The 57,671-nt window shown below is 71.5% G+C and carries 40 protein-coding genes and 1 pseudogene (1 of these 41 running past the window's edge); 17 read left to right on the forward strand and 24 right to left on the reverse strand.

Going from position 1 to position 57,671, the window contains the following annotated elements; genetic code table 11:
- On the reverse strand, positions 1 to 4,235 hold a 4,235-nt coding region (locus tag ACFV9T_RS03250), incomplete at its 3' end, for a beta-ketoacyl synthase N-terminal-like domain-containing protein (protein WP_385436371.1).
- A gap of 237 nt (positions 4,236 to 4,472) precedes the next feature.
- Here ACFV9T_RS03250 and ACFV9T_RS03255 point away from each other — a divergent pair.
- Complete coding sequence (locus ACFV9T_RS03255; protein ID WP_385436372.1) at positions 4,473 to 5,525, forward strand: 3-dehydroquinate synthase family protein; 1,053 nt, start codon at positions 4,473 to 4,475, stop codon at positions 5,523 to 5,525.
- Between the two features lie 79 nt (positions 5,526 to 5,604).
- Here ACFV9T_RS03255 and ACFV9T_RS03260 read toward each other — a convergent pair whose 3' ends face one another.
- The 3 genes from ACFV9T_RS03260 to ACFV9T_RS03270 are packed head-to-tail and all read right to left on the reverse strand — an operon-like array spanning position 5,605 to position 9,542.
- Positions 5,605 to 6,519 (reverse strand): ROK family protein, encoded by a 915-nt coding sequence (locus ACFV9T_RS03260; RefSeq protein ID WP_385436547.1) that lies wholly within the window; start codon positions 6,517 to 6,519, stop codon positions 5,605 to 5,607.
- Positions 6,516 to 9,050, reverse strand: coding sequence for an amino acid adenylation domain-containing protein (locus ACFV9T_RS03265; protein ID WP_385436373.1), 2,535 nt, complete (start codon positions 9,048 to 9,050; stop codon positions 6,516 to 6,518). Before ACFV9T_RS03265 ends, ACFV9T_RS03260 begins: the two co-directional genes overlap by 4 nt.
- A 42-nt stretch (positions 9,051 to 9,092) precedes the next feature.
- Complete coding sequence (locus tag ACFV9T_RS03270) at positions 9,093 to 9,542, reverse strand: type II 3-dehydroquinate dehydratase (RefSeq protein ID WP_385436374.1); 450 nt, start codon at positions 9,540 to 9,542, stop codon at positions 9,093 to 9,095.
- 212 nt (positions 9,543 to 9,754) lie between these two features.
- Here ACFV9T_RS03270 and ACFV9T_RS03275 point away from each other — a divergent pair, with 212 nt between their 5' ends.
- The 3 genes from ACFV9T_RS03275 to ACFV9T_RS03285 are packed head-to-tail and all read left to right on the forward strand — an operon-like array spanning position 9,755 to position 12,725.
- Entirely contained in the window at positions 9,755 to 10,921 is a 1,167-nt protein-coding gene (locus ACFV9T_RS03275) for a DegT/DnrJ/EryC1/StrS family aminotransferase (RefSeq protein ID WP_385436375.1), read from the forward strand.
- Positions 10,918 to 12,054, forward strand: a complete 1,137-nt coding sequence (locus ACFV9T_RS03280) for a Gfo/Idh/MocA family protein (RefSeq protein ID WP_385436376.1) — start codon at positions 10,918 to 10,920, stop codon at positions 12,052 to 12,054. The genes ACFV9T_RS03275 and ACFV9T_RS03280 overlap by 4 nt, the downstream gene beginning before the upstream one ends.
- Positions 12,051 to 12,725, forward strand: a complete 675-nt coding sequence (locus ACFV9T_RS03285) for an HAD-IA family hydrolase (RefSeq protein WP_385436377.1) — start codon at positions 12,051 to 12,053, stop codon at positions 12,723 to 12,725. Before ACFV9T_RS03280 ends, ACFV9T_RS03285 begins: the two co-directional genes overlap by 4 nt.
- A gap of 76 nt (positions 12,726 to 12,801) precedes the next feature.
- Here the strand turns inward: ACFV9T_RS03285 and ACFV9T_RS03290 are convergent, their stop codons facing one another.
- Complete coding sequence (locus ACFV9T_RS03290; protein WP_385436378.1) at positions 12,802 to 15,576, reverse strand: LuxR C-terminal-related transcriptional regulator; 2,775 nt, start codon at positions 15,574 to 15,576, stop codon at positions 12,802 to 12,804.
- Between the two features lie 301 nt (positions 15,577 to 15,877).
- Between ACFV9T_RS03290 and ACFV9T_RS03295 the strand changes: the two genes are divergently transcribed.
- From ACFV9T_RS03295 to ACFV9T_RS03330, 8 genes are all read left to right on the forward strand, one after another.
- Entirely contained in the window at positions 15,878 to 16,651 is a 774-nt protein-coding gene (locus ACFV9T_RS03295) for a DUF6182 family protein (RefSeq protein WP_385436379.1), read from the forward strand.
- Positions 16,648 to 17,601 carry an alpha/beta hydrolase gene (locus ACFV9T_RS03300; protein WP_385436380.1) on the forward strand — a complete coding sequence of 318 codons (954 nt, stop codon included), beginning with the start codon at positions 16,648 to 16,650 and terminating at the stop codon, positions 17,599 to 17,601. The genes ACFV9T_RS03295 and ACFV9T_RS03300 overlap by 4 nt, the downstream gene beginning before the upstream one ends.
- Before the next feature lie 85 nt (positions 17,602 to 17,686).
- Entirely contained in the window at positions 17,687 to 18,325 is a 639-nt protein-coding gene (locus ACFV9T_RS03305; RefSeq protein WP_385436381.1) for a hypothetical protein, read from the forward strand.
- Positions 18,318 to 20,009, forward strand: coding sequence for a GH3 auxin-responsive promoter family protein (locus ACFV9T_RS03310; protein WP_385436382.1), 1,692 nt, complete (start codon positions 18,318 to 18,320; stop codon positions 20,007 to 20,009). The genes ACFV9T_RS03305 and ACFV9T_RS03310 overlap by 8 nt, the downstream gene beginning before the upstream one ends.
- A 59-nt stretch (positions 20,010 to 20,068) precedes the next feature.
- Positions 20,069 to 20,935 (forward strand): class I SAM-dependent methyltransferase, encoded by an 867-nt coding sequence (locus ACFV9T_RS03315; RefSeq protein ID WP_385436383.1) that lies wholly within the window; start codon positions 20,069 to 20,071, stop codon positions 20,933 to 20,935.
- 2 nt (positions 20,936 to 20,937) lie between these two features.
- Complete coding sequence (locus ACFV9T_RS03320) at positions 20,938 to 23,064, forward strand: LysR substrate-binding domain-containing protein (RefSeq protein ID WP_385436384.1); 2,127 nt, start codon at positions 20,938 to 20,940, stop codon at positions 23,062 to 23,064.
- Positions 23,061 to 24,188, forward strand: a complete 1,128-nt coding sequence (locus tag ACFV9T_RS03325) for a hypothetical protein (RefSeq protein WP_385436385.1) — start codon at positions 23,061 to 23,063, stop codon at positions 24,186 to 24,188. Before ACFV9T_RS03320 ends, ACFV9T_RS03325 begins: the two co-directional genes overlap by 4 nt.
- Positions 24,189 to 24,357: 169 nt before the next feature.
- On the forward strand, positions 24,358 to 26,592 hold the full coding sequence (locus ACFV9T_RS03330; RefSeq protein ID WP_385436386.1) for a BTAD domain-containing putative transcriptional regulator: 2,235 nt from the start codon (positions 24,358 to 24,360) through the stop codon (positions 26,590 to 26,592).
- Positions 26,593 to 26,616: 24 nt separating this feature from the next.
- Here the strand turns inward: ACFV9T_RS03330 and ACFV9T_RS03335 are convergent, their stop codons facing one another.
- Complete coding sequence (locus tag ACFV9T_RS03335) at positions 26,617 to 27,627, reverse strand: NADP-dependent oxidoreductase (RefSeq protein WP_385436387.1); 1,011 nt, start codon at positions 27,625 to 27,627, stop codon at positions 26,617 to 26,619.
- 112 nt (positions 27,628 to 27,739) lie between these two features.
- Here ACFV9T_RS03335 and ACFV9T_RS03340 point away from each other — a divergent pair, with 112 nt between their 5' ends.
- Positions 27,740 to 28,303, forward strand: coding sequence for a TetR/AcrR family transcriptional regulator (locus ACFV9T_RS03340; protein WP_385436388.1), 564 nt, complete (start codon positions 27,740 to 27,742; stop codon positions 28,301 to 28,303).
- Between the two features lie 59 nt (positions 28,304 to 28,362).
- On the opposite strand, the gene ACFV9T_RS03345 is transcribed toward ACFV9T_RS03340, so the two are convergent.
- From ACFV9T_RS03345 to ACFV9T_RS03365, 5 genes are all read right to left on the reverse strand, one after another.
- Positions 28,363 to 28,752: a hypothetical protein gene (locus ACFV9T_RS03345; RefSeq protein ID WP_385436389.1), complete on the reverse strand. Its 390-nt coding sequence runs from the start codon at positions 28,750 to 28,752 to the stop codon at positions 28,363 to 28,365.
- 28 nt (positions 28,753 to 28,780) lie between these two features.
- On the reverse strand, positions 28,781 to 29,623 hold the full coding sequence (locus ACFV9T_RS03350; protein ID WP_385436390.1) for a carbohydrate ABC transporter permease: 843 nt from the start codon (positions 29,621 to 29,623) through the stop codon (positions 28,781 to 28,783).
- 6 nt (positions 29,624 to 29,629) lie between these two features.
- Positions 29,630 to 30,562, reverse strand: coding sequence for a carbohydrate ABC transporter permease (locus tag ACFV9T_RS03355; protein WP_385436391.1), 933 nt, complete (start codon positions 30,560 to 30,562; stop codon positions 29,630 to 29,632).
- A gap of 168 nt (positions 30,563 to 30,730) precedes the next feature.
- On the reverse strand, positions 30,731 to 32,074 hold the full coding sequence (locus ACFV9T_RS03360; protein WP_385436392.1) for an ABC transporter substrate-binding protein: 1,344 nt from the start codon (positions 32,072 to 32,074) through the stop codon (positions 30,731 to 30,733).
- Positions 32,075 to 32,168: 94 nt separating this feature from the next.
- Complete coding sequence (locus ACFV9T_RS03365) at positions 32,169 to 33,188, reverse strand: LacI family DNA-binding transcriptional regulator (RefSeq protein WP_385436393.1); 1,020 nt, start codon at positions 33,186 to 33,188, stop codon at positions 32,169 to 32,171.
- Between the two features lie 180 nt (positions 33,189 to 33,368).
- Between ACFV9T_RS03365 and ACFV9T_RS03370 the strand changes: the two genes are divergently transcribed.
- Complete coding sequence (locus ACFV9T_RS03370; RefSeq protein WP_385436394.1) at positions 33,369 to 34,715, forward strand: mucin-1; 1,347 nt, start codon at positions 33,369 to 33,371, stop codon at positions 34,713 to 34,715.
- Positions 34,716 to 34,771: 56 nt separating this feature from the next.
- Here the strand turns inward: ACFV9T_RS03370 and ACFV9T_RS03375 are convergent, their stop codons facing one another.
- Genes ACFV9T_RS03375 through ACFV9T_RS03385 form a run of 3 tightly spaced genes read right to left on the reverse strand, consistent with a single transcriptional unit; the run spans position 34,772 to position 41,378 of the window.
- On the reverse strand, positions 34,772 to 36,553 hold the full coding sequence (locus ACFV9T_RS03375; RefSeq protein ID WP_385436395.1) for a PP2C family protein-serine/threonine phosphatase: 1,782 nt from the start codon (positions 36,551 to 36,553) through the stop codon (positions 34,772 to 34,774).
- Positions 36,550 to 37,098 carry an ANTAR domain-containing protein gene (locus tag ACFV9T_RS03380; protein ID WP_385436396.1) on the reverse strand — a complete coding sequence of 183 codons (549 nt, stop codon included), beginning with the start codon at positions 37,096 to 37,098 and terminating at the stop codon, positions 36,550 to 36,552. The genes ACFV9T_RS03375 and ACFV9T_RS03380 overlap by 4 nt, the downstream gene beginning before the upstream one ends.
- Positions 37,095 to 41,378, reverse strand: a complete 4,284-nt coding sequence (locus ACFV9T_RS03385; protein ID WP_385436397.1) for a HAMP domain-containing protein — start codon at positions 41,376 to 41,378, stop codon at positions 37,095 to 37,097. The genes ACFV9T_RS03380 and ACFV9T_RS03385 overlap by 4 nt, the downstream gene beginning before the upstream one ends.
- A 334-nt stretch (positions 41,379 to 41,712) precedes the next feature.
- Between ACFV9T_RS03385 and ACFV9T_RS03390 the strand changes: the two genes are divergently transcribed.
- Entirely contained in the window at positions 41,713 to 42,642 is a 930-nt protein-coding gene (locus ACFV9T_RS03390; protein ID WP_385436398.1) for an anti-sigma factor RsbA family regulatory protein, read from the forward strand.
- A 15-nt stretch (positions 42,643 to 42,657) separates the two neighbouring features.
- Here ACFV9T_RS03390 and ACFV9T_RS03395 read toward each other — a convergent pair whose 3' ends face one another.
- The 10 genes from ACFV9T_RS03395 to ACFV9T_RS03440 all read right to left on the reverse strand — a co-directional run bounded on the left by ACFV9T_RS03395 (position 42,658) and on the right by ACFV9T_RS03440 (position 56,600).
- On the reverse strand, positions 42,658 to 43,818 hold the full coding sequence (locus tag ACFV9T_RS03395) for an oxygenase MpaB family protein (RefSeq protein ID WP_385436399.1): 1,161 nt from the start codon (positions 43,816 to 43,818) through the stop codon (positions 42,658 to 42,660).
- 58 nt (positions 43,819 to 43,876) lie between these two features.
- Positions 43,877 to 44,941, reverse strand: coding sequence for a polyprenyl synthetase family protein (locus ACFV9T_RS03400; protein ID WP_385436400.1), 1,065 nt, complete (start codon positions 44,939 to 44,941; stop codon positions 43,877 to 43,879).
- Positions 44,931 to 45,209: a polyprenyl synthetase gene (locus tag ACFV9T_RS03405; RefSeq protein WP_385436401.1), complete on the reverse strand. Its 279-nt coding sequence runs from the start codon at positions 45,207 to 45,209 to the stop codon at positions 44,931 to 44,933. The genes ACFV9T_RS03400 and ACFV9T_RS03405 overlap by 11 nt, the downstream gene beginning before the upstream one ends.
- A 149-nt stretch (positions 45,210 to 45,358) precedes the next feature.
- Positions 45,359 to 48,376 (reverse strand): family 16 glycoside hydrolase, encoded by a 3,018-nt coding sequence (locus ACFV9T_RS03410; RefSeq protein WP_385436402.1) that lies wholly within the window; start codon positions 48,374 to 48,376, stop codon positions 45,359 to 45,361.
- A gap of 239 nt (positions 48,377 to 48,615) precedes the next feature.
- Positions 48,616 to 49,617 (reverse strand): hypothetical protein, encoded by a 1,002-nt coding sequence (locus ACFV9T_RS03415; protein ID WP_385436403.1) that lies wholly within the window; start codon positions 49,615 to 49,617, stop codon positions 48,616 to 48,618.
- A 50-nt stretch (positions 49,618 to 49,667) separates the two neighbouring features.
- Positions 49,668 to 50,984 carry a transporter gene (locus ACFV9T_RS03420; protein ID WP_385436404.1) on the reverse strand — a complete coding sequence of 439 codons (1,317 nt, stop codon included), beginning with the start codon at positions 50,982 to 50,984 and terminating at the stop codon, positions 49,668 to 49,670.
- Positions 50,966 to 51,607, reverse strand: coding sequence for a hypothetical protein (locus ACFV9T_RS03425; protein WP_385436405.1), 642 nt, complete (start codon positions 51,605 to 51,607; stop codon positions 50,966 to 50,968). The genes ACFV9T_RS03420 and ACFV9T_RS03425 overlap by 19 nt, the downstream gene beginning before the upstream one ends.
- Complete coding sequence (locus ACFV9T_RS03430) at positions 51,604 to 53,751, reverse strand: hydantoinase/oxoprolinase family protein (protein ID WP_385436406.1); 2,148 nt, start codon at positions 53,749 to 53,751, stop codon at positions 51,604 to 51,606. The genes ACFV9T_RS03425 and ACFV9T_RS03430 overlap by 4 nt, the downstream gene beginning before the upstream one ends.
- 77 nt (positions 53,752 to 53,828) lie before the next feature.
- Positions 53,829 to 55,439, reverse strand: coding sequence for an FAD-dependent oxidoreductase (locus tag ACFV9T_RS03435; protein ID WP_385436407.1), 1,611 nt, complete (start codon positions 55,437 to 55,439; stop codon positions 53,829 to 53,831).
- A 60-nt stretch (positions 55,440 to 55,499) separates the two neighbouring features.
- Complete coding sequence (locus ACFV9T_RS03440; protein ID WP_385436408.1) at positions 55,500 to 56,600, reverse strand: LacI family DNA-binding transcriptional regulator; 1,101 nt, start codon at positions 56,598 to 56,600, stop codon at positions 55,500 to 55,502.
- Between the two features lie 207 nt (positions 56,601 to 56,807).
- Here ACFV9T_RS03440 and ACFV9T_RS03445 point away from each other — a divergent pair.
- Positions 56,808 to 57,113, forward strand: a pseudogene (locus ACFV9T_RS03445) (GntR family transcriptional regulator); the annotation flags it as partial.
- Positions 57,110 to 57,671: the 5' portion of an ATP-binding cassette domain-containing protein gene (locus ACFV9T_RS03450; RefSeq protein ID WP_385436409.1), read on the forward strand. Its footprint extends 110 nt past the window's final position; 562 of the gene's 672 nt are visible here — the first part of the coding sequence; the start codon lies at positions 57,110 to 57,112; its stop codon lies beyond the right edge, outside the window. The pseudogene ACFV9T_RS03445 and the gene ACFV9T_RS03450, both read left to right, overlap by 4 nt.

A 57,671-nucleotide genomic window follows, 5' to 3' on the forward strand; every position in this document is an offset into this window, starting at 1 on the left:
AGCGGACGGTCCTCCGCACGCTCCTGCCCGTACGTCGCCAACAGCGCCTGCGCCTCGATCGGATCGCCCAGCGACGTACCCGTCCCATGCGCCTCGACGGCGTCGACGTCGGCGGCCGACACGCCCGCGTTCGCCAGGGCCTGGCGGATCACCCGCTGCTGCGAGGGGCCGTTCGGAGCGGTGAGTCCGTTGGACGCGCCGTCCTGGTTGAGCGCGGATCCCCGTACGACGGCCAGCACCTCGTGGCCGTGGCGCCGGGCGTCCGACAGCCGCTCCAGCAGCAGCAGTCCGACACCCTCGGACCAGCCCGTGCCATCGGCGGCCTCCGCGAACGCCTTGCACCGGCCGTCCACCGCCAGGCCCCGCTGCCGCGAGAACTCGATGAAGCTCCCCGGCGTCGACATCACGGCCACGCCGCCCGCCAGCGCCATTCCGCACTCGCCCGAACGCAGCGCCTGCGCCGCCAGATGAATCGCCACCAGCGACGACGAACACGCGGTGTCCACCGTCACCGCAGGACCCTCGAAACCGAAGGTGTACGATACCCGGCCGGACACCACACTGCCCGCACCGCCGACACCGAGGTAGCCCTCGATCTCCTTGGACGGCCGCCGCACACCGGAGGTGTAGTCGTGGTACATCACCCCGGCGAACACGCCGGTACGGCTGCCGCGCAGCGTCGCGGGGTCGATTCCGGCGCGTTCGAAGACCTCCCACGAGGTCTCCAGCAGCAGCCGCTGCTGCGGATCCATCGCCAGCGCCTCACGCGGGCTGATCCCGAAGAAGTCCGCGTCGAACCCGGCGACATCGGCCAGGAAGCCACCGTCCCGTACGTACGAGGTGCCCGGCGCGTCCGGGTCCGGGTCGTACAGCCCCGCCAGGTCCCAGCCACGGTCCGCCGGGAACCCCGAGATGCCGTCCACGCCCTCGGACACCAGCCGCCACAGCTCCTCCGGCGAGCCGACCCCGCCCGGCAGACGGCAGCCCATCCCCACGATGGCGATGGGTTCGTCCGACGGATACATGGCGGGCAGAGCGGCGGCCGGTGTCACGGTGTGTTCGCCGAGCAGTTCCGCGCGCAGCCATCGCGCGAGGGCGAGGGGGGTGGGGTGGTCGAAGGCGAGGGTGGCGGGCAGGCCGAGCCCGGTGGCCGTCTTCAGCCGGTCGCGCAGCCCGACCGCCGTGGCCGAGGTGAAGCCCAGGTCGCTGAAGGCCCGTTCGGCGTCGATCCGGTCCGTCGCCGGGAGACCGAGCACCTCGGCGGCTTCCGCGCACACGGTCGCGAGCAGCGCGGTGGTCCGTTCGGCCTCGGGGAGGGCGGCGATCCGCGCACGCAACAGGGACGCGGCGGGGTCGCCGGGCGTGCCGGGCCGGGCGGTGGCGTCGATCAGGCCGCGCAGTACGGCGGGGACCGGGCCGTCACGCAGCGCGGCATGGTCGAGCTTCAGCGCGACGAACGCCGCCTCGTCACGTGCGCAGGCGGCGTCGAACGCCACCAGCGCCTGCTGCTCCGGAAGCGCTCCCGCTCCGGCCGGTGCGGCAGCGCCCGGGACCTCGCCCTGCCACGGTCCCCAGCACAGGGACAGGGCGGGCAGGCCGTGTGCGCGGCGGTGGTGGGCCAGCGCGTCGAGCGTGGCGCTCGTGGCGGCGTCCTGGTGGATTCCGGTGGCGCCGAGGGTGCCGGTGGCGGAGGAGAGCGTCACGAACAGGGACAGTTCGCGGTCGCGGGTGAGGTCGTGCAGGGCGAGGGCACCGTCCGCGGTGGCCCCGGTGCCTGTCGTGTGCACCACGGCGGAGAGGGGTGGTTGCGCGGCGTCCAGGATGGCGCGCAGCGCGGTGCGGTTCGCCGGGTCGCAGATGGCGACGGCCACCTCGGCGCCGTCGCCGGTCAGCTCGGTCCGCAGCTGGTCGGCCGCCTCCTCCCCGCGTCCGAGTGCGGTGACGAGAAGCAGGTGGCGCACTCCGTGCGCGGCCACCAGGTGGCGGGCGACGGCGGCGCCGGGTGCGGTGTCCGGTCCGCTGATCACCACGGTGCTCTCGGGATCGAGGGGCGGGGCGGACACATCGTCGGGGTCCAGGGACACCCGGGCGAGCCGGGGCAGCAGGGTGACCCCGGTGCGCACCGCGAGCTGCGGTTCGCCGCAGGACACGGCGGCGGTCAGCGATGCGGCAGACGTCGGGCCGCCCGTGTCGGTGTCAGTGCCCGTGTCGATGTCAGTGTCGATCAGGGCGATGCGGTCGGGGTGCTGGGTCTGCAGCGACCGGACCAGGCCCCACAGCGGTGCGGAGGCGATGTCGGTGACGTCCTCGTGGCCGCCGGTGGCCACCGCGCGGCGGGTGACGACGACCAGCCGCCCGGAGCCGAGGCGGTCGTCGGCGAGCCAGGACTCCAGACCGGCGGCCACGTCACCGGCCCCCTGCGGACCCGGGCCGCAGGTCAGGTCCAGCAGCAGCACATCGGGCACCGTGCCGTCCGCTGCCGCCGCCACCGCGGTGCGCGCGGCCGCGAGGTCGGGGTGGACGTCGTACGGCGCGCCCTCGGCATCCAGCTGCGCGGACAGGCCGAGCGGGTCCGGTCCCCCCACCAGGGCCCAGCGGCGCGGCGGTTCCGCAGTGGGCGCCAGGGGTGTGCGCGGGATCCAGTCGACGCGGAACAGGTTGTCGTGGTGGCCGCTGCTGGACGCGCGCAGCCGGGCGCGGACCTCCAGCAGCTTGTGGCGGGTGATCTTGCCCGAGGCGGTGCGCGGGATCGCGTCGATCTCGTACAGCTCTTCGGGCACCTTGAAGTACGACAGCCGGTCGCGCCACGCGGTGAACAGCCGCTGGGTGTCGATGCCCTCAGGCCCGGGCACGACGAACGCCACCGGGACCTCGCCGAGCAGGTCGTGCGGCTTCCCGACCACCGCGACGTCGGCCACGCCCGGGATCGCCCGCACCACCTCTTCCACCTCACCGGGGTGGATGTTCTCCCCGGCTCGGATGATGAGTTCCTTGATGCGGCCGGTGATGGTGAAGTATCCGGCCTCGTCGCGGCGGGCCAGGTCGCCGGTGTGGTACCAGCCGTCCTTGAGGGCGGCGGCGGTGGCCTCGGGCTGGTTGTGGTACCCGGCCATGACGCTCGGGCCGCGCACCCACACCTCGCCCTCCTCCCCGTCGGCGACGTCCTCGCCGCGCTCGGGGTCGACGAGCCGTACGCCGAGTCCGGGCACCGGAAGCCCGCACGAGCCCTCCACCCGGGCGCCGACGGGCCAGTTGACGGTGATGGAGCCGCAGGTCTCGGTGGATCCGTAGGCGTCGATCAGCGGGACACCGAAGACCTCCTCGAACGAGCGGCGGAGCGCGGCGGTGGTCACCGCGCCACCGACCAGCGCCACCCGCAGGTCGGGCGCGGTGAAGCCGTGGTCGCGCGCGGCGTCGAGGAGATAGTGCAGCAGAGTGGGGACCCCGGCGAGGAGGGTGGCCCGCTCCTCGTTCAGGGCGCTCAGGACGTCCTCGGCGGAGAGCCCGTCAACGATGCGGGCGGTGGCGCCGACGGAGGCCACCGAGAGCACACACGCGATGTGGGACAGGCTGTGGAACAGGGGCAGCGGCCACACCACGCGGTCCTCGGGGCCGAGCCCCGGCACGGGCACGTAACAGGCGGCCACCGACCACAGGCAGTTGCGCTGGCTGGACAGCACGCCCTTGGGCTTTCCGGTGGTCCCGGAGGTGTACAGCATCCACGCGAGGTCGTCCAGGCCCAGGTCGTCCCTGGCGGGCGTGGCGGGGTCGGTGGACACCAGGGTGCCGTAGGGCAGGAAGCCGGAGGGCAGGCCGGGGGTGGGCTCGTCGTGGACCATCACCACCGTCAGATGCGGACGTCCTGGCAGCAGTCGGCCGAGCTGCGCGGCGTGGGCGTGATCGGTGATGATCACCCGGGCGCCGCTGTCGTCGAGGAGGTGCGCCAGCTCGGCGTCGGTGCTGCGGGGGTTGATCGGTACGCCGACCGCGCTCGCCCTGGCGATGGCGTAGTAGCACTCCACCGTCTCGACGCGGTTGCCGAGGCAGATCGCGGCCCGGTCGCCGGGCTGGAGACGCAGTTCGGCGAGGTGTCCGGCCAGCCTGCGGGTACGCAGCTCCAGTTCGGCGTAGCTCACGCTGCGGCGGCCATCGCGGTAGGCGGGTTTGTCGCCGAACCGCCGGGCCTGCGTAACGAGCAGCTCGTGCAGCGGGCGGATCAGCTCCGTGCGCAACATGTCGTTATCCCTCCGGACGGACAAGAGACGGGCATGCCGCGGTGGCAGAAGGTCGCCTCAACCCGTCCCAGTCTCGTCATGGAGAGCCCGGAATTACCCCCTGATCACCCCCCTATGTCATCCCTAACTTGCTGGGTGAGGCAGTTAATGCCGCGCTCAATGGATGGGGACGGGGCATCGGCACTACATTCGACGCGGGGAATTCCCGGTCACCGCTCATGGAGGGACTGACAGCGCATGACGACGTCCGCTGGTCCGCATACCCGCGTCATGGTGGAACTCGGTGACCGTTCCTATCCCGTCGATATCGGGTCCGGGGTCCGGAATTCGCTGAACGAGGTGATCGCGGGGCTCGGTGCGCAGCGCGTGGCGATGGTCTCCGCGCGGCCGGATGACTGGCTGCCCGACCCCGGGGTTCCCTCGGTGGTTCTGCGGGCCCGCGACGGCGAGACGGACAAGACGCTGTCGACGGTGGAAGAACTGTGCCGCGAGTTCGTCCGTTTCGGCCTGACCCGGTCGGACGCGGTCGTATCCTGCGGTGGCGGCACCACGACCGATGTCGTGGGGCTGGCCGCGTCCCTGTATCACCGGGGCGTCCCGGTGGTGCATCTGCCGACCTCGCTGCTGGCCCAGGTGGACGCCAGCGTCGGCGGGAAGACGGCGGTGAACCTCCCCGAGGGCAAGAATCTGGTGGGCGCCTACTGGCAGCCCGCCGCCGTGCTGTGCGACACGGACTATCTGACGACGCTACCGGCTCGGGAAATGCTCAATGGTTACGGAGAGATCGCCCGCTGTCACTTCATCGGCGCCGGTGACCTGAGCGGGCTCACGCTGTCGGAACAAATAGCGGCGAGCGTCGCGCTGAAGGCGTCGGTGGTTTCCGCGGACGAGCGGGACTCCGGGCTGCGTCATGTGCTGAATTACGGCCACACCCTGGGCCACGCGCTGGAAATCGCCACGCAATTCGCGCTGCGGCACGGTGAGGGGGTGGCAATCGGGACGGTTTTCGCCGGGCGTCTCGCCCTGGCCCTGGGCCGGATCGACGAGGCGCGGGCGGCGGAGCACCTGGAGGTCGTACGGAGCTACGGACTGCCGTACGCGCTGCCCGCCGACGTCGATCCGCAGCGGCTGATCGACGTGATGCGGCTGGACAAGAAGGCGACGGACGGGCTCACCTTCGTCCTGGACGGGCCCGGCGGCCCGGAGCTGGTGTCCGGGCTCGCCGAGGAGACGGTCGCGGCGGCGCTCGCCACCATGGACCGGGAGGACCGGGACACCGCGAAGGACTAGGTCACCGCATGAGACCGGCGGTCGCCACGTAACACCGCCGGTCGCCACATCAGCTTCGTAAGACCGCCGCGCCCCCGGATCAGCCGGGTAGTCCCCTGGCCAGCAGGACGGCGCCGTGCAGCGAGGACAGCCCGCCGAGCGCCGCCGCGCGGACCGGTGGCAGCGGATGCCCCGGGCGTTCGAGCGCCGCCGTCCGCTCGGCCACCACCGTCACCAGCTCCGGCATGGCCGCCGCGAAACCCCCGCCGATCAACACCAGCGAGGGGCTGAGCAGTTCGGATACGCCGGTCACGGCCGCGGCCAGGGCCGCGCCGCTCTCCCGTAGCACGGTCACGGCCCACGGATCCCCGCGCCGCACGGCATCGCGCAGCCCGTCGAACGTCACCTCCCCGCCCCGGCGGCGGGCCGCCCGGCGCAGGGTGGCCGGGCCGGAGGCCGCCGCCTGGACGCAGCCCGCCCGACCGCAGTCGCACGGCGGCCCGTCCCGGTCCACGACCATATGGCCGATCTCGCAGGAGCCGCGGCCCATGCCGGGGAGCGGGGCGCCGTTCAGCACGATGCCACCGCCGACCCCCGTGCCGACGCCGAGGTAGAGCAGGTCCGGGCAGCCCGCTTCGTGTGCTTCGGCGAGCGCGGCCAGATCGCCGTCGTCGGCGCAGCCCACCTCGGTGTCGTCGCCGAACAGCGCGGACAGCGCGCCCCGCAGGTCCAGTCCGGCCCATGCGGGGCGTCCGGGCCAGGCGGTGACCGTGCCGGTGGCGTCGAGGGTGGCGGGCATGGCCACCCCGACGCCGGTCAGCCGCTCGGGGTGGCCCGCCGCCAGCTCCGTGACGTGGTGTGCCAGCAGCTCCAGGTCATGGCGCGCCTCCCCGGTGGCTGGCCAGCGGAAGGCGGACTCGGCGATGCTCGCGTCGTGGTGTTCGAGGCGCAGCGCCACCTTGGTGCCGCCGACGTCGATTCCCAGGTAACTGATGGCTGTCTCCCGGCTCGTCAGGCGGTGAGGTGTGCGGTGACGATCGAGGCCACGTCCTTCAGCACCCGGGGGTTGCTGAGCATCTCCTCATGGCCGCAGTGGAGTTCATGGCGGACGATGTCGCCGGTCACGTACGGCGTCCAGGCCTCGCTGGAGGCGGCTTCGGCCACCGGGCTGGGGTCGGCCGCGAACAGGTGGAGCGTGCCACGGAAGGTGTCGGGCGTGTGGTTCTTCCAGGCGCGCAGGTCGGTGAGCATGGTGCCGACGAAGGTCTCGGCGGCGCTCCGCTCGCCGCGCCAGGCGTAGTTGGTCGCCATGTCGGCGAACTCCGCGATGTCCTCGTACGTCAGCGGGCTGCCGTACGTGGCGGGATCCTTGCCGTTGATCATGAGGATGAGCGCGATGAGCCCCTGCTCGTCGCGGTCTTCCAGCTCGGTGATGTGCGGGTTGGTGTTGACCACCCCGAGGTACTCGATCTCCTCGCCCTGCCGCTGGAGTTCGGCCGCGACCGCCTGGGCGAGTAGGCCGCCGAAGGACCAGCCGAGGACCCGGTACGGGCCGTGCGGCTGGACGCCGCGGATGCGGTCCGCGTAGTCGGCGGCCATCGCGGCGATGCTGGTGGGCGCGTCGGTGTGTTCCTGGAACGTATGCGACTGGAGGCCGTAGATCGGGTACTCCGGTCCGAAGTGCTGGGCGAGTACGCCGTAACACCACGCGGTGCCGCCGAGGTGGCGCATGCAGAACAGGGGCCGTTCGCTGCCCCGGACGATGAGCGGCAGCAGCACGTCGAAGGAGTCCTGCGGCTCCTCGCCGGTCAGGCGACGGGAGAGTCCGGCGGCGGTGGGCGACTCGACGAGCATCCGGATCGACAGGTCCCGGCCCAGGTCGGACTTGACGCGGCTGATCAGCCGGGCGGCCAGCACCGAGCTGCCGCCGAGGTCGAAGAAGCTGTCGTGGGGGCCGACCTGGTCGACCCCGAGCACCTGGCCGAACAGATAGCTCAGCATCAGCTCGGATTCGGTGAGGTGGGTCTCCACCATGTGGGTCTGCTCGACCACCGGGGCGGGCAGCGCCTTGCGGTCGAGCTTGCCGTTGGGGGTGAGCGGGAATTCGTCCAGCACCACCACGGCGGACGGCAGCATGTACAGCGGCAGCCGGTCCGCCACGAAGAGGCGCAGTTCCCTGGGGGACGGTTCGCGTCCCGGCTCGGCCGTCACATAGGCCACCAGGCGCCGGTCCCCCGGCCGGTCCTCGCGTACGGTCGCGGCGGCCTGGGCCACGTCCTCGGACAGCTCGATCGCGGCCTCCACCTCGCCCAGCTCGACCCGGAAGCCGTGCAGTTTGACCTGGTGGTCGGAGCGGCCGACGTACTCCAGCGTCTCGTCGGGGCGGCGGCGTACGACATCGCCGGTCCGGTACATGCGGGAGCCCTCGGGGCCGAAGAGGTTCGCCACGTACCGCTCGGCGGTGAGCGCGGAGCGGTTCAGATAGCCCCGGGTCACCCCGTCCCCCGCGATGTACAGCTCGCCTTCCGCGCCGGGCGGTACCGGCGCGAGGTCGTCGCCGAGCACATGCAGACCGGTGTTGCGCAGCGCGGTGCCGACCACGGCGGCGTCGTCGGGGCCGGTCACCGGGTGCACGGTCGACCAGACGGTGGTCTCGGTGGGGCCGTACCACTGGATCACATCGGCGCCGAGTTCGAGGAGGGTGGCGGTCAGCTTCTCCGACAGCGCCTCACCGCCGATGAGGATGCGCAGCCCGTGCAGCACGTCCGGGGTGACGGTGGCCAGCATGTGCCAGTGGGTGGGGGTGGCCTGGGCGAGGGACACGCCACGGCTCCGGATCAGCTCGCCCAGCTCCTGCGGGTCCTGTCCGGTGGCCTTGGGCGCGACGACGGCGCAGGCGCCGGTGTAGAACGGCAGGAACAGCTCGGGCAGCGACATGTCGAAGGTGGGCGTGGTGACCGACAGCATGCGGTCCCCCGGGCCCAGCGCCAGCCGCCCGGCCATGGCTTCGAGGAGGTTGTGCAGGGCGCGCCTCGGCACCTGGACGCCCTTGGGCTTTCCGGTGGATCCGGAGGTGTAGATGATGTACGCCAGGTTCTCGGGCCGTACCGTGCCGAGGCGTTCGTCGTCCCGCAGGTGTCCGGCCGGGTGGCGCTCCAGCGCCGTGGCCGTCCCGGGGTCGTCCAGGACGATCCGCGGGATGTCCAGGCCGTCGGCACCCGCGGCGCTCTCCCGGGAGGTCACCAGCACGACGGGACGGGCCTCCGCCAGCATGAACGCGGTGCGCTCCAGCGGGTGTTCGGGGTCGAGGGGGAGGTACGCCCCGCCCGCCTTCAGCACCGCCAGCAGTGTCACCCGCAGATCCGCCGAGCGCGGCAGCATGACCGCGACGACCCGGTCGGGGCCGACGCCGTGGGCCACCAGCTGGCGGGCCAGCCGGTTGGCGCGTTCGTGCACCGCCCGGTAGGACAGCCCCTCGCCGTTGAACTCCAGGGCCGTCGCCTCCGGGACGGCGTCCGCCCGCGCCTCTAGCGCCTGCACCAGCATGTTGTGAGCCTCTATCCCCTGGGATGTGATGGTGGCGGACGCTCAGTCCGGCACCTTCTCCAGCAATGCGCGGGCGGCGAGCCGGTATCCCAGTGCGCCGAGCCCGAAGATGACGCCCGCGGCCAGCGGGCCCGTCACCGACTCGTGCCGGAACTGCTCGCGCGCCCAGACGTTCGACAAATGCACTTCTATCCATGGCCGGGGATAGTTCGCAAGTGCGTCCCTGAGTCCCCATCCGGCCATCATCAGGGCGGCCGGATTGATGATGGCGCCGACCGTGTCGTAGTTCTCCTGAATGGTTCGGATGATCTCCGCTTCGCCATCGAACTGGAAGGAATCCACTTTCCAGCCGCGGTCCGCGACCTCGTCGGCGACCCAGCGCTCGATGTCCTGCAGCGTATCGGTTCCGTAGATCTCCGGCTGACGCGTTCCGAGTATGCCGAGATTCGGCCCGTTCACCAACAACAGCCTGCTCAATGCGCACCTCACCATGCGGGCTTGGCTGAATTACAGCGGCTAACCATAGAAGTGCCTTTTATAGCACGGCAGTCGCGTGCGCGACGTGAGAAATGGGCCACGCACGTTCCTAAGGGGGGCTATAGGGGGGTCGCCAGGGGAATGACGATTGCCCATGCGCCGGTTAGCGTGCTATTGCGATCGACCGCCGCAAGCTGTCTCCATAACGCATAAAGGAGCAAGGAATCATGGGTAATGGTGTGCGACTGGGATCAGAGCTCCCGGCGTGGCCGCAGTACGGCGACGAGGAGCGCGACGGTCTGATCCGGGCTCTGGAGCAGGGCCAGTGGTGGCGCATCGGGGGCGGTGAGGTGGACGCTTTCGAGGCCGAGTTCGCCGCCGCCCACGGCAACGAGCACGCGCTCGCGGTCACCAACGGGACGCATGCGCTGGAACTCGCCCTGGAGGTCATGGGCGTCGGCGCCGACACCGAGGTCATCGTTCCCGCGTTCACCTTCATCTCGTCCTCGCAGGCCGCGCAGCGGCTGGGCGCGGTGGCCGTCCCCGTGGACGTCGACCCGGACACGTACTGCATCGACCCCGCCGCCGTCGAGGCGGCCATCGGCCCCAAGACCCGCGCCATCATGCCGGTGCACATGGCGGGTCAGATGTGCGACATGGACGCGCTGGACAAGCTGTCCGCCGACTCGGGCGTGCCGCTGGTCCAGGACGCGGCACACGCCCACGGCGCGCAGTGGCGCGGAAAGAAGGTCGGTGAGCTGGGCTCGGTGGCGGCGTTCAGTTTCCAGAACGGGAAACTGATGACCGCCGGAGAGGGCGGCGCCGTGCTGTTCCCCACCGCCGAGCTGTACGAGCGGGGCTTCGTGCGGCACAGCTGCGGGCGTCCGCGCACGGACCGCGGCTACTTCCACCGCACCTCGGGCTCCAACTTCCGGATGAACGAGTTCTCCGCGTCGGTGCTGCGCGCCCAGCTCGCCCGGCTGGAGGACCAGATCACCACGCGCGAGCAGCGCTGGCCGGTGCTGAGCCGACTGCTCGCCGAGATCCCCGGTGTCGTACCGCAGTCGGTCGACGAGCGTGGCGACCGCAATCCGCACTACATGGCGATGTTCCGCATCCCGGGCATCACCGAGGAGCGGCGCGCCAAGGTGGTGGACACGCTCATCGAGCGCGGGCTGCCCGCGTTCGTCGCCTTCCGCGCGGTCTACCGCACGGACGCCTTCTGGGAGGTCGCGGCCCCGGACCTGTCGGTGGACGAACTCGCCCGCCGCTGCCCGCACTCCGAGGCGCTGACCCGGGACTGTGTGTGGCTGCACCACCGGGTGCTGCTGGGGAGCGAGGAGCAGATGCACGAAGTGGCCGCCGTCATCGCCGATGTGGTCGCGGGCGCATGAGCGTCCCAGCGGTCGGCCACTCCTCGGCCGGTGAGAAGCCGATCAGAACCGCCGTGGTGGGGCTGGGCTGGGCGGCCCGCTCGATCTGGCTGCCGCGGCTCGCCCGCCACCCCGCCTTCACCGTGACCGCGGCGGTGGATCCCGACGAGAACAGCCGCGCGGCCGTCGCCGAGGTGGAGGGCGCGGAGGGGCTGCCGGTGCTGGCCGCGGTCCATGACATCGACCCCGCCACGGTGGACCTGGCCGTGGTGGCGGTGCCCAACCATCTGCACTGCACGGTGGCCCGCGAGCTGCTGGCCAAGGGCATTCCGGTGTTCCTGGAGAAGCCGGTGTGCCTGACGTCCGAGGAGGCCGAGCAGCTGGCCGACGCGGAGCGCTCCGGTGGCGCGGTGCTGCTGGCGGGCAGCGCGGCACGCTACCGCGCCGATGTGCGCGCGCTGTACCAGATCGGCGCCCGGCTGGGCCGCATCCGCCACGTCGAGCTGGCCTGGGTGCGCTCGCGCGGCGTACCCGACCGGGGCGGCTGGTTCACCCAGCGGGCGCTCTCGGGCGGCGGGGCGCTGGTCGATCTGGGCTGGCACCTGATCGACACCGCGGTTCCGCTGCTCGGCACCGCCGAATTCCGGCACGCCGTCGGCACGTTGTCGTCCGACTTCATCACCGAGCACTCCTCGGGGGCCGCGTGGCGGGGCGACGACGACGGTGGCGAAACCCTCGCGGGCGGCACCGACGTCGAGGACACCGCGCGCGGATTCCTCATCACCGAGGACGGCCGCTCGGTCGTCCTGCACGCGAGCTGGGCGTCGCACGAGGCGCTCGACACCACCCGGATCACCATCGACGGCAGCGGCGGCAGCGCCACGCTGTGCTGCACCTTCGGGTTCAGCCCGAACCGTCTGGAGCGGTCCACCCTGACCCGCACCGTCGACGGCAGAACCCTGCCGGTGGCCGTGCACACCGAACCGGTCGGCGCGGAGTACGACCGGCAGCTCGACAGCCTTCCCGCGCTGCTGGCCGACCCGGCGGAGCGGGGCCGGGCGATCGCGGAGGCCCGACGGGCCATCGGCGCCATCGAGCGCGTCTACACCTCGGCCCGGGCCGCCCGGAAGCCCCGGCAGCGGGAGTACTCATGAACAGCCAGCCCATCGGCCACCGTGCCACCCCGGTCACCTCGGTGGTCTTCGACCTCGACGGTGTGCTCGTCAACAGCTTCGCGGTGATGCGCGAGGCGTTCACCCTCGCCTACGCCGAGGTCGTCGGCGAGGGCGAACCGCCCTTCGAGGAGTACAACCGGCATCTGGGCCGCTACTTCCCGGACATCATGCGGATCATGGACCTGCCGCTGGAGATGGAGGCTCCGTTCGTCCGCGAAAGCTACCGGCTCGCCCACCGCGTGGAGATGTTCGACGGGGTGCCCGAGCTGCTGTCGGAGCTGCGGAACCGCGGGCTGGGGCTCGCGGTGGCCACCGGGAAGAGCGGGCCCCGGGCGCGTTCGCTGCTCGAAGGGCTCGGCATCCTTCCGCTGTTCGACATCGTCCTCGGCTCGGACGAGGTGGCGCGTCCCAAGCCCGCGCCGGACATCGTGCTGAAGGCGATGGCGGCGCTGGACGCCCGGCCCGAGCGGACCGTGATGGTCGGGGACGCGGTCACCGACCTGGCCAGCGCGCGGGGTGCCGGGGTCACCGCGGTGGCCGCGCTGTGGGGTGAGACGGAGGAGGAGACGCTGCTCGCGGCGGAGCCCGATGTGGTGCTGCGCAAGCCGGCCGAACTGCTGGCGCTGTGCCCGGCGGTGGCGGTTCCGTAAGCCCCGCCAGTTCCACCCAGCACCACAGCCGGAGCCGGGACGGCGCACACCGTCCCGGCACTCCGTTTCCCGCGCGTCAGGCCCGATGGGCGACGTCGGCCCGCAGGCAGTCCGGCAGCCCCTGGCGGCTCTTGATGGCGAGCTTGCGGTAGACCCGGGTGAGGTGCTGCTCCACCGTGCTGGGGGTGATGAAGAACTTCTCCGCGATCTCGCGGTTGGTGTATCCCATCACGGCCAGGGAGGCGATGCGGCGTTCCGAGTTGGTGAGCGAGGCGATGGACGCCGCGAGCCCCGGCTCGGCGCTCTCGTCGTAACCGCGCATGTCGGGAAGGAGTTCCTGGCACAGCGGCGCCGCCTTGCACATGTTCGCCACATGCCAGGCCCGGCGCATGACCATGCGCGAACGGCGGTGCTTGCCCAGGGTGTGGTGGGCACGGCCCAGATCGGCGAGGGTCCTCGCCAGCTCGAAGTTGTCACCGGCCGCCTCGACGATGTCGGCGGCCTCGCTGAGCAGCTTCGTACGCTGGCCGGGCGAGCTGAGGATGGCCAGCAGCCGCAGCGAAAGCCCCCGGGTGACGGTGTCGTTGACCAATGGCAGCGCGAGCTGGTCCTTGACCAGCCGCTTGGCCTGGTCGCGGTTGTTCTGCCGCAGCCACGCCTCCGCCGCGCTGGTGCGCCAGGGCACGATGCCGGGCAGGTCGAGGCCCCAGCCGCGCATGAGGTCACCGCAGGTGAGGAAGTCGGCGAGGGCGGCGTGGGTGCGGTCGGTGGCGAGGTAGTAGTGGCCCCGCGCCTGGAGGTAGTGCAGTCCGTAGCGGCTCTGGAAGAGAGCCGCCGGAAAGGACTGGCCGACCAGTTCGGCGGCCGTCTCCAGGTTGCCCATCCTGGTGTGCGCCAGGATCAGCGCGCCGAGCGGCAGCCCGACGGCGGTACCCCACCCCCGGGCCGACACCAGGTCCAGCGCCGCCTGGGCCTGGTCCACCGCGGCCGGCAGATCCCCCTTGCGGAGCGCGATCTCCGCCTCCACGGCGGCGTAGATCGCCTGCCGGGTCGGAGCGGACGCGGGGTCGCGCCGGTCGTCGGCGCTGCGGCAGCGTGCCGTGGCGGCGCTCAGCTCGCCGCTGTAGACCAGGCTGAGCAGCGCGAGCAGCGTGGACTCCTCCGCCCACGGGGAGTCGGGGTGCAAACCGGACTGGCCCAGTGCGCGGGTGGTCCTCTCCCTGGTCTCGTGGCTGTGCCGGTGGATGAGGCCGCTGGAGAGGACGGCGACCGTACGCAGCCCCGGATCCGCCCCCTTGGTGGCCGGGGTGCTCTGCGTCCCGGCCACCGTCGCGGCGGTGCCGTGGAGTCTGCCCGCGAGCGGCGGATACGCGCAGGCCAGCCAGGTCTCCAGATCCCGCGCCTCGTCCCCGGGGTCGCCGGAGGGCTCGCGCGCGATGTCCCGTACGAGGGCCAGGAGGTCGGCGGCCTCCTGGGCCCGGTCCAGCCACAGGAGTTGGCGGATGAGCGGGATCATGTCGCTCAGGCCGAGCCCGCCGCCCCTCGCCGCGGCCGTCAGCGCCGTGAGATGGCGGGCCGAGGCGGACGGGTTGAGCTGCCATTCGGCCTGGGCCAGCTTGGCGCGGATCGCCGTACGGGCCTTCTCGTCCGTACTCGACCGCCGGGCCAGCTCCAGACAGTCCACCGCCAGGCGCACCTCGCCGTGGAGCGACGCGTGTCCCGCCGCCTCCAGCAGCAGGGCCGTCGCCCACAGGTCCTGGACCTCGCCCGCTCTGAGGAGATGGCGGGCGACCGCGACCGGTGGGGCGCCCTGACCGTGCAGCAGCCGGGCGGACTGGTGGTGGAGGCTCGCCCGGTCCGGTGCGGGCAGGTCGTCGAGGATGGTGCGGGCGACGGTGGGATGCCGGAAGCGGCCGTCCCGGAGCATTCCGGTGTCGGCCATGACCTGGAGGGCCCGGCCGACGATCGTCTCGTCCGTGTCCAGCAGGGTGGCGAGGTCCTCCAGCCAGAGGTCGTCACCGTGGACCGCCATGGCCCGGGCCACCGACAGCATCACCGGATCGCTGCGGTACAGGCAGGACAGCAGGGCCCGGCCGTACGCGCTCTTGGCGCCGTCACCGCCTCCGGCCTCGTCGTCGATCAGCGCGTGCAGCAGGAGCGGATTGCCGCCGCTGAGGTCGTGGAAGCGCTGGACGGCGATGTCGTCGCTCTCCTTCGCGCCCCGGTCCCGCAGCACATCGCGCATGCCCGAACGGGTCAGTGGCGCCAGCGGGAGACGGACGGACTGGGGCTGCCGGACGACTTCCGCGTGGAACGGCGAGTGCGCAGATCCCGGCTCGGGCTGTTCGCCGAGGAGCAGGAGGATCCGCGCCGAGCCCAGTCGTCGGACCAGGTGCAGCAGACATTGCCGCGACGCCTCGTCCGCATGTCCGATGTCGTCGACTCCCGCCACGATCGGGACCTCGGCCGATAACTCGATGAGCGGGCCGAACAGGTCGTAGTGGATCTGCGCCCGGTGGCGGTCCACGGCCTCCCGGGTGGAATACGCGGCCGCGGAGACCATGAGTTCGCGCAGGACCCAGGCCGCCCGTTGGCGGATGCCGGACGGCAGGCCGGGGCTGGCGAACAGCTGGCTGATGACGCCGAAGGGCAGATCACGCTCCCCGGGAGAACACGTCGCCGTCACGGAGATGGCATCAGCCCTCAGCGCACGATCGGCCACGCTGCGCAAGAATTCGGTCTTCCCGAACCCTATGGCGCCCTCCAGCAGAACGACCCGGCCCGTCCCCATGGCGCAGTCCCTGAGCCAGCCATCGACCCGCATGAGCTGCTCATTTCGTTCGACCAGCACCCATAACCTCCTGATTCACTCACGACTCGATGATATGAACCCAGTAGGACTAATCTCCCTAGTTTCCATCGCCAGGTAGCGGGTAATCACCCGCGTTATCCCGACCTACCGTTCCATAGCGTGAATGGCGGAAAATGCCTCTTGCGCGGCGGTGCGGTATGCGCTGCACCAATGACGCCCTGCCTCGGGCCGCGCTATCGGCGCGCTATGACTCCTGTGGATACTCGGCAGCTCCACTGGGACGGCCTGGGGAACGGCCTGTGCGGCCTCCCCTCATGACCATGGCCGAGAGGAGTTGCGCATGTTCACCCAAGAGTTTCTCCGGACACAGCTCGCCTCCAGGATCCGCCTCGCGCACCCGGGACGGGGCGATGAGGCCCCCGACCCCGGTCCGCTCACCGCGGAGCTGCTGACGGAGCTGGCCTCGGCGGCCGAAGCGGCGACGACGACCGTCACGGTCGTCCTGCGCCGGTTCGAGCCCCAGGTCTACGCGGAGTCGGTGCTGCGCTACGCCCTGAGCCTTCCGGACACCCTGCGCGCGTCATGGCTCCGGGCGTACACCCGGACCGTGTTCCTGACCGGAAACCCGGCGAACCTCACTGGCAGATTCGGATTCCACTACGTCAGCCAGGACGGCTCCATGGCGTGGACGGCGCCCGACGACGCGGGCGAACGGTCGCCGCTGCGCCGTCTGCTCAGGCTGTTCCCCACGGCGGAACTGCCGCCCCTCCCCGCCCGGCTGCGGGTCCCCGCGACGGCGGGCACGCCGGAACACGACGGCCCGGCACCGGTTCGCGAGGCACGGCTGTACGCCGTCACGACCCGGGTGTCCCTGGCCGCGTACCTCGTACACGTCCACCATGTCCTCGCCGAGGCCGTCATCGCCCAACTGATCGACGAGCACACCGAGCTGACGATCCACCATGTGCCGCAGCTGGACCCCGCGGACGGGCCCTTCGACCTGCTGCGCGTCGTCCCGGACCCGGATGCGGCGTCCGATGACCAACCGGAGACCGCCGGTGCCGGGCGGTTGCGCGCCTACGCGGCACTCACTCTCACCGCAGGAGCGTCATGACCCACGCCTACGACCCCGAGCTGGCCCCGTACACGGCGCTCCCCGGGCTCCGTCCGCTCGACTTCGCGCGTCCGGAGGCCGCCCGGGCCGCGATGCGCGAGGCGGCGGCCGCCACGGCGGCCCAGGAACCGGACCACCCGGTGGACGTGACCGACACCCTGGTCCCCGGCCCGCCCGGGGGACCCAAGGTCCCGGTACGGATCTACCGGCCGCACGGCGGCCAGGACCCGAAGCCGGCGCTGCTCTACTTCCACTGGGGCGGTCTGGTCGGCGGCGATCTGGACACCAACCACGCGTCCGCGCTGCACCTCGCCGATCAGGTGGCGGCCGTCGTGGTGTCCGTGGACTACCGGCTCGCCCCCGAACACCCCTTCCCCTGCGGCCTGGAGGACGGCTATGCCGCCCTGTCCTGGGTGGCGGACAGCGCCGGTGAACTGGGCGTCGACCCGTGCCGGGTGGGGGTCGCGGGCGACAGCGCCGGGGGCGGACTCGCCGCCGCGCTGACCCTGCTCACCCGCGACCGAGGCGGACCGCGGTTGCGTTTCCAGTGCCTGAACTTCCCGATGCTGGACGACCGGCTGGACAGCCTGTCCGCGCGGGAGTTCACCGACACACCCGTCCTGGACCGCGCCGCCGCCCTCCAGAGCTGGCGGCACTACCTGGGGGACAGCAGCGGGCAGACCCCCTCGTACGCCGCTCCCGCGCGCGCCCACGACCTCACCGGGCTGCCGCCCGCGTACCTCAGCGCCTGCGAGTTCGACCCGCTGCGCGACGAGGACATCGCCTACGGCCACCGGCTGATACAGGCCGGGGTGCCCACCGAACTGCACCACTACGCGGGCACCTTCCACGCCAGCACCGCCATCACCGACGCCGCCGTCACCCAGCGGATGGTCAGCGACCAGCACACCGCGCTGCGGCGCGGGCTCTCGCAATGCCGGTGCCGCTGACGTGTCGCTTCCCGCCGCGCTATCGAGGCGATACACCTCCTATGGATACTCGGTGAATCCAGGTGGACGACCAAAGGAATTGCACATGGCCGACCCGCGGTTCACGGTTCTGCTGGGGCCCGACTACTCCGGAAAGTCCTCGGTGCTGGAGCGCCTCGCCGAGCGGGGAACCTGGACGGTGGCCTCGTACGACAAGACCTTGCTCGACCCGGCGTACTCGCTCGTCGGCAGGGTGCGCGACGAATTCCTCACCGAAGCGCTGCGGGCGCCCGCCGGACGCTACTCCCCGGATCTCCTTCTCACCCTGGTGCAGATAGCGGCGGTACACCTGCGGGACCGGGTGGCGCAGGCCCCGCCGGACCGGCCGGTGATCGTGGACTCCTACTACTTCAAACTCCTGGCGAAATGCTCCCTGCTCGGCTACGGAAATCCGTCGCTCTTCTCCTGGTGGCGGACCTTCCCGCAGCCCGATCAGGTCGTATACCTCGATGTGGCACCCGCCGTCGCCTGGGAACGCAGCGGCTGGGGCGCGGACGCGAACCTGATGGAGTGCTACGGCGAAAAGCCCACCGAGGAGTCCTTCACCTCCTTTCAGGCCGATTTGGCCGACGCCATGCGAAAAGAGGTGGCCGGGCTGAACGTCACCACCCTCGGGCAGTCCGACTGCGTCGAGAAATCCGTGGATCTCGTGGAACAGGCGATAATGGACGGTGCACATGGCTGACGGGGCCGAGATGAACGACGCGGTGAACGGCGGAACATTCTCCGCCTACCGGAGCAGGGTCCTGGACGAGCGGGACCGCCTGCGGGCCGCGCTGGACAACGCGCGGCGATCCCAGGACGAGTCGCTGGGCGCCATGCTGCGCGAGAACGCGGACACCGAATTCGGAAAGGCGCACGGGTTCGCCCGCTGCCGCAGCGTGGACGAATACCGTGCGGCGGTGCCCATCGCCGACTACGCGGCGCTCGCCCCCTGGATCGAGTCGGCCGCCGCCGGGCGGCAGAACGTCCTCAGCGCGGATCCCGCCGTGGTCTTCTTCAAGAGCAGCGGCAGCACCGGGGAGAGCAAACAGATCCCGATCACCCGGCAGTTCATGCGCACGTCCTTCTTCCCCTTCTACTACGCGGCGTGGGCCAATTTCGTCGAGCACTTCCCGGAGGCGGTGCAGCGGCCCGACGCCACGCTCAACCTCAAACACGACCCTGCCCCCGCGATCGGCGCGACCCGTTCCGGCCAGCCCCATCTGGGCGCCAGCCAGGTCGATTTCGGCCAGGCCTTCGGCGAACCGCTCGCGGCGGAGCCCGGCAGCCGTGCGCCCTGGGGGACCCTGCCGGAATTCGTGGACCCCGCCGATCATCTGCAGCGCGGCTATGTGCGGCTGCGCGCCGCGATCGAGCATGACGTGCGGTGCGTCATCGGCATCAACCCGGCGATGGTCGCCGCGCTGCCGTACCAACTCGTCCAGTGGTGGCCCCGGTTGGTCAAGGACCTGCACGACGGCACGGTCGACGGACACCCCGGCGGCACCCCCGACCCCGGCCGCGCCCGGCTGCTGGAGCGAGCGGCGGAGCGCGCGGGAGGGCTGCTGCCCACCCACGTGTGGCCCCGCATGGAGCTGCTGTTCTGCTGGACCACCGGCCTGGCCTCGCTCTATCTGCCCCGGCTGCGGGAGGCGTTCGGCCCCCGGGTCACCGCCCTGCCCGCCCCGGTGGCCGCGTCGGAGGGCTTCGTGGCCGTAGCGCTCGACCGCCATCTGACCGCCGGATCACCGGCGATCACCGGCGGGCTGCTGGAGTTCGTCGACGCCGACGAGGACCTCCAGCCGGATTCCGCCACCCAGCTGTTCCACGAACTGGAGACCGGCCGTGAGTACCACGCCGTCATCAGCCATGTCGGCGGCCTGTACCGGTACGCGCTCGGCGATGTGGTGCGGGTGGTCGACCGGGTCGGGGACGTCCCACGGGTCGAGTACGCCGGGCGGCGCACCCTCTCCGACGCCGTCGGCGAGCGCCTGCGCGAGTCCCATGTGGTGACCGCCCTGCGCACGGCGCTCGCGGCCACCGGCCTTGAGGTACGCAACGCCACCTGCCGGGTGGTCGGCGCGCCCGGGACCGGGAACACCACACCGCGGTACGCCTTCGCCCTGGAGCCGTTCCTCCCCTGGGCGGACCAGGAGACCGCGGCCCTGGAACGTGCCCTCGACACGGCGCTCAGCGCCGCCGCCCCCGGCTACCGGTCGGCGCGTACGACGGCCCGGCTGGCCGCCCCCGAGATCCACCGTGTGGCCCCGGACGCGTTCGCCCGCGACTGGCAGCACCGGGTGGCCGCCGGAACCCGCCCGGCCCAGGTCAAGGACCGGGTCTTCCGACACGACGACGCGGCCTGGCAGCGCCTGCTCGCCCATTGAATCGTTCTGAACCCGCTGGCTCTCTCCCTCACATTCCCTCCTGTAAGGAGCAACCCACCATGGAACCATTCGACGCGGTCGCCCGGACGTCCCTGCTGACGACGGCCCTGCGCGCCAAGGAGACCAAGCGGCCGGACCGGCTGTACGAGGACCCCTTCGCCGCCCGGCTCGCGGGCACCATCGGGGCCGACCTGTTCGGCCAGGTCTCCGACGCGACCTGGCCCAACCGCACCGAGCCCGACCAGAAGGTGCCGAGCACCTTCGACTACAACGCGATCCGCACCCGGTACTTCGACGACTATCTCCTCGCCCAGGTGAAGGACGGCGACTATCCCCAGGTGGTGATGGCGGCCGCGGGCATGGACACCCGCGCCTACCGGCTGCCCTGGCCCCGGCCGATCGAGCTGTTCGAGCTGGACCGTGCGAACGTCCTGGCGGCCAAGGAGTCGGCCCTCGGCGACGTACCGGTGCACGAGGACGTCACCCGGCACCTCATCGGCGCCGACCTGCTCGGCGAGGACTGGTCCGACGCCCTCATCGCGGCCGGATACCGCCCGGACCAGCCCTCCCTGTGGCTGCTCGAAGGGCTGCTGTACTACATCCCCGAGGAGCACACCCGGCGGCTGCTCTCCCAGGTCGCGGACCTGACCGCGCCCGGCAGCCGGATGGCCGCGGACCTGGTCAGCGCCACCGCCCTCACCGCCCCGGCGGTCAAGCCGCTGCTGGAGGTCTTCGAACGCTGGGGCTGCCCCTGGCTGTACGGGCACGACGAGCCGGAAGCCCTCCTCGCCGAATACGGCTTCGAGGGCGAGGCGGTGCAGCCCGGCGAGGAATCCGCGCACTACGGACGGTGGCCCGACCCGGTCCACCCGCGCCATGTGCCCGACGTCGAGCGGGTGTTCCTCGTCAACGGACGGCGGAAGTGACCATGACCCACGCAGTCGTCATCGGCGGCAGCATCTCCGGGTGCGCCGCCGCGCTCGCGCTGAGCGATCTGGGATACGACGTCACGGTCCTGGAGAAGGACCCCGGCCCGCTCCCCGCCGACCCGGACGAGGCGCACCACGGCTGGGACCGCCCCGGCGTCCCGCAGGGCCTCCAGTCCCACGCCTTCACCTCCCGGGGCGTCAACCTGCTGGCGGACCGGGCGCCCGACATCTACGCCGCGCTCCTCGACGCCGGTGCCAGGGCGCTGCGGCTCGGTGGCAGCATGCCTCGGCCGAGCGGCGCCGACGCCGACGCCGGTACGGACGCGGTCACGGACGCCGGTGCGGAGAAGCTGCGGGACGATGAACTCACCGTCCTCGCCTGCCGACGCCGTACGTTCGAGCTGGTGCTCCGCCGGGAGACCGCCCGGCGCCCCGGGATCACGGTGCGCACCGGCGTGGCCGTCCAGGGCCTCGTGCTGACCGACCCCGGCAGCGGCGACGCACCGCGCCGGGTGACCGGCGTACGGACGGGGACCGGCGCGCCCCTGCCCGCCGACCTCGTCATCGACGCGACGGGACGGCGCTCCCTCTCCGGCACCTGGCTGGCCAAGGAGGGCGTGCCCCAGCCCGAGGATGTCGTGCACCGCTCGCGCATGACCGCCTACGCCCGCTTCTACCGGCTGCGGACCAGCGAGTTCCCCGGCCCCCTCAACCGCGACAACGCGGCCGGGGCGGTCTGGGACGGCTATGCGGCCTTCCTCCACCCGGGCGACAACAACACCTTCAGCATCACCTACGGTGTGCTCCCCGACGACGACGCGCTGCGTGCCCTGCGCGAGGATTCCGTCTTCCACGCCGCGGCGGCCGCCAATCCGTTCTTCCAGCCCTGGCTGGAGCCCGGTGTCGCCGAGCCGATCTCCGGTGTCCGGGTCATGCCGTCGCCCGACAACGTCCTGCGCGGCGCGGCCGTGGACCCCGGCCAGCAGCCGGTGCACGGGCTGTTCCGGGTCGGCGACGCGGCCTGCGTGACCAACCCGCTGTACGGGCGCGGCGTCGCCCTGGGCCTGTCACACGCCTACGCGCTGGCAGACGTGCTCGGCCGGTATCCGGAGGTCGGCGAGGAGCAGAGCCGGGAGGCGGCCGTGGCGGCCGAAGCACACTTCCGGCCCTGGTTCGCGCAGTCGGTCCGTACCGACGCCGAGCGACTGGCCCTGTGGAACCGGGCGGTTCACGGCGTCGCCCCGCCGGAGACCGAGCCGGGCGGTCTGAGCCTCGCGCAGGTCTCCGCCGCCGCCACCAGGGATCCGGTGGTCTGGCGCCATCTGGCGCGGCTGCAGATGTCCCTGCCGCCCACCGAGTCCTCGCTCACCCCGGCCGACCTGCGTCTGAGGGTGCTCCGGGCCTGCGAGGAACTCGGCCCGCTGCGGCCGCCCGGCCCCCACCGCGAGCAGCTGCTCACCACCATCGCCGAGACCATGGAAGACACCGTCCCGGACAGCCCTCTCCGGCTGGTGTATCCGGGGTCCCCCGACGCGGTGGAGAAGATCCTCGCCTCGGCGGAAGAGGCCGGGCACCGGCACCCGGTGACCGTCTCCGAAGCGCTCATCTCGGATCCGTACGGCAAGCTGCGCGCGGGCGAGGCAGACGTGATGATCACGCGCTTCCGCGTCGACGAGCCGGATCTGACCACCGGTCCCGTGCTCTACACCGAAGAGCGCATCGTCGCGGTGGCCGCCGATCACCCGCTCGCCTCCCGGGCCTCGGTGACCAGTGACGACCTCGCGGACTACGACATGTTCCAGCGTCCGGGGGCGTTTCCGCCCGACGTCTACGACCAGCTCGTCCCGCGCGTATCGGCCCAGGGACGACCGCTCAACCGGCGATGTACCGCCGACTCGATACCCGACATGTTCGCCGCGATCGCCGAGGGCCGGGCCGTCCATCCCACCATCGCCTCCATGCGCGCGGTCAGCCACCCGGGCGTCGTCTACGTACCGGTCACCGACCTGGACCCCGCCCCCGTCTGCCTGGTGTGGGTCACCGAGCGGGCCTCGTCCTCGGTGCTGGCGTTCGCCCGAGCGGCCGCCGAGGGCTTCGCCGCCTCCGCGACGGGCGCACAGCGATGACGGACGGTACCCCGCACCGGCCCAGGGTGCTGATCGCTCCGGTCACCGTGACCCCCACCAAGGCGCTGGGCCTCAGCCACCTCAAGGGCCTGCTGTGGGTGGACGCCATGTTCCGCGCCACGCGGTTGCTGACCGACGTCGACTATCTGTACAGCCACACCACCTTCAACATCACCCGCCAGACCGCGGGTTTCTGGGAGTACCTGGACCGCGCCTGCCCGGACATCGACCCGTCCCGGTGCACGGAGGACGACGTCGGCAGCCTCTACACCGCCTTCCAGACCCAGCCGTCGCCGCCACCGGACGCGGCGCTCCAGCCCTACGTCCGCGCGGTCGAGGAGACCGGGTGGACCCATCCGGTGAGCCGCCGTGTCCTGGACATCTGGCGCGGCCACTACGACTGGCTGGGGCTGCACGACCCGGGCATCACCCGGAGAATGCCGCCCCGGATGGGAATGGAGGAGGTGGTCGACTACCTCTCCAAGCGCGGGTTGTGCCTGGACACCCGCTGCGACAAGGGCCCCGTCTATCTCGATGCCACCGCCCAGGGCCTGCCGCTGCGCCCCATCACCTCGGCCACCGGACACCCCAACTACCTGGGCTGCGCCCTGCGCGATCTGGTGCCGATGACCGAGGAGTACGACGAGATCGTCCTCGTCCACGACCGCGAGCTGACCGAGGACTACATCCTGCTGCAGAAGGTCTTCGGCGCGCTCGGCGCCAAAACGCATCGCCTCTGCCTCAGCAGAGTGCCGCTCGACGGCGTCGTGCGGTCCAGCCGTCATGGCGTGGACCGCATGCACACGGCCGCCGGGCTCGCGGACGAACTGGGCGGCTACGGAACCCCGGAGGCCGTCCGTCTCGGCATGCGCCTGTACTTCATCGCGTCGCTCGGCAAGGGCAGCGATCAGTCCTTCCGCATGGACCTGCTGCGGGAATTCATCGACCGTGCGGAGAAACTGCTCGCCCGGGACGATGCGCCGGAGGCGCCGGACACGGAGACGTTTCTGCGGCGGAACACCGGCGGCCGGGGCTTCGTGGACGCCTACCGCCTCACCACAGCACTCCTCGGCAGACATCGGCGAGTTCCGCTGCGGGCCCTCGCCTCGTCCACTTATTGCTGAGTAGGGGGTTGGTGAGGGGATTACTGAGACGTCCCGGGCGCCCACACTAGGTCTTCTGCCGGTGTTTCCTCGTGATCTTTGGCCTAAGGTTTTGACGCCAACATCGTTATGAGCGTCGTCAGGCGGCAGGTCCAGGACTCCGCACTACCCGACCTCGGAATGGATAGTTGTGGACTTCGCCCTTCTCGGTCCTCTCACCATCACCTGTGAGGCCCGGCAGTTGACCGTTCCCGCGTCCCGGCAACGTATCCTCCTTGCCGCGTTGCTCCTGAATGCCAACCATGTCGTTTCCATCGACCGGCTCTCACACTTTCTCTGGGACGGAGTTCCGCCCTCCAGCGCCTCGGCCACCCTGCGCACCTATGTGATGCGGCTGAGAAACGTACTCGGCGACGACGTGGGCCGGAGGATTGTCACGCGTTCTCCGGGATACCTCATCGAACTGGACGAGCACGAAAGCGACCTCGGCCGGTTCACCGCGCACCGCCGCGCGGGCGAGGCCGCCATCGCCTCCGGCGACCTGGCCACCGGGGCCGATGAGCTGAACCGGGCGCTGTCGCTGTGGCGGGACGAACCGCTGCTGGACATCCCCTCCGCCACCCTGTGCGACGTCGAGGCGCGGCATCTTCAGGAGCTGCGCAGGCAGACCGTCGCCCAGTGGATCGATGTCCAGCTGGAACTCGGACGGCACAACGGAATGCTTCCCGAGTTGTGGCGGCTGGTGATGCAGAACCCGCTGGACGAGCCGATGGCGGCCCGGCTGATGCTGGCGTTGTCCCGCTCGGGGCAGCAGGCCGAGGCGCTCCAGGTGTTCCAGCGCACCCGTGTGCTGCTGGTCGACCAGCTGGGCACCGAACCCGGGCCCGAGCTGCGGCTCATGCAGCAGCGGGTGCTGCGGGACGACGAGCCGCAGCCGTCCGCCGACCGGCGCGCCAGTGGGTTCCGGCCGTCCCGGGACCGGCCACGGCCCGCGCAGCTGCCCGTCGCGCCCACGGCCCTCGTCGGGCGGGCCGATGAGGTTGCGGCGCTCCGTTCCGTGCTGTGCTCCCCGCCACGGGACCCCGGGAGCGCCGTGATCGTGGCGCTCACCGGCGGGCCCGGTGTGGGCAAGAGCGCGCTGTCGTTGCATCTGGCCCATGGCCTGCGGGACACGTTCAAGGACGGTGAGCTGTACGCCTGCCTGCGGGACGCCGCGGGCCCTCCGGCCTCGCCCGCTGACGTGCTCGCCCGGTTCCTCACGGATCTGGGGCTGCCTCAGTCGGCCGTGCCGTCCGGTCTGGACGAACGGGCCTGTCTGTACCGGTCGTTGATCGCCGACCGCGAGATGCTCGTCGTCCTCGACGACGCCCGGGACGCCGCCCAGGTCCGCCACCTCATCCCGGGACGGGGCGGCAGTCGGCTGATCATCACCAGCCGCAACCATCTCGCGGATCTGGAGGGGGCGTACACCGTGACGGTGAGCCCGCTCCCCGAGGACGCCTCGGTGGAACTGCTGGGCGGCATCGTCGGCCACCACCGGGTGCGGGAGGAACCGCTCGCCGCCCAGCGCATCACCTCCGTCTGCGCCGGGCTGCCGCTGGCGATCCGTATCGCCGGGGCGCGCTGTCTGGCGCGGGAGCAGTGGTCCCTGGACGACCTGGCCGAACGGCTCACCTCGTCCGGCCGATTACTGGACGAGCTGCGCGTGGGCGATCTCTCCGTACGCGCCGGTCTGCGCACCGAGTACGCGGCCCTGCGCACCCGCTCCTCCCACGTCTGCCATCCGGCGGCCCCGGCCCCCGACGCGGCCTTCCGCGCCCTGGGTGTCCTGGGCGCGGCCGAGGTCACGCCCGAGTCGGTGGCGGCCATGCTGAACTGCCCGGTCCACCAGGCTCAGGACACTCTGGAACTGCTGGTCGACGCCCGGCTGCTGACCTCCCCGAACCCCGGCCGCTACTACCTCAACGACCTGGTGCGGGCGCTGGCCCGGGAGGTGGCCGAAGCGGAGGAGGCACCGGCTGACCGCACCGCCGCGCTCCGCGAACTGCTGCGCTGGTACGGCCGGGCGTGCGAGCAGATCACCCCTGGCCAGCGGCCCGGCAACACCCGCCCGCCGTCGTCGTCGAAGTCCGGCTGCCCGTCCCCCGTCTTCGAGAACGAGGAGTCGGCCGCGCGCTGGCTGTCCCTGCAACGGGACTCCATCGTCGGCGCGGTGCTCGCGGGCCGACGCTGCGGGGCGGGCCACACCGCCGATCTGCTGGTCGCTGCCCTCGCCGATCTGCGGTCCCTCGACGGTCTGCTCCCCGACCTGAAGGCCGCCCGCGACAGCATCCTGAAGCGCGTCGGCGCCCGGACCACCCCCACGACGCGCATCTCCCCCAGACGCCACTTCCGGCGCGTCTACGCCCCGGTCCCCCACCCCTGACGTCCCGGGCGGGCGGCCCGGCCCCTAAGCGACCGTGAGCACGATCTTGCCCTGGATGTGCCCCCGGGCGGCCCGCTCGTGCGCTGCCCGGGCATCCGCGAGCGGGAACGTGCTGTCGATCGCGACGCGTACCGTGCCCGCGTCGAGCAGGCGTCCCAGTTCGGCGAGTTGCGCGCCGTTCGAGCGGACCTGGGTGCCCGTGACGGTGACGCCCCGCTTCGTGGTCTCCTCGTGGTCGAACTCGCCGAAGAACACGGGGAACTGGGAGCCGCCGCGCTTGAGCGTACGCAGGAAACGCTTGCTGTCGGGGCCGCCGACGGTGTCGAGAACGAGGTCGACGTCGTGCACGAGTTCCTCTGGACGGCCCTTGGTGTAGTCGATGAACTCGTCGGCGCCGAGCTGGGTCAGGAACGTTTCGTGCGCGCCCGATGCCACCGCGATGACGCGTGCGCCCTTCCACTTCGCCAGCTGCAGCGCGAAGTGCCCCACGCCGCCCGCGGCGCCGTTGATGAGCACCGTCGTGTCGGCGTCAAGTGGCACCGGACGATGCCTCGCCGCCTGGAAGGGCGACGGGTGATCGTGTCCCAGCTCGATCAGGAACTGCCACGCGGTGAGCCCGGCCATCGGCGCACCAGCGGCGTGTACGTGATCGATGCCGACCGGTTTGCGTGCGAGGTCCGACGCGGGCGCGGCCACGTACTCGGCATAGGTGCTGCCGTCGAAGCTCGGGAAGCGGAGGAGACCGAAGACCTCATCACCGACGGAGAGGCTGTCCACATCCGCGGCGACGGCCTCGACGACGCCTGACAGGTCCGTCCCCGGGATCACGGGGAGGCTGAACCTCGGCCTCGTCTCCGGTGGCAGGTTGGACATCCCGTCGCGCAGGTACCAGTCCGGAGGGTTGACGCCGACCGCGTGGACGCGGACGAGCACCTCACCCGGCCCCGGCTCGGGCATCGGCACCTCGTCATAGCGCAGCACCTCGGGGCCGCCGTGCTCATGCAGCCGGATCGCCCTCATCGTGTGGGTCGGCATCGTTCTTCTCCTGCTCGTGCTGCGGGATACGCTGATTCGGATCAGCGATCCACATAAACGGATCACTGATCCGAATATATGGACCACTGATCCGGATAGTCAAGAGGGACAGATGCGGGCCGACGCCAGGAAGAACCGCGACCACCTGCTCGCCGTTGCGGGCACCGCCATCACCGAGCAGGGCGCCGACGTGTCGCTGCGCGACATCGCGCGCCGGGCCGATGTCGGGCTCGCGACGCTGCTGCGGCACTTCCCGACGCGCGAGGCGTTGCTCGACGCCCTGCTCCGCACGAGCTTCGACGACCTGACGGCGAAGGCGGGCAGGCTGGAGACGTCCAGCTCGCCTGAAGACGCTCTCGTGTCGTGGCTGCGCGACTGTGTCGCGTGGACGACCGAGTACCGGGGCGTGACCGTGCTGATGGCAGCCGCCATCGAGGACCCCGAGTCCGCACTCCACGCCTCGTGCGTCACCCTGCGCGCGGCCGGTGCGCGGCTCCTCACCCGCGCCCAGGCCGCGGGCGTGGCGCGGAGCGACATCGATGGCGACGATGTGTTCGCGCTGGTGGCCATGCTCGCCTGGCTCGGCGATCAGCCCGCGCTCACGCCACGCGCCGATCACCTCTTCGGCGTCGTCGTGAGCGCGGTCCTGGAGAACCCGGCGACCGCTGTCGGCTGACCCTCGCGTCCGCCGGGTCCGCCGCGTCCCGCGGCAGCCTCTTCGGCCCGACCGCTGCCTCAACCTCGCGCTGCGGCCGCCGCCTCCAGCAGGGGCCAGCCGCCCACCTCCGCCGCTCGCCGGTCCCCCGGCTGCCACCCGCGGGCTGACGCCGCGTCGAGCAGGGCCCGGACGGCGCCCGGTTCGTGCAGGTTCAGGGAGCCGCCCCGGACATATCCCACGTCCCCGGAGCCCAGCGGGAACCCGCCCGGGACGTACCGGCCCGGCCCCTCGGCGAAGACGATGCGCAGCGGGCCGCCGGTGCCGGCCGGTTGCGGGTACAGCGTGAGGATCTCGCGGCAGTCCGCGGCCCGGCCGCCGTCCAGCACGCGGTGGCTGTGGCGGAGCGTCCACAGGTACGCGCGCCCGTCGGCAACCAAACGGCGGGGCTTCTTCGGGTGGCGGGGCACGGAACCGAGGGTACGTGCTTCTCAGTGATCAGCCCTTGACGGCGGAGCTGGCGACGCCTTGGACGAACCAGCGCTGGAAAAAGGCGAAGACGATCAGGACGGGCAGGACGAGGAGGACACCGAAGGCGAGGATCTGGCCCCAGTCCGGGGGTTGCTGGCCTTGGAAGACGCTCATTTCCAGGGGGAGGGGGCGGACGGAGGGGTCGGAGACCATCAGGACCGGCCACAGGAAGGAGCCCCACTGGGTGAGGAAGGTGAGGATCGCGACCGAGGCGAACACCGGCTTCGACATCGGCACGATGATCGCGAAGAACGTGCGCCAGGGGCCCGCGCCGTCCAGCCGGGCCGCCTCCTCGATGCTCGGCGGGATCGAGCGGAAGAACGTGTGGAACTGGTAGATCGAGAAGGCGTTGGCGATGAACGGGACCGCCTGGATGGCGATGGTGTCGCGCTGGTCGTTGAACATGTAGAAGAGCGGCACGGCCACCGACTCGAACGGGACGAGCATCAGCAGCAGCACGAGCGTGAAGACGGCCTCCCGGCCGCGCCACTTCAGCCGTGACATGCCGTACGCGGCCATCGAGTTGACGAAGAGACCGCCGGTCACCACCACGAACGCGACGAGCAGCGAGATGCCCATGAAGCGCCAGAAGTAGCCGGTGCTGTCGGAGTTGAGGGCGTCCAGGACGGTCGCGTAGTTGTCGAAGGACAGATGGGTGGGGAGGAAGCCGTTCAGGCCGTTCAGCACCTCGTCCGAGGGCTTGAGGCTGCCCAGGAGCAGGTACAGGACGGGCAGCACGAAGAGGAACGCCAGGACGCTGAGGACGGCGTAGTCGGCGAAACGGCGCAGGGGCGCGCGGGTCGTGGCCATCGTGGGTCAGTCCTCGTTGTCGGGCCGGACGACGCGGCGCTGGATGAGGGTCAGGGCGACGACGATCAGGAAGAAGACGACGGTGATCGCGGACGCCTGGCCGATGTTGTTCTGGTCGAAGGCGGTGGTGACGGCCTGGTACATGACCGTGCGGGTGGCGTCCTCGTCGAGGCCTCCGCCATGGATGAGGACGTAGACCTGGTCGAAGACCCGGAAGGACAGCACGGAGGTCAGCATGGCGACGAAGACCAGGGTGCCGCGGATGCCGGGCAGGGTGACATGGCGGAACTGCTGCCACCGGGTGGCCCGGTCGAGTTCGGCGGCCTCGTACAGCTCGCCGGGGATCTGCTGGAGCCCGGCGAGCAGGATGACCATCTGGAAGCCGACGCCCTGCCACACCGACAGCACGATGATCGAGGCCATCGCGGTGGCGGTGTCGCCGAGCCAGTCGAAGGCGCCCCAGTTGCCGAAGCTCACCGTGTGCAGCGCGGAGTTGAGCAGGCCCTGGTCGCTGCGGGCGAGGATGAGCCGCCAGATCACGGCGACCAGGGTCATGGGGAAGACGACCGGCATGAAGAACAGCGATCGGAACAGACCGATCGCCTTCAGCTTGCGGTTGAGCAGGATGGCCAGGGCCAGCGCCAGACCCGTCTGGAGCGGTACGACGACCCCGGCGAAGGTGAGGTTGTTGAGCAGGGCCCGCAGGAACGGGCCGGACAGGTCCGGGTCGGTGAACAGACGCCGGTACTGCTCGATCCCGAAGAAGGTGGGCTCCATCGGGGAGCCGAGGCGCACGTTGTAGAAGGAGAGGACGACGGCGTAGCCGAACGGGACGCCGACGAAGGCGATGAGTCCGGCGACGGCGGGCGTGGACATGAGCAGTCCGTGCGCCCAGTCCCGGTTCTCGCGCACCGGCCGCGAGCGCTTCACGGAGTTCATGGGCGGGCCTTGCTCCCTCCTCGATGGCGCGGCGGGCGCGTCGGGCGCGGGTTCCACGGTCTTCACAGGGGGTGTCCTGTTCCCGGCCGGGACGGGCGTGCCGCCGTACGCGTCCTGCGCGTCATGAGCGGTCCCGTCCCGGCCGAAGCGTCCTACGGGATTGCGGGATTACGGGATCTTGTAACCGGCGTTGTCGGAGAAGTCCCGGTCGATGGCGCGGGCGGCCTTCTCCAGGGCGCTCTTCGGGTCGGCGCCGCCGTATATCGAGTTCAGGGCGTCGCTGAACTTGGCGGTGACCGTGGGGTATCCGGCGGTGACCGGGCGGGTCACGGCGACGCAGGACGTGGTGGCGTCGCTGTCGCCGCAGGGCTTGGCGAGCTGGTCGGCGAAGAGCTGGAGCGGGCCGCCCCGCTGGTACAGCTCGCTCTTGGCCAGCGCGGACTTGGTGGCGGGCGGGGCGCCGTTGGCCTTCGTCATCGCGGTGACGTTGGTGTCGTTCAGCAGGGTGTCGAGGAAGGCCCCGGCCGCCTTGGCGTTCTTGGAGTTCGCGCCGATGCCCCAGGCCCACGAGCCCTGGCCGGTCTTGGGGCCGTTACCGAAGTCGGGCAGCGGCAGCACGACGAGGTCGCTGCCGAGGGCCTTGCTGTAGGCGGGGTACATCCAGTGGCCGACCCAGCTCAGCGCGACGCGGCCCTTGGCGAAGGCGTTGCCGTCGGTGTTGGGGTCGGTGTACGGCTTCCAGGACTGGAGGGTCTTCATCGCCGACACCGCGGCGGGCGTGTCCAGGGCGCCCTCCGCCTTGCCGTCCTTCAGCAGGGAGCCGCCCGCCGACCAGACGATCGGCGCGAAGCCGAAGGTGCCCCACTCGTTGGCGTAGCCGCTGTTCTCCTGGAGGTCGACGACCTTGCCGTCGGAGTCCTTGCCCTTGAGCGCCTTGAGCGCGGCCGTGAACTCGGTGGCGGTCCAGTCGTCGGACAGGCTCTTCGGGTACTTCACCCCGGCCGCGTCCAGCAGCTTCTTGTTGCCGTACACGCCGAGCCCGGCGTCGTACATGCCCAGCCCGTAGTGCTTGCCGCCGATCTCGCCCTGTGCCTTGCCCGCGTCGGTGGCGTTGGACATCGTCTTCGCGGAAACGTAGGAGTCGATGGGGGCGAGCTTCTTGTTCCAGACGAAGTTCGCCATGGTCGGGCCGTCGAACTCCATCACGTCCGGAAGCTTGGAGGCGTCGGTGGCGGTGATGGTCTTGGTGTAGTCGTTGCCGGGTATGAGCTTCAGCTCGACCTTGATCTTGCGCTGGGAGGAGTTGAAGGACGTCACCGCCTTCCGCAGGGCGGTGTCCTCGTTCTTCTGCCCCTGGTGGGCCCAGACGCTGATGGTGCCCTTGCCGCTGCCCGCCTCCGCGGATGCGTCGGCGCCGCTGCCGCCGCCGCAGGCGGCCAGCGCCGCGAGGGGCAGGACGAGGGCCACGCCCGTACAGGCGGTGCGGCGGTACCTTCTGTTGGTCGCGCTCATGGTTCGTGCCTCCGGTGCGGTGCGAGGGTCCGTGGTGCTCGGGTGCGTTCCGGCGTGGGGTTGTGGGACTTCGGGCCCGGCGGCGGAGCCGGGGTCACTGGGGTCCGCGCGGGCGCGGCGGGGCGGTGGTCTCCCGCAGGACGAGACGGATGGGCATCCGCACATGTCCGGGCTGCCCGGCGTCCGGCTCGTCGAGCTGCCGCAGCAGCAGCCGGGCGGCCTCGGCGCCCTGCCCGGCGACGGGCTGGGCCACGGTCGTCAGCCCGACCACGTCGGCGAGTTCGTGATCGTCGAAGCCGACGACGGACACGTCGTCCGGCACCGTCAGCCGGTGCCGCCGCAGGGCGCGCAGGGCGCCCATCGCCATCTCGTCGGACTGCGCGAACACGGCGGTCGGCGGCCGGGAGGCGGCGAGCAGTTCGGTCATGGCCCGCTCGCCGCCCTCGACGGTGTAGTCGCCGTCCGCCTCCAGCGCCGGGTCGTGCTCTATCCCGGCGTCGGCAAGCACGTCCAGGTACGCCTGACGGCGCGTGATGGGCGTGGTCCAGTGCTGCGGGCCGCTCGACCCGCTGATCATGCCGATCCGGCGGTGGCCGAGGTTCACCAGATGCCGGACGGCGCTCTCCGTCCCGGCCCGGTCGTCGATGCCGACCACGGTGAAGCCGGGCCGGGCGCCGCCGACCATAGTGGCCAGCGGCACCCCGAGGAGACGCAGCGCGGCCGACTCCTCCTCGTCGGGGATGAGCAGCGACAACACGGCGTCAACCCGCTTGCGGACCGGCATCTTGGTGAAGAAGCGCTTGCGTGTCTCCGGCGAGCCCAGGTTGTACAGCAGAACGTCGTACCCGGCGGCGCTGAACACGTGCTCGGCCGCGTCCAGCACGGTGCCGAAGAACCAGCGGCCCACGTACGGCACCACCACCCCGATGGTGAAGGTGCGCCCGCTGGCCAGGCTGGACGCCGAACGGGACGCCGTATAGCCGAGCCGTGCGGCGACTGCCGTGATCTGCGCCGCGACCTCGCCGGAGACACCCGGCTGGCCGCGCAGCGCGCGGGACACGGTGGACGCCGAGACACCGGCGGCGCGGGCGACATCGGTGATGCTGACGCTCACAGCGCTTTTCTCCCGTCTGTTTCACATCGGTGTGATCTGGGGGTGACGAGACCGTAAGCCCGGCCTCACTGTTGCGCAAGCGTTTGCGTTGAGTTTTACTTGGGCCGATTCTTAAGCGAGACCTTTGAACTCCATGGTCAGCGCACGCGTTTGAGCGCTGCGAGCCGACAGGAACTGCGCATGCGATACGCCCCGCCCGGCCTCTGCGTGAACGACTTCGCCCTGCTCCGCGACGACGACGGCACCTACGCGGTGCTGCACCTCCAGGGCCCGTGGACAAGCGAGTTCGACCACCTGAGGATGGAGACCTCGTACGGCCGGGCCACCTCCGGCGATCTGGTCGGCTGGCGGCCCGAGAGCACCGCCTTCGGCAATGGGCTGCCCGGACGCTTCGACCAGCAGGCGGTGTGGACCATGCATCCCGTCCGGCACGGCTCCGGCGGCGGAATGGCGATGTTCTACACGGGCGTGAGCGGACTGACGGAAGGCGGCTGGCCGCTCCAGTCCATCGGTCTCGCGTACTCCGACCGCACCGACGGCACCGGCTGGCGCCGCCACGGCACCGGGCCGGTCGTCGAGGCGGACGCCCGCTGGTACCGCACCGGCGAACGCATGGGATGGCGCGACCCGTTCGTCGTACGTGACGACGCGTCGGACGGCTGGGTCATGGTCGTCTGCGCCGCCGACGCGTCGCTGCCCGTCGAGGTCAGCGGCTGTGTCGCGTGGGCGACGTCGGACGACCTGGAGCACTGGACAGTCCACCCGCCGCTCATCTCACCCGGCGACGTGGACGAGTTGGAGTGCCCGGTCCTCGAACGCCTCGACGACGGAAGCTGGCTGCTGATCGGCTCGATCGGCGCGACCCGCGGGTTCGAGGCGTGGACCGCGCCCCGGCTGCGGGGACCGTGGACCCGCCGTGGTCCGCTCGGCCCGACCGGCTCCTACGCCCCGCGCGTCATCGCCGCCCCCGACGGCTCCCGCGTCGTCCTGCACACCACCCCCCGCCGGGTCGGCCTCACCAACTCCGGCGAACCCTGCCGCGGCATGCTGGCCCAGCCCAAGTCCCTTGTCACACAGGAAGGTTCGGCACCCCGCCTGGAGTGGTGGCCCGGCCTGGACGCCTGGCTGCTGGAGGAGACGACGGACCCGGCGCTGCACGCCGTCGGTGACATCGATGTCTCCGGGCGCGTGGAGATCACCCTGCGCACCGGCGAGGACGGCCCCGCCCTGGTCGTCGGCTGCGACGGCGAGAACCTCTGGATCACCGGCCCCGCAGGCGTACCGCTGGGCGAGACCGTCCTGACCGAACCCGCCACCTCCCTGCGGGTTCTCACCGTCGGCGAGTACGTCGAGGTCTACGCCGACGGCGTCTTCGCCCTGACCACCCTGTGCTACTCGGGCCACCCCGCCCCCTGGACGGCGGTGGCGGAAGGACGCACCCGCACCCTCCCCGTCCGCCCCGTCCGCCTCCCGGACCCCGGCCGCGACGACGCCTCCGCGGTGTGGCCCGGACCGGCCATGCACTGATCTGAGAAGACGCATCGGCATCGGCCTGGCTTGCAGGACGCGCCGACGGCGTCGCCTCAGCCCACGTCGATACCGATGAGGCAGGTGTCGTCGTCGGTGTCGGAGCGCGCGTGCGTCAGCAGGACATCGAGGTGCTCGCCCAGTCCCCGGGTGGCGGCGCCGACGGTGGCCAGGAGCTGTTCGAGCGACTTCTCCACGGACCGGTCCCGGCGTTCGATCAGCCCGTCGGTGTACATCAGCAGCCGGTCGCCGGGCACCAGGCTGAGCCGTCTCTCCTCGTACTCCGCCTCGGCGACCGCGCCCAGCAGGATGCCGCCGGGCAGCGGCAGGGCGGCGGCGGTGCTCTGGTGGATGAGGACCGGTGGCGGATGGCCTGCCCGCGCCCACCGCAGGACGCGGTTCTGCGGATCGTAGACGCCGCAGACCACGGTGGCCGTGACGTGTTCGGTGAGATGGTGGGTCACCGTGTTCAGCCAGCCCAGCAGTCGCGCCGGTCCCGCTCCCGTCGCGGCGAGTCCGCGCAGCGCGTTGCGCAGGACCACCATGCCCGTCGCCGCCTCGATGCCGTGTCCGGCCACATCGCCGACCGCCAGCAGCACCTTCTTGTGGGGCAGGACGACGGCGTCGTACCAGTCGCCGCCCACGAGATGTCCCTCCTCGGCCGGGCGGTAGCGCACCGCCACATGCAGTCCCGCGATATCGACCGGGGCGTGGGACGAGGGCATGATGGCCCGCTGCAACTGGAGGGCCAGCCGGTTGCGTTCCTCGGCGTGCTGCTCGGTGTCGGCGAGCCGGTCCCGCGTGGCCGCGAGCGCCACCTCCGTCCAGTGCTGGCTGGAGAAGTCCTGGTAGGCCCCGCGCACCGCGAGCAGGTTCCCGGCCGGATCGGTCACCGGCTCCGCGACGACCCGGATATGGCGGACGACTCCGTCGGCCGGCTGGAGCCGGAACGCGGTCGAGGCGGAGTGGCGGTGGTGCAGCAGGGTGCGCAGGAAGCGGCCGATGGCCACGGAGTCATCGGGGTGCGCGTGGTTGTGCAGCCGCTCCACCGGCACGGGGGACGCGGTGGGCGGGAGGCCGAAGAGCGAGAACAGATGTCTGTTCCACAGGATCTCGCCGCTGACCGCGTCCTCCTGGAAGCCGCCGATCCGGCCGAGCCGCTGGACGTGTTCGAGCAGCGCGGACATCCGTGCCGCCTCGTCCTCCAGCCGCCAGCTCAGCAGCACCGCGTCCTCGTGGCGGCCGATGCCCACGGTGAGGAGCCCGGTCAGGGACACATCGTCGACCAGGACCCGCAGGGCGAGCCGTTCCGCGCGGAACGGTTCGCCCGTGGCGTGGACCCGCAGCACGTGCTCGTACAGACCGCCGTCGCAGGCCATGAGGGGGTACGCCGTCAGCAGCCGCATTCCCGTGATCATGGCGCGTGGCCGCCCGGCGGGGTCGGCGAAGCGCTCGTTGACGTACGCGATGGCGAAGTCCGTCACCTGGTCCTGGTCGTCGAGCACCGGGCGCAGGATCAGCACCGGGTCGAGCAGTCCATCGGCGAGATCCCGCGCGGGACCGGCCGGGAGCGCCGGGTCCTCGGTGGTCCCGGCCGCCCTCTCCTCCGTACCGGGCAGGGCGTGGGCGCACAGCTCGGCCAGTGCGTTCAACTGGCGGCTGACCGGGGCGGACAGCGGGGGCCGCGAATGGGGCCAGCACACCTCGAGCGCGCCGAGGACCCGGCCGCCCAGCTCGGCCGGGAGTACGGCACGGGCGCCGTCGACGCCGTGGCGCCGTCCGATGGCGGCCGCGTCGGCGGGCATCGCCGCGCACCACTGCGTCCGCCGTTCGGTCACGGCGCGCTGGGGGCGGGCACCCCCAGGCCCGGCGGGACGAACCGCCACCGCTCGGCCTCGCCGGGCGGAAAGCCCGCGTGTCCGGCGAGGGCCAGCGCGCCGCCGGACACCACGGCCCACAGCGCCACCGCGCTCACGCCGAGCGGGGCGAGCACCTGCTCGATCAGCGTGTCCACCACCGTCTGGGGGTCGCCGGTGAGCGAACTGGCCTCCGCCGCCCGCACCCGGAGGACGTCCGGCGGGCTGGGGTGTCCGCCGCCGGGTCCCCGCACCGCACCGGACAGGGCCCGGGCGACCGTGTCCCCGGCGGCTCCGTCGACCACGTCGGCGGCCAGCTCCAGAAGCGGCAGCCCGGCGGCCTCGGCCAGCTCCTCCAGATGGCGGGCGGCCCCCGTCGGGCCGCCGTGGCCGCGTTCGACCAGGATGCCGGTGGCGATGCCGATCAGGGCTCGCGCGTCCGCGGCCTGCTGTGCCGTGGTGAGTTCGCCGCGCAGCCGCTCGACCGTGGCCGCCAGCGCGGCCAGACGCCGTTCGTGCCCGCTCACCGGTTCAGCCAGCGGCGCACGCAGGCCACCAGCTCATCGGCGTCCAGGGGCTTGGTGATGTAGTCGTTGGCCCCGGCGGCCAGCGTCTGTTCCCGGTCGCCCGCCATGGCCTTGGCGGTCACCGCGATGATCGGCAGATCGGCGTACTCGGGCATGGCTCTGATGGCCGCGGTGGCGGCGTAGCCGTCCATCTCGGGCATCATGATGTCCATCAGCAGCAGCTCGACCATCGAGTGGCGCGACAGCATCTCCAGCCCCATGCGCCCGTTCTCGGCGTGCAGGACGCGCATGCCGTACAGCTCCAGGATGCCGGTGAGCGCGTAGACATTACGGGCGTCGTCGTCCACGATCAGCACCCCCCGCCCGGCGAGGTCGCCGTCCGCGCCCCCGGTCGCGGGCACGGAGACGGGGACGTCCAGCACGGAGCGGGTGGACGGCATCAACGGCGGGACATCGATGGGCCGGTCGGCCGTCAGATACAGGACGACGCGCTCGCGCAGCTCGTCCAGGCTCGGCAGCAGCTCCCACCGCTCGCCCTGGAAGCGGTCGGTGACCCGTCGGTTCGACCGGGGGTCCGGCCGCCGGGTGTGGTGGGCCAGGACCGGCACCTGCCGGGCGGCCGGTACGCGGTCCAGCTCGTCGAGGAAGCGCAGGGCCGCCTCGTCGGGCATGTCGAGGCCGAGGACGACGCAGTGGCACGGCTCGTCGGCGAGCGCCGCCGCGGCCTCCCGTGGATCGGCCACGGTCCGCACCCGCACCGTGTCGGCGGCCGCTCCACCGGCCCCGATCTCGACCACGGCGCTCTCGACCAGGAGCGACAGCAGCCCGTGCGGCCGCTCCTCGACCACGAGCACCCGTCGCTGCTCCCGCACACCGGTGGCCTGCGAGGCCGGGGAGCGCTCCGGCCCGTCCGCGCCCCGCGACACCAGGCCGGGGAGGGAGAACCTGCCGACGGGCAGGTAGAAGGTGAAGGTGCTGCCCTCGCCGAGCGTGCTGGCGGCGTGCACCGCCCCGCCCAGCAGCTGGGCGATCTCCCGGCTGATGGAGAGGCCGAGCCCGGTGCCGCCGTACTTGCGGCTCGTGGTGCCGTCCGCCTGCTGGAACGCGGCGAAGATGGCTTCGAGCTGCTGCTCGGCGATGCCTATCCCGGTGTCCACCACCCGGAACGCGAGGGCGGGCCCCTGGCCGCGCACCTCCCGGGGCAGATCGGATTCCGCGGCGGGCGCGATGCGCAGCTCCACGGAGCCGGTTTCGGTGAACTTGACCGCGTTGGAGAGCAGATTGCGCAGCACCTGGCGCATCCGCGAGTCGTCCGTGACGAGTTCGGCGGGGACGGCGGGCGAGACGCTGATGCGGAAGTCGAGGCCCTTCTGGGCCGTCATCGGACGGAACGTGGCCTCCACGTAGTCGAGCAGCCGCCGCAGCGGCACCCGCTCGGGCTCGACGTCCATCTTCCCGGCCTCGACCTTGGACAGATCCAGGATGTCGTCGATCAGCTGCAGCAGATCGGAGCCCGCCGAGTGGATGACGCCCGCGTACTCCACCTGTTTGGCGGTGAGGTTCCGGGCCGGGTTCTGCGCCAGGAGCTGGGCGAGGATCAGCAGGCTGTTGAGCGGAGTGCGCAGCTCATGGCTCATATTGGCCAGGAACTCCGACTTGTACTTGGAGGCCAGGGTGAGCTGCCGGGCCCGTTCCTCCAGCTCCTGGCGCGCCTGCTCGATCTCCCGGGTCTTGGTCTCGATGTCGCGGTTCTGCGCGGCCAGCAGGGCGGCCTTGTCCTCCAGTTCGGCGTTGGAGTTCTGCAGTTCGTCCTGGCGTACCTGCAACTCCTGGGAGCGTGCCCGGAGTTCGGCGGTCAGCCGCTGGGACTCCTCCAGCAGCTCATCGGTCCTGGCGTTGGCCACGATGGTGTTGACGTTGACGCCGACGGTCTCCATGAGCTGGTCCAGGAAGTCCCGGTGGACCTGGGTGAACCGGCTGACCGAGGCCACTTCGATGACGCCGAGGATCTGCTCCTCGACCACGATGGGCAGGACGAGGAGGCTGGACGCCTCGGCCGCGCCGAGTCCCGAGGAGACGGTGACGTAGCCGGGCGGAAGCTGCTCGATGGCGATGGTGCGGCGGCTGCGGGCCGCCTGCCCGACCAGCGACTCGCCGAGCCGGAACCGCACCGGCCGGTCCCCGGCGTCCGCGACGGGCAGTCCGTACGAGCCGAGCAGCCGCAGCTCCACCCCGTCCGGGGTGTCGTGGGCGAGGTAGAAGCCACCGTACTGGGCGCCGACCAGCGGGGTCAGCCGGTCCATGACCAGGTCGGCGACGACCGTCAGATCGCGCTGGCCCTGCATCAGCCCGGAGATGAGGGCGAGGTTGGTCTTGAGCCAGTCCTGCTCCTGGTTGGTCCGGGTGGTCTCGCGCAGGGACTCCACCATGGCGTTGATGTTGTCCTTGAGTTCGGCGACCTCGCCGGAGGCGTCCACCGTGATGGAGCGCGTCATATCGCCCTCGGCCACGGCGCTGGTGACCCCGGCGATGGCCCGGACCTGACGGGTCAGGTTTCCGGCCAGCTCGTTGACGTTCTCGGTCAGCCGCTTCCAGGTCCCGGAGACGCCCTCGACCTCGGCCTGGCCGCCGAGCCGCCCTTCGCTGCCCACCTCGCGGGCCACGCGGGTGACTTCGGCGGCGAACGAGGACAGCTGGTCCACCATCGTGTTGATCGTGGTCTTCAGCTCCAGGATCTCGCCCCGCGCGTCCACATCGATCTTGCGCGTGAGATCGCCCTGCGCCACCGCGGTGGTGACCTGGGCGATGTTGCGGACCTGGTTGGTGAGGTTGTTCGCCATGGAGTTGACGTTGTCGGTGAGGTCCTTCCAGGTGCCCGCCACATGGGGCACCTGCGCCTGGCCGCCGAGGATCCCCTCGGTGCCGACCTCACGGGCCACCCGCGTCACCTCGTCCGCGAACGCCGACAGGGTGGTCACCATGGTGTTGATGACCCCGGCGAGCGCGGCCACCTCCCCCTTGGCCTCGACGGTGATCTTCTGCGAGAGGTCGCCGCGGGCCACCGCCGTCGCCACCTGGGCGATGGACCGCACCTGACTGGTGAGGTTGGACGCCATGACGTTGACGTTGTCGGTCAGGTCCTTCCAGGTGCCCGAGACGCCCCGGACGGTGGCCTGGCCGCCGAGGTTGCCCTCGGTACCGACCTCGCGGGCCACCCGGGTCACCTCGTCGGCGAAGGCGGACAGCTGATCGACCATCGTATTGATGGTCTCCTTCAGCTCCAGGATCTCGCCCCGCGCGTCCACCCGGATCTTCTGCGACAGATCGCCCTGCGCCACGGCGGTGGTGACCTCGGCGATGGACCGCACCTGGGCGGTGAGGTTGTCGCCCATCACATTGACCGACTCGGTGAGGTCCTTCCAGGTGCCCGAGACGCCCTGGACATCGGCCTGCCCGCCGAGACGGCCCTCGGTGCCGACGTCCCGGGCCACGCGGGTGACCTCGGCGGCGAACGAGGACAGCTGGTCCACCATCGTGTTGATCGTCGTCTTCAGCTCCAGGATCTCGCCCCGCGCATCGACGTCGATCTTGCGCGTGAGATCGCCCCGCGCCACCGCGGTGGCCACGCGCGCGATCGACCGCACCTGGGCGGTGAGGTTGCCCGCCATGGAGTTGACCGAGTCGGTCAGGTCGCGCCAGGTGCCGCCGACGCCCGGCACCTGGGCCTGGCCGCCCAAAATGCCCTCGGTGCCGACCTCGCGGGCCACCCGGGTCACCTCGGCCGCGAACGAGGACAGTTCGTCCACCATCGTGTTGATGGTGTTCTTCAGCTCGTGGATCTCGCCCCGGGCCACGACCGTGATCTTCTGCGAGAGATCGCCCTTGGCCACCGCCGTGGCGACCTGGGCGATGTCGCGCACCTGCGTGGTCAGATTGCCCGCCATGGCGTTGACCGAGTCGGTGAGGTCCTTCCAGGTGCCGTCCACCCCGGGCACCGCGGCCTGGCCGCCGAGACGGCCCTCGGTGCCCACTTCCCGGGCGACCCGGGTCACCTCGGAGGTGAACAGCGACAGTTGGTCGACCATGCCGTTGAAGACCGTGGCGATCTCGCCCAGGAGGCCGTCCCGGTCGGTCGGCAGATGGGTGCCGAAGTCGCCGTCCCTGACCGCCGTGAGGCCCACCAGCAACTGCCGTAACTCCGGCTCCGCGACCGTGCCGACACCACGGCTCTTGGGCGTGCGCGCCGCGGTGCGCTGCCCCGTGCCAGAACTCGCCACCATGGTTCTCCGCCCCTCGAGTAGCGGTCCCGCCCACCGGGTGCCCCTCAGGGACCGGTGAGCCTTCGGCCCGGGAGTGATCAGACGCTCCGATGCGTCATACTGCCACATTTGCCATGCGGCAACTATTGTCCTTGTTGTGCGGAGAACGGGCTCGCGTCAGCTGGCCGGTTCCCACTCCGCGGCCCGGCGCCCGCCCCCTCGGAGCCGCGTACGGTCGCGCCGGGCCCCCTTGGGTAGGGTGGTCCGGACCTCCGGCCGCCTACTGGGCGATTCGTCCGGAGTCGTCCGGGGCCGGATCCGGGCCCTGTCCGTCCGTGATCGGGGTGAGGCCGTGGTGAGCGCCGAAGCCGTCGCCGATCCCTTCGTCCACCCGGCCCTCTTCTACCGGGACGACGAGGACTATCTGGCGGGCACCCTGCCGTTCGTGCTCGACGGGCTGCGCGCCGCCGAGCCGGTCGCGGTGGCCGTGCCCGGCGCCAACCTCCGGCTGCTGCGAGCGGCGCTGGGGCGGGACGGCGAGCGCGTGCGGTTCCTCGACATGGCCGAGGCCGGGCGCAATCCCGGGCGGATCATCCCCGCCGTGCTGCGGGACTTCGCGGACCGGCATCCCGGCGGCCGGGTACGGATCATCGGCGAACCCATCTGGGCGGGGCGCACCGCGGCCGAGTACGGCGCGTGCGTCCAGCACGAGGCGCTGATCAACCTGGCCTTCCTCGGCCGCGCGGTCACCATCCTGTGCCCGTACGACACGGGCGGGCTGGACGCCGACGCGCTCGGCGACGCGTGGCTGACCCATCCGGTGGTCATCGAGGACGGCCGGGAGCGCCCCAGCCACGGCTACGCGCCCCAGCAGGCCATCGCGGCGCACAACGAGCCGCTGCCCCCGCCCGCCGGGATCGCCGTCTTCTCCTTCGACGCGGACCGGCTGCCAGTCGCCCGCGACTTCGCGGTCGCGGCCGGTGAGCGGTTCGGCCTCACCGGGCAGCGGCTGGGCGATCTGGCCCTGGCCGTCGCCGAGTTGACCACCAACAGCGTGGTGCACGGCGACGGCCACGGCACGGTACGGGTCTGGGCGCGGGCCGGGCAGGTGCTGTGCCAGGTCGAGGACGGCGGCCGCCTGAGCGACCCGCTGGCCGGGCGGCGCCCGGCCGCGCCCGGTCAGCTCGGCGGCCGGGGCCTGCTCATGGTGCACCAGGTCGCCGATCTGGTCCGGGTGCACACCGGCCCGGACGGCACCGCCATCCGGTTCCACCTCGGACGGTAGGTCCAGGCTGGGTCGTCAGGAGACGGTGGCGGCCGGAGGAGCCCACCGGTGGGTGCGGAGTACCGCGCTGGAGACCCCGTAGTCCTTCTTGAGCTGTTCGGGGACCGCGTAGTGCATGACGCGTCCACGGGTGAGGGAGGACAGCTCGAAGACGGCGGTGAGGTGGCCGAGGCGGTCCAGGGCCCAGGCGCCGAGCGGGGAGCGGTCCTCGATGCTCTCCAGGACGCCGAGCAGCTGGGGCACGGCCTTGGTGACGGTGTCCCACGGTGTGCGCGGCACCTGGAGCCAGTCGGCGCAGGTGTCGCCGATGAGGTAGCGGATGAGGGCGGAGACGATCGGGTCGAAGAAGGTGCCGGGCACCACCTCCTCGTACAGGTCGATCAGCTGCCGGGTCAGGGTCGTGCCCGCCTCGGACGGCCCCATGTGGCGGACCATGTACAGGTCGAGGAACTGGCGGGCCTCGTCCAGGGTCTTGGGGACGGCGTCCTCGGCGACGCCGAGCATGGCGCCGACCACCCGCCACGCGTAGTAGTAGGCCTCCGCGCCTTCCTGGGACATGTGGATGCCGAGACGGTGCAGGCTGTCCAGGACGAGCATCGAGAAGAACATCTGCCCACCGATCATGTCTTCCTGACAGATCGGTGTCCCGTCGGCGCCGGTGTCCCAGCGGCCCTCGCTCTTGAGGTGGTGGCGGATGGAGGCGTGCAGGAGGCGGACCTTCTGGGCCGCCGGGATGAAGCGGCTGCCCGCCTCGAAGGCGTCGGGCTGCATGAGGTAGACCGTGAACTGGCCGGTCTCCGCCATCCGCTTGGAGGGGTACTTCAGCCCGTGGGTGGTCGACAGCAGCTTCGCGACGGGCGGGACGAGATAGCACGCGGGCATGGAGGCGAAGGACAGCGCGGTGGTGATGTGGACGTTGTTGTCGATGAAGAACAGCCGGGCCTTCTCCATCTCCGACCAGTCCACCCAGGACGGCGGTGCGCTGGTGGCCTCCAGGTACTCGCGCGCCACGTCGGGCAGCCCGTCCGGGAGGGGCGCGCCCGCGGTGGAGACGTAGCGCATCAGCGTGTTGAACTTGCCGACCTCGCCCCGTTCGAAGAGGGCGGCGACGGTGGCGTCGGCGAGTTCGTCACCGGCCTGCCGCAGGGCGTCCATCGATGCCTCGGTGTAGGTCATGGCAGGGCTCCTTGTCTTACGGGATGGTCTTCACGGCGTCGCCTTCACGGCGTCGCCTTCACGACAGGCGGACCGCCGCCGAATGCGCCAGCGCGGTCAGGGCGGTGGTGGCGTGTGCCGGTACGTCCAGCCCGTGGAGGGCGTCGAGCGCCTCCTCGACGCGCGCCCTGATCATGTCCTCGATACGGTCGGGCGCCCTCAGACGGCGCATCACCTCGCGCACCGCGTCCAGGCCGTCCGCGTCGAGATCGCTCCGGCCCAACAGCGCACGCAGCAGCTCCCGTTCGGCGTCGTCGGCGAGGCGCCACGTCTCCGCCAGCAGCGCCGTGGGCCGCTGGCCGCGCACATCGTCGGCGTTGACCTTGCCGGTGCGCTCCGGGTCCCCGAACAGGCCGAGCAGGTCGTCCCGGAGCTGGAACGCCTCGCCCAGCGGCAGTCCGTACGCGGAGTAGCCCTCGCGCAGCCGCGCGCCCGCTCCGGCCAGGGCGCCACCGATCAGCAGGGGATGCTCGACGGTGTACTTGGCGGCCTTGTAGCGGATCACCTTCAGCGACGCCTCGGTGTCGGCGCCGTCCGGACCGGCTCCGGTGCGCAGGATCTCCAGGCACTCGCCCGCGATCAGTTCACGGGCCATCACCGTCCATAGCGGGCGGGCCCGGACGGTGTACGCGGCGGGCAGGCCGCTGGTGGCGAACAGCTGCCCGGCCAGCGCCATCAGCAGATCCCCGACCAGCATCGCCAGCGACCGCGCTGCCGCGTCGTCGCCGGGGCGGTTCCCCACGGCGTCGCGCAGCGCGATGTGGACGGTGGGCCGCCCGTGCCGCAGGGGGCTGTCGTCGATGAGGTCGTCGTGCACGACCGCGGCCGCGTGCACCAGCTCCATGGAGGCGGCCGCCCGTACCAGAGCGTCGCTGTCCGGCTGTCCGACCGAACGCCATCCCCAGTAGCAGAAGGCCGCCCGCAGCCGCTTGCCGCCCGCGGCCGCCGCCTCCAGCGCCTCGGCCACCGCGCTCAGGCTCGGGTCGATCGCCGCGAACTCGTCGGCCTCCTGGGCGACGAAGCCGAGCAGCACCTCATCGACGCGGTCCTTGTACGCGCCCGGTTCCCACGGGTCACACGTCATCGGTGGCCCTCCGGGACCGCGCGTGCCGGGCAAGGACCTCCAGGTGGGCCGGGGGCACGGCCGTGTACCGGTCCAGCACCAGGCGCCCCCGCGCCATCAGGTCATGCTCGGCCTCCGCCGCCAGCTCCCCGGTGTCCGAGCGGCGCAGCAGCCCTCGTACCGTCCCCAGGGCCGAACCCAGCGTGCTCACGGCCAGATCGGCCAGCCCCGCGGCCAGCACCAGCGCCTGGCTGTCCCGGCCCCCGTATCGTCCCGACTCTTGACTCATGCGATCTCCCCCACCGTTGCGCGTCCGGGCGGCGGCCACACACCGCCGTGCAGAGCCTCGCGCCACCGCGGACACGAACGGGGGAGGAAATCACGATCGAGTGACCCCTTCGCCAGTCTGTGCTGGTCAGTTGGGTTCTTTCGGGGCCGTCAGTCCAGCGGTTCGATCCAGAGGTTCCTGAAGCGCACCTTGTTGCCGTGGTCCTGGAGCCGGATCGCGCCCGCCGCGGCCGATTCGGGGTCGCCGCCGCCGGTCGGGCCGTCCACCGCCACGTTGTCGTGGACCTTCTTCCCGTTCCACACGACGGTGATCCTGGCGTCGTCGGTCTTCCGGCCCTCGGTGTCGAAACGGGCCGCGCGGAAGACGATGTCGTACGTCTGCCAGGTTTCCGGCGCGGTGGCGGCGTTCAGGTCGGCGGCCTTCTTGTTGTAGATGGACGCGGCCTCGTCCTGGGCGAGTTTCTCGACGCCGAAGGAGTCCAGGATCTGGATCTCGTACCGCTCCTGGAGGTAGACGCCGCTGTTCCCGCGGTCCTGCCCGGTGACGTCGTCCGGCAGCTTCGGCACCCGGAACTCGGCGTGCAGCCGGAAGTCGCGATAGGCCTGTTTGGTGCGGATGTCGCCGCAGCACACCTCGATGGAGTCCTCGGCGGTGTGCGGCCACTGGACGCCACGGCCGTCGGTGTGCTGCCAGGCGGTGGAGGCGCTGCCGCCGGAGAACAGGTCGACGCGGCCGCCGGGTCTCCGTACCTCGATCATGTCGAGGTTGACGTGGCCGGTGTCCTCGGGCCGGTAGGTGTACGTGATGGTGTTGCGGCCCTTGCGCAGGGTGAACCGCTCGGTCTTGGTGGACCAGCGGTTCCAGGCGCCGGTGGCGGGGAGGCTGGTCTGCCGCGCCTGCCCGCCGTCCACACTGACGCCGATCGTCTTGGTGCCGGTGAAGGGGTTGGGGCCGTTGGCGTAGCGCAGTGCCACGTCGTAGCCGCCCTTCGCGGGTGCGTCGACCTCGAAGGTGGCGGTGGCGCCCGGGGTTCCGAAGCCGTCGACGAAGCCACCGCCGGTGTAACCGGCGTGCTCGGTGTCGATGTCCGCCCCGCCGGACAGCCGCGCCGACTCGGCGTCGTACGAGGTGACGGGCTGCTCGGGCCCCGGGCGCGCGTTGAGGGTGTACCAGGCCTCGGTGGACCAGAGCTGCTCACCCTGGGCCGAGGAGAACGGGCGCGGTGAGCGCACGTGCACCACCCGGTCGGTCTTCAGGCCGGGGATGGTGAGCCGGACCTTGCGCCGGTCGTCGGAGAGCCGGGCGGCCGTGACGGGGAGGGTCTCCTCGTCGACCTTGGGGCCGCCGTACGCCGGGGTGGGGACGTAGCGCCACTGCTCGACGGAGTAGGCGCCGCTCGTCAGCTTGGCGGCGGTCTCCTCCGACAGGGGCTTGGTGTAGGTGAGTTCGAAGCCGTCGCGGGTGGCGCGCATGGTCTTGATGTCGAAGGCGCTCTTGCCGTTCGGCGTGAGTTTCTGCAGGCCGAAGCGGAGTTTGCCTTCCTGGCCCCAGTTTCCGTCGGCGCCGAGGCCGCCCGCGTAGATCGCCCCGTCCGGTCCGGTGGAGATCCGGCTGATGCCCGCCTCCAGGCCCTGGGTGTGCCGGAACACCGCGCCCTGGTATGCGCCGTCCACCTTCTCCAGGTCGGCCCGCTGGAGTCCGCCGTAGGTGACGTCGCCGAAGAGCATCTGCCCGGCGAAAGGCCCCTTCTTCATCAGCATCGGTGTGCTGGGCGAGTTGGCTATCTCGTTCTGCGGCAGCCAGAGCACCGGCTTGGTGACCGCGCGGTCGTCGAACGGGCCGTCCGGGTTGGTGTGGTGGTTGAAGAACCGGTCCTGCTTGATGTGGACCAGCTTGGAGGCGGGCAGCCAGCCGCCCTGGTTGTCGGTGACGAACAGCTCGCCCTCCGGGCCCCGTCCGATGCCGTTCGGGGTGCGGAGGCCGCCTGCCAGGTAGCTGACCTTTCCGGTCTTCTTGTTCACCTTGATGGTGGTGCCACGGTTCTGGGCGGGCTGCGGATCGGTCGTCGCACCGCCCTCGTTGATGGCGACGGACAGATTGAGATAGAAGTTTCCGCGCTCGTAGAGCAGTCCGAAGGCGAACTCGTGGAAGTTTCCGCCGTACGGCCACTCGGCGACCTTGCGGATCTCGTCCGGGGTGTTGCCGCCCTCGGTGTCGGACAACTCGGTGAGCTGGTGCTTCTCCGAGACGTACAGCTTTCCGCCGACGTATTTGATCCCCATCGGCTCTCTCAGGCCCTCGGCGATCTTCTGGTACGTGACCTTCTCGGGTCCGGTGTCACCCGTGACGTGGTCGAGGACGTACACCTCCCCCTGCGTCTTGGCACTGCCGCCCCACGTGGTCACGGCGAGGCGGCCGTCCGGCAGCCAGTCCATCGCGGACACCTGCGGCTCGAAGCCCCCGGGCCGCAGATCGGTGAGGGTGTAGCCGGGGTTGACCGAGGTCAGCGGGAGGCCGTCACCGGGAGTGTCGTAGCTTCCCTCACACTCCTTGCGGCCGGGCGCGGTGACCCGGACGACACCGGCGTCGGTGCTGAGCACGGAGTTCGGGACGAGGGTGAACTCGGCGGCGCCCGGCGGCTTCCACTGGAGGGTGACCTGCTGGTCGCCACCGCGGTCGAAGTGGTCGATCCGCAGGGGGTGGTAGCCGGGGGTGAGGGTGATCTCGCCGTCCTTGGGCTCGGCGGCGTGCAGTCCGTCGTGGTCGATGACCTTCTTGCCGCCGATGAGCAGCCGGGAGCCGTCGTCGCTGATCAGGCGGAAGGCGTAGGCGCCATCGGCGGGGACATCGATGTTGCCGATGATCTGCGACATGAAGTTGTCGGTGAAGCCGAAGCCCTCCGTGGAGGACCAGTCGGCGGTGGGGATCAACTTGTCGACGTTGGGCGTCTGGGCCGGTTTGAGGTCGCACAGCTTGCTCAGCGGGGACTGGACATCGAAGACGCGGAGGGTGACGCCGGGTTCCTGGGGCGGCAGGTCCGCTGACGGCTTCTCGTCCGCCCCGGCCGCCGGTGTCGCGAGACCGGCGGCCATCAGGGCCGCGAGGAGCAGGCCGGGGAGTCTTCGTGGTCTACGGCGATGGCTACGGGGGCACTTGCGTGACGTCACTCTTCCTCCTGCTGGGCGCGAGGCGGCGCGGCCCGCGGCGGACCGCGGTCGCGGAGTGGAGTTCGTCCACGTACGGGGGGTGCGGCGGCATTCCGCCGTGATGCACGCAGACGTCCGTACGAAAGCGCCGCCCAGCGTACGAACAACACCCCGAACCGTCCATACTTTGTCCTCGACCCGTTGAAAGTCCCCGCCCTCCGACCTCCCCGCCCTGCTCCCGGCGGACTTCGGCGGGCCGGTCAGCCCCGGGCGACCGCGATGCTGCCCTTGAGGCGTTCACCGGCCTCGTAGACCATGTAGGGCACTCCCCCTTCGGTGCCGAAACTGGGCGCGGCGCTGCGGCCGTTGTCGGGTGCGCCGTTCGCGGAGTCGTAGAAGCGGCCGAGGTGGCGGCGGAGCGTGAAGTCCTTCCCGACCTCGGTGATCATGAGGTCGCCGCCGCTCTGCTTGTCCTTGTTGTAGACGACGAAGGCGCTGCCGCCTCGGGTCAGCAGATGCGGACCGCCGATGTTGACGGCCGACACATCGGTGTGGCGGACGAGGGCCTTCTGGTCGAAGGTCCAGGTGCGGGCGTCGGCCGACCAGCCCCAGTGGATGTCCCGGTGGTTGGTGGTGTTGTTCAGCATGAACAGCATGACGAAGTGGGCTTTGCGCGCGGGCAGTTCGTACGGGAAGACCCGGGCGTACGAGGTCTCATTGGTGCCCGCGGGCAGCATGGACGCGGTGAGGACCACCTTGTCGTAGGTGAAGGTGATGCCGTCCTTGGAGCGGGCCAGCCGCGTCGTGTGGTTCTCGCCGTGGAAGTAGAGCCACATCTCCTTGGCGCTCTCGTTCCACATCACGTGCGGGGAGGAGACGTGGGTCACGGAGTAGTGCGGCTGCCAGCGGTTCGAGACGATCGGGTTGTGCGGGTACTCGGTGAAGGGCCCTTCGATGTGGTCCCCGTAGGCGAGGCAGATCCCGCCGGGCGCGTCGTGCGGCGCGTAGTAGAGGTAGTAGCGGCCCAGCGGTGCGGACAGCCGCCCCTTGGTGCCCCGGATGCACGGGAAGATGATCTCGCCGGTGGGGTTGTACTTGAGCTGCGCGGGCGTCAGGAGGGTCTTGACGTAACGGTAGTCGGGAAACCCGCCGGGGGCGGCGGCGAGCGCAGGGGAGGCCGACGCGCCGGTGGCGAGCGCCGCCGTGGTCGCTGCGGCCGAGGTGAGGAGGATGCGGCGGCTGGGGTGCTGCGGCTCGTGCATGATGTGCTCCGTCCCGTACGTAGAGGTGGGTGGGTGCCGGAGATGAGCGGTCAGAGGGCGGTGGCGGCGGTGACGCAGAAACCGCCGAGGGCGGCGAACCAGACGTAGGGCAGGGTGCGCGTCATGACCTGCTGGGGGCCGACCCCCGCGTACTGCGCGCTCCACACGGTCTGGGTGCTGGTGGGGTCGGCGACGCCGAACACCTGGTTGTAGGAGGCGGTGATGCCGAGGACGGCGGCGGCCGGGTAGATACCGGCGGCGATGAGGACGCCCGCGATGCCCGCGCCCAGGCCGTACACATTGAGCGGTCCTCGGTACAGGCACAGCGGCACCAGCGCCGTGAAGACCACGACGAACAGCACCGGGTTCTGCGGGCTGACCGCCGTGACGAGGGGTTCGAGCGCGTCCACGGCGCCGGGGAGCTTGACCGCGGCGAGCAGGATGCCGATGGCCACGAACAGCGTGATGGGCGCGGCGGCCACCTCGAAGCCGCCGTAGAGGGTGCGCAGCAGCCGCCGGTTCATCTCGCGGGGGCGGGTGGTCGTGACGAGCGCGTAGAGCACCCCGGCGAGCAGCGAGGGGATGATCGCTAGCTCGAAGCCGAGCGCCAGCACGAGCGGTAGGACGGGGGTGAGCAGCGCGTACCACGGCGCGTCGCCGAGCCGGGCGCGCCGCCTACCGCCCTTGGTACGCGGCGTCTTGGTACGTGGTGCGTTCGTACGCGGCGCCTCGGTGCGGAAGGCCCAGGTGTGTTCGACCCCGCGCCTGCGGGATTCGACCAGGACGAACATGACGGCGGCGAACAGCGCGAACGGGAACAGCTTGACCATGAAGTCGCGCACCTCGGAGACCGGCAGGTCCAGGGCGCTGGAGAAGAACTGCCACACCGGCAGCTCGAAGGGCATTCCGGCGGCGATGCCCATGAGGATCGTCCCGGCGGCCGTCACCTTGGGGATGCCTACGGCGATCATGGCGGGGATGCCGATGATGCCCGCGAGCATCGCCGCGGGCGCGGAGCCGGTCACGGTGCCGACGAGGGTCGAGACGAGCAGCACGCCGAGCGCGACGACCGTGGGCCGGTCGCCGCCGAACTCGACTATCTTGCGGACGAGGGTGCCCGCGATGCCGGTCTCGTCCAGCAGTTTCCCCAGCCAGGAGCCCAGCAGGATCGCGATCATCGTCGCGGCGAGCGCGGGGGCGCCCTCCTGGAGGACCGTGTCGAAGACGCTGTTCTTGCCGGTGACCGGGGCGCCCGAGACGAAGGCGATGACCACGCCGAGCAGGACGAGCGCGAAGGCGGTGGGGAGTTTCTTGGTGAGGATCGCGGCGACACCGGCCGCCATGACGATCAGGATGACGATGCCCATGACCTACTTCTCTCTTGCCGGTGCGGCAGACGCGTGTCTTTGGGCGGTGCGGCGGACGCGGCCAGGGCGACGGACAGCAGAAGCGGGCTGCGGCCCAGGCCGCAGACGGCTCGCGCGTAGGCGTGCGCGGCGAGTTCGTCGGCGCCCGCGACGTGCGCGAGGACCCGCAGGCGCCCGAGGCGCAGCGCGGTGTGGCCGAGGGCCTGCTTGAGCGCGGTGCGCTCCGGGCCGTGGTGGAGCCGTTCGTGGACCGCCTCGTGGGCGAGGGCGGCGGCGCGGACCGAACCGGCCGGGAACCACGCCCGCCAGCCGTGGGCGGCCACCAGGCGCTCCGCCGCGTCGATGGAGTCCGTGTACAGCTCGACGGTGGGCGGCCTGGAGGTGTAGCGGGCCAGCAGCCCGCGCTCCAGGCCGCCTCCGCGCTCCACGATCCGCGGCGGGGCGGGCGCCGGGGCGGGGGCCAGGGCGGCGCCGAACTCGGCGGCGGCCGTGGCCCACTGACGCAAGCGCGCGGGGTCGCTGCCCTCGTGCAGCGAGAGCGAGCCGAGGAAGCGCGCGCCGTACTCGATGTCGTCGACGGCGGCGAGGCCGGTGTGCGCGAAGGTGGCGCCGGGGCGGGTCATGAGCGCTCCTCCACGATCGCGACGACGGGCTCGTCGCCCGGGCGGCCCTCCAACTCGGTGCGGGCCAGGGCGAGCAGGGGGTGGGGATCGAGCACCCCGGAGAGGTCGGCGATACGGGAGCCGATGAGCAGCCGCAGCGCCGGGGCGCGCACGCCGCCGTCGCCGTAGGCGGTGGCGGCGTCCACGAGGGCGGCGAGGGTCTGCGGCGCGGAGCCGACGGTGGTGGTGTCCACGCGGGCGTCCGGCGCGTACAGCCGGATCACACCGTCGGCGTCGACCACACGCACCGGGTGGCGCACTCCGCGCAGCCTGCGGCGCAGTTCGGTGCCGTAGACGGTGTAGGCGGGGGTGCCCGCGAGGATGTCGACCCGGTGCGCGGGGACCTTGAGGCTCGCGGCGGCCAGCCGCAGGCGTTCGGCGCCGTCGGCGCGGTGGGCCCGGTCCTGGGTGCGCAGTTCGGTGGCGCCGCTGGCGACGGCGCGTACGGTGCTGGTCTGCGGGTCGACGGTGACCTCCACCTCGACGGCACCGGCGGCTGCGCCCTGGGCGACGACGGCCCGTTCGGCCTCGGCGCGCACCGCGAGGATGTCCTCCTGCCCCGCGCCGGGGATGATCCGCTCGATCTGTTCGCGCACCAGGGCGAGGGCGACCCCGAGGGGGCTGATGACCTCGCTGTGGGCGGCGATGCGGCCCTCGCGGCCGGTCGTGGCGGCCAGATGCGGGGTGACGGAGGCGGCGCCACCGCCCCCGCCGACGAGCAGGACGGTGTCCTTGTCGAGGCGATAGTCGTCGATCATGGTCTCGACGACGCTCCGGACCCGGGCGACACCGGCGTCCAGGACCTGGGTGGCGGCGGTGTCGACATCGGTGCCGAGGGCCGCGGCCAGCGGGGCGAGCGCGGCGCGGGCGACATCGCGGTCGGCGCGCGCGAAGTCGCCCTCGGGGACCCGGCCCAGGGCGTTGGCGGCGCAGGTCAGGGTGAGGGCGTAGCGGCCACCCGTAGCGTCGAGTACGACGTGGTCCCCGGCGTCCTCGGGCAGCGGGCGGACGGTGGCGAGCCGCGCGCCCGTGAGGTCCCCGGCGGAGGCGAAGCAGGCGTAGGGCAGTCCGGCGATGTGCGCGCTGCGCGGGCCGACGGCGGCGACCTTACCGCCACTGCCACTGTTCCCCCCGCTGATCCGGATCATCGAGCCGCCGCCGACGCCGACGGTGCGCACGTCGAGCGCGGAGAGGTAGGAGGCCTTGCCGAGGAGGGTCGCGTGGCGCACGGCGACCTTTCCCCGGCGCACGACGCTGATGTCCGTGGACGTGCCGCCGGTCTCCAGGAAGACGCCCTCGCTGACGCGTTCCTCCATGAGCGCCCCGGCGACCCCGGCCGCCGGGCCGGAGAGCACGGTCAGCAGCGGGCGGCGGCGCATCTCGTCCAGCGACATGACGCCGCCGTCGCAGCGCATCACCATCAGCGGGGCGGTGACGCCCGCCTTGGTGATGGAGGCGTCCACGAGGTCGGCGGTGGCGAACATCTTCGGCAGGATCGCCGCGTTGACGACGGCGGTCCTGCTGCGCTTCCGCAGACCGTAGAGCGAGGTGATGTCGTGCGCGGCGGTCATCGGCAGACCGCGCGCGGCCGCCACCTCGCGCACCGCGTCCTCGCCCTCGGGGCGGTCCACGCTGAAGGGCTGGGTGGCGACGAGGACCTGGGCCCCGCCGCGCACCACCTGGTCGACGGCCCGTTCGACGGCGGCCCGGTCCTCGGGGTCGGCGACATGGGCGTAGGTCAGCGGAAGCCGCTTGCCGGGCGTCAGTTCCAGCTTGGCGAGGGCGGCGAGGCGGCGGGTGAAGGCGGCTCCGGCCCCGGTGCCGAGGCCGAGCAGCCCGACGGTGGCCACATCGCCCTCCAGCAGGGCGTTGGTGGCCTGGGTCGTGCCGTGGGCGAGGAAGGCGACGTCCTCGGGGGCGTGTCCGGTCTGTTCGAGCAGACGGCCGAGCGCTTCGACGATGCCGTGGGCGACCCCGTCCTCGTGGTGGTGGCTGGTGGGCACCTTCACCTGGCCGAGCAGGTCGAAGGTCGTGGCGTCTACGGCCACGGCGTCGGTGAAGGTTCCGCCCACGTCGATGCCGACGCGGATGCGGTGGGTGGTCATGGTCCGGGCACCTCCTTGTGGTACCGCTCCCGGTCTCCGGTGTGGTCCAGCGGGCTGAGGCTCAGTAGCCCTCAGGTTCAGTAGCCGCGCACCTGCGGCCAGTGGCGTTCGACTCCGGCGCGGTCGAGCAGGGCGGCGAAGGTGTCGAAGTGCTTCTCCTCGGCCTGCACTTGACGCGGTTCGACGCCCTCGTCCAGGCAGTGCGCGGCGAGCGCGCCCGCGACCTCGCCGATGTTCCATTCGACGGGGTGCAACCGGTAGCAGCCGTTGGTGATGTGAGTGGTGCCGATGTTCTTTCCGGCGGGCAGCAGGTTGCGCGTCCGGCGCGGGATGAGCGCGCCGAGCGGGATCTCGAACGGCACGGAGCCGATGTCGATGTAGTTGTCGCCACCGGTCGAGGGGTGGAGGTCGATGCGGTAGCTGCCGACGCCGACCGAGTCCCGGTAGCGCGTGCCGCCGGTGGGGCCGACGAGGTCGGTCGCCACGTCCTGTTCGGTGACGGTCGTGACGGCCTTGATCCGGCGGGACTCGCGCACGTACGGGGCCTTGGCGAGGCCGTCCTCGGTGCCCATGACGTCGGGACGGAGCCGCAGGCCGGGGAAGCCGGTGCCGCCGTCGGGGCGCGGGGCCTCGGTCTGGAGCCAGTACAGGACGGACAGCGACAACTGCCTGGCCTCGCGCACCGCGTCGGCCGTGGTCTGCTCCCCGGCGCCGATCAGCGGCTTGAGCCAGTAGTCGTTGAGCGGCCAGTTGACGAGCGTGATGTCGGAGTCGAAGGCGCCGTCCCGGTGCAGCTTGCGCGCGAGGATGCGGCGGAAGCCGAAGAGTTCCTTGTCCCCGGCGTCGGCGGACTGGTCGGCGCTGACGGCGAGCGGGTCGGTGTCCGGGTTCGGTACGAACGTACGCGGCACCGCCTCCAGGCTGCGCGGGTCGGGCGCCAGGAAGCCGAGCAGCGGGCCGGGCCAGAACTCCGGGGTGTAGCCGCGCCAGAAGTCGTAGTCGGCGGGCTTGTCCATCGTGTGGTCCTCGCCCTCGTGGTGGGAGAGCGCGAAGCAGAAGGTGATGCCCTGCTGGTTGAGCGGGTCGGCCCGGTCGGGGGCGTGCGGTTCGCCGAACTCGGCGCGGGACTCGGCGCCCAGGGCGTGTTCGACCCCGGCCAGCTCCAGCAGTTCGCCCGTCTCGGTGGCGTCGAGTACGTAGCGGGCGGTGAAGGTGCGCAGGCGATCGCCGCGTAAGTCCTCCAGGGTGACGGACCGTACGGTGTCGCCCTCGGACTCGGCGGCCACCGGGCGGTGCTCGGTGAGCAGGGTCAGCCGACCGGCGGAACGGTACGGGGCGAGCAGGCCCTCCAATGCGGCCAGCGCGACGCGCGGTTCGGCGCACAGCTTGCTGACGCGTCCGGCGCCGGGGTTGAGGCGGGGCAGGGCGGCGGCCTCGGCGCGCAGCGGGTACCAGGCGCGGTAGTAGCCGCGGATGGCCTCGCGCAGCGCGCGGTAGGAGGCGGTGACGCCGAACTGCTCGACCCAGGGGTGCTCGTCCGGTGGGACGGCCTGGGAGGTGAGCTGGCCCCCGATCCAGTCGGTCTCCTCGGTGAGGACGACCGTACGGCCGGAGCGGCAGGCGGCGAGGGCGGCGGCGACACCGCCGAGTCCGCCGCCGACGACGAGGATGTCGGGTTGGCTGGTCACGGTCCTCCTTGGGGCGCGATGTGGCGCGTTGCGGCGGGCGTGATGCGGTCGTACGTGGCGTCAGGTGCGCCGGGGCGGGGGTCCCGCCGTGGCGCCGGTCCGGAAGGGGCACACCACGAGGGGTTCGTCCGCCTCCTCCCCCGCGACCAGGGCGGCGAGCAGCCGGACGGCGGCGGCGCCGAGCTGGGGGCGGGGGATGTCGAACCCGGTGGGGACCGGTTCGGCCGCGAGATCGGCGGGCGGGCTGCCGAGCAGGGCGAGGCTCAGGTCGCCGGGGCAGTCGAGCCCGGCCGTATCGACGGCGGTACGCAGCGCCCGCCACGGGCCGCCGGTGTCGGTCTCCTCGGCGACCAGGGCGGTCACCCCGTCGTTCAGCCACTCCCGCAGCCGCTCCGGGGAGAGCGTGCGCGCGGGGTCGGCGGTGCGGAAGACCGCGTCGGGACCGCCGGGCAGTCCGGCTTCGTCCAGCCCCTTGAGGAAACCGTGCTCGCGGTCGGTGGAGGCGGGCGCGTCGTCGTCCTCGCGGACCAGCACGATGCGCCGGTGGCCGAGCGCGGCGAGCTGGACGACGACCTCGTGGCTGGCGCTCACGTAGTCGGCACCGACCCAGGCCAGGCCCTCCAACTCGTCCCTGCGGCCCACGTGTACGACGGGAAAACCGTCCCCGACCAGCCGCCGCAGCTCCTCGGTGGGCACGTGCCGCCCGAGGAAGAGGCAGCCGTCGGCGAGCCGCACCCGGCTCAGGGCGTCCGGCCCGGAGGCTCCCGCGCCGCCGGAACTGGAGCCGGTGAAGAGCACGAGGTCGTAACCGCGGGCGGCGGCCTCCCGCTCCACGCCGACCAGGAAGGGGTAGTACGAGTGCTGCACGTCCGTGGGGAAGGTCGCGGTGAAGCTGAAGACGCCCAGCAGATCGTTGCGCGCGGCGGCGAGTCTGCGGGCCGCCGGATCGGGTACGTAGCCGAGGCTGAGCGCCGCGTCGAGCACCCGCTGCCGCGTCTCCGGCGAGATCGCGGCGCCCTGCTTCTTGCCGCCGAGTACGAGCGAGACCGTGGCCTGCGAAACCCCGGCCAGCCGCGCCACCTCCGCCTGCCGCGGCCGCGAGGTCCGCCCCGGGGTGGCGGGGCCCTGCCCTGACCTGGCTCCCTTGCGTGGCTTCTCCACCGGCACTCCCCCTCGGCCGCAGCTGTTAATGCGCATTAGTAATGCGCATTAACAGGCACTCTGGGCCCAGGCGAAGCTCACGTCAAGGCCTTGTAGTCCCAGCTCGGACACCAGGGAGCCTGCCGACAGTGCCCACCTGCGGCTCCCCTGGGCGCCGGGGAAGCTGGCGCCGCGGTACACGCCTTGCCGAATGGTCGACGCTGAGAGCTGCTGAAGGAGGGGGACCGGCTGCCGACGGTCAAGGAAGTGGCCAAGCAGATGGCGGTCAACCCAAACACGGTGCTCAAGGCGTACCGGGAGCTGGAGCACGAAGGCCTGGTGGCCCCCCGCCCCGGCGTCGGGACGTTCGTGACCCGGACGCTGGCCGACGGCACGCTCGCCGCGCACGGCGCGCTGCGCAAGGACCTGCAGCGCTGGCTGACCAAGGCCCGGCTGGCCGGGCTCGATGAGGAGAGCATCGAGGCGCTGTTCCTGAACACGTTTCGTAACGCCGCCGGAGAGGACGTAGCGTGAACGCCGTCTTGCGAGCCCAGGGCCTGGGCAAGAGGTACAAGCAGAGCGTCGCCGACCACCTCGACTTAGGCAAGCGCCTCAACCCGAACTGGGACAACGCCGTGGCGCGCGACCGGATCCGTCGCCTCGGTCTGGACCCGAAGCAGCGGGCCGGCAAGCTGTCCGGCGGCCAGCGCGCGCAGCTCGCTCTCACCCTGGGCATCGCCAAGCGCCCCGAACTGCTCATCCTGGACGAGCCGGTCGCGGCCCTCGACCCGCTCGCCCGACGGGAGTTCATGCAGGACCTGATGGAGGCCGTCGCCGAGCACGAGCTGAGCGTCGTGCTCTCCTCCCACCTGGTCTCCGACGTGGAGCGGACCTGCGACTACGTCATCGTCCTGGTCGACTCCCGGGTACAGGTGGCCGGCGACATCGACGACCTGACCGCCTGCCACCACCGCCTTACCGGCCCGCGCCGGGACCCTGGCACGCTCCCGGCCGGTCAGCACGTCATCACCGCCAGCCACACCGACCGGCAGACCACTCTCCTGGTGCGCACCGACACCGCGGTCCACGATC

Origin of the sequence: Streptomyces sp. NPDC059850, from assembly GCF_042731515.1 — a bacterium.
In the GTDB taxonomy this organism is placed as follows: domain Bacteria; phylum Actinomycetota; class Actinomycetes; order Streptomycetales; family Streptomycetaceae; genus Streptomyces.

Bases quoted from the DNA above. Each gene is read 5' to 3' on its own strand.
- ACFV9T_RS03255 (WP_385436372.1), top strand. From the start codon at position 4,473: ATGACGACGTCCGCTGGTCCGCATACCCGCGTCATGGTGGAACTCGGT.
- ACFV9T_RS03265 (WP_385436373.1), bottom strand. From the start codon at position 9,050: ATGCTGGTGCAGGCGCTAGAGGCGCGGGCGGACGCCGTCCCGGAGGCG.
- ACFV9T_RS03270 (WP_385436374.1), bottom strand. From the start codon at position 9,542: ATGGTGAGGTGCGCATTGAGCAGGCTGTTGTTGGTGAACGGGCCGAAT.
- ACFV9T_RS03275 (WP_385436375.1), top strand. From the start codon at position 9,755: ATGGGTAATGGTGTGCGACTGGGATCAGAGCTCCCGGCGTGGCCGCAG.
- ACFV9T_RS03280 (WP_385436376.1), top strand. From the start codon at position 10,918: ATGAGCGTCCCAGCGGTCGGCCACTCCTCGGCCGGTGAGAAGCCGATC.
- ACFV9T_RS03285 (WP_385436377.1), top strand. From the start codon at position 12,051: ATGAACAGCCAGCCCATCGGCCACCGTGCCACCCCGGTCACCTCGGTG.
- ACFV9T_RS03295 (WP_385436379.1), top strand. From the start codon at position 15,878: ATGTTCACCCAAGAGTTTCTCCGGACACAGCTCGCCTCCAGGATCCGC.
- ACFV9T_RS03300 (WP_385436380.1), top strand. From the start codon at position 16,648: ATGACCCACGCCTACGACCCCGAGCTGGCCCCGTACACGGCGCTCCCC.
- ACFV9T_RS03305 (WP_385436381.1), top strand. From the start codon at position 17,687: ATGGCCGACCCGCGGTTCACGGTTCTGCTGGGGCCCGACTACTCCGGA.
- ACFV9T_RS03310 (WP_385436382.1), top strand. From the start codon at position 18,318: ATGGCTGACGGGGCCGAGATGAACGACGCGGTGAACGGCGGAACATTC.
- ACFV9T_RS03315 (WP_385436383.1), top strand. From the start codon at position 20,069: ATGGAACCATTCGACGCGGTCGCCCGGACGTCCCTGCTGACGACGGCC.
- ACFV9T_RS03320 (WP_385436384.1), top strand. From the start codon at position 20,938: ATGACCCACGCAGTCGTCATCGGCGGCAGCATCTCCGGGTGCGCCGCC.
- ACFV9T_RS03325 (WP_385436385.1), top strand. From the start codon at position 23,061: ATGACGGACGGTACCCCGCACCGGCCCAGGGTGCTGATCGCTCCGGTC.
- ACFV9T_RS03335 (WP_385436387.1), bottom strand. From the start codon at position 27,627: ATGCCGACCCACACGATGAGGGCGATCCGGCTGCATGAGCACGGCGGC.
- ACFV9T_RS03340 (WP_385436388.1), top strand. From the start codon at position 27,740: ATGCGGGCCGACGCCAGGAAGAACCGCGACCACCTGCTCGCCGTTGCG.
- ACFV9T_RS03350 (WP_385436390.1), bottom strand. From the start codon at position 29,623: ATGGCCACGACCCGCGCGCCCCTGCGCCGTTTCGCCGACTACGCCGTC.
- ACFV9T_RS03355 (WP_385436391.1), bottom strand. From the start codon at position 30,562: ATGAACTCCGTGAAGCGCTCGCGGCCGGTGCGCGAGAACCGGGACTGG.
- ACFV9T_RS03360 (WP_385436392.1), bottom strand. From the start codon at position 32,074: ATGAGCGCGACCAACAGAAGGTACCGCCGCACCGCCTGTACGGGCGTG.
- ACFV9T_RS03370 (WP_385436394.1), top strand. From the start codon at position 33,369: ATGCGATACGCCCCGCCCGGCCTCTGCGTGAACGACTTCGCCCTGCTC.
- ACFV9T_RS03385 (WP_385436397.1), bottom strand. From the start codon at position 41,378: ATGGTGGCGAGTTCTGGCACGGGGCAGCGCACCGCGGCGCGCACGCCC.
- ACFV9T_RS03395 (WP_385436399.1), bottom strand. From the start codon at position 43,818: ATGACCTACACCGAGGCATCGATGGACGCCCTGCGGCAGGCCGGTGAC.
- ACFV9T_RS03400 (WP_385436400.1), bottom strand. From the start codon at position 44,941: ATGACGTGTGACCCGTGGGAACCGGGCGCGTACAAGGACCGCGTCGAT.
- ACFV9T_RS03405 (WP_385436401.1), bottom strand. From the start codon at position 45,209: ATGAGTCAAGAGTCGGGACGATACGGGGGCCGGGACAGCCAGGCGCTG.
- ACFV9T_RS03415 (WP_385436403.1), bottom strand. From the start codon at position 49,617: ATGCACGAGCCGCAGCACCCCAGCCGCCGCATCCTCCTCACCTCGGCC.
- ACFV9T_RS03420 (WP_385436404.1), bottom strand. From the start codon at position 50,984: ATGGGCATCGTCATCCTGATCGTCATGGCGGCCGGTGTCGCCGCGATC.
- ACFV9T_RS03425 (WP_385436405.1), bottom strand. From the start codon at position 51,607: ATGACCCGCCCCGGCGCCACCTTCGCGCACACCGGCCTCGCCGCCGTC.
- ACFV9T_RS03430 (WP_385436406.1), bottom strand. From the start codon at position 53,751: ATGACCACCCACCGCATCCGCGTCGGCATCGACGTGGGCGGAACCTTC.